We start from the raw sequence: 57,671 nt of genomic DNA, 5'->3' as shown, positions 1-57,671 counted from the left end.
ATATGAATCTGGATGAGCGAAGCAATCAACTATTTATGTCAATCCTTCACAATCCTAAAGAAACAAGCAAACAGTTAATGAAAAAATTCAATCTTAGTAGAGGACAATTAAATTATGATAGTCAAAAAATCAATGATTGGCTAAAAGAGCAACAGCTGGAAAAAATTGAGCGAACCAAAAGCGGTTATTTTATTGTTCCTAATGAAGTAAGAAAGAAATATCAAACCAAGAAAACGACTATCACCAAACAAGATTTTTATCTGTTTTCTACGTTGGAACGAATGTATCTACTTGAACTGATGCTATTAAGCAAAGAAGAGTTCATTTCGTTGAATCATTTAATAGATGCTTTGCAGTTCAGTAAAAATACGGTGCTGCGTTCCTTAAAAGAAGTAGAGCAAAATCTTACCCCGTATCATCTAAAACTAAACTATTCAAGGGCGCGTGGTTACTACATCGATGGAAAGGAATGGGATAAGCGACAGTTACTAAGAGATGCCTTAAATCTTTTAGCTGGAAGTACAAATAGTAGTGATCGAATCGGTGAATTTGCTCAATTAGATGGGGCAGATATTAAATGTTACAAGGAAAAATTTGAAACAATTGAAAAGGAATTAAATGTTCGTTTTACAGATGAACAAATGACGATTCTACCATATTACTTCCCTTTGATTCTAAGAAGGATCGCAAAAGGAAAAACAATCAAATATAATTTTGAAATTGATTTTGAAGTACTAGTTGATACACAAGAATACAAGGCAACGAAAGAAATTACTGGAAACATTTACATTAGCGAAGAGGAAAAAATCTATCTGACGCTCCAATTACTAGCAACAAATGTCTCAAGTTCAGATACCTTAACTAAAGGTGAACTGACGAGAATGGAACTTGCTCTGAATGAAGTACTTACATTATTTGAAAAAGGTTCAGCGATTAAAATTGAACACAGAGCCAAATTACTAAATCAGTTAATGCAACATATGAAACCTGCGTATTACAGAATAAAATACCAAATGAACTTAAAAAATCTTTTCTATGAAGCTAATAGAGAACAGATGACGTCACTTTTTTATTTAGTAAAAGAATCTCTTCATCCTTTAAACGTATTTTTCAATAAACCAATTCCTGATGTCGAAGTATTCTTTATTTCTTTATTTATTGGAAGCCATATTTTAGATACAAGTGATTCAACAAAAATAAATAAGCAGTTAAAGGCAGCGATTGTCTGTCCAAATGGGATTTCTGTTTCTATTCTTTTGGAAAAAACATTGCGAAAATTATTTCCTGAACTTAATTTTTTACCCGTGATGTCAATTCGAGAATTTTATCTTCAAAATCCAGAGGTAAATTATGTTTTTTCAGCTACGCCGATCCAAACAGATAAACAGTTATTTGTAGTTAAGAGCTTTTTAACTGAAATAGAAAAACGACAATTGCGTCAACGAGTGTTCCAAAAAATTGAAAATGCAGAGAAAACCGTTTTAACTCCAGAAAAAATCATTAAGATTATAAAGAAACATGGGGCCATAAAAGATGAACAAAGCCTCTACCATGAGTTGCTGGAGATGATCGATAATGAATGGTCAGGTGAAAAAGATCTTCCATTGACATTGACTGACTTATTAAAGAAAGAGTACGTTCAGGTATTTACAGAAGACCTCAGTTGGGCGCAAACAATTGAAGCATTGGGCAAACCATTAGTGGAGAAAAAAATCATTACCCCATACTATATTTCTAAAATTATCACAGACTATCCTACCATTCCAGCACATATTGTATTAAGAGAGACCATTGCATTGCCTCATACTGAAGCGGAATATGGAGCATTAGGCGTAGGAATGAGCTTAGGTATTATACAAAAAGGACTTCCGTTTAACGAAAAAAAAATCTATCTCGTTGTTCTTATAGCCTCAAATGATAAGAAAAAACACATTGATGCAGTGTTACAATTAATGGATTTAGCGGGGAAAGAACAGATCATTGCTAAGCTAGAAAGAGCATCGTCAAAAAAAGAGATTGTTCAAGTAATCAACGAATTTATGCTGATCTACGGGAGGGAAAAAAATGAAAGTAAGGCAATTAGAGCTCAATGACTTAGTACAAGAGTCATTATTATTTTTGCAAAAGGATTATCAATCAAAGGAAGAACTGTTCGAAGATGTTTATCAAAGTACATTTAAACAAGGACTAGTTCGAGAAGACTTTTTACAAAGAGTACAAGCACGTGAAGAAGAATACCCGACAGGAATTCAGCTAGAAACGATAGGTGCTGCTATTCCTCATACTGACTCGGAATGTGTGTTACAGGAATTTGTTGCAATAATAACGAATAAAAAACCTATCGAATTCCAACGAATGGATGATAAAAACCAAACTACCCAAGCGAAGATTATCTTTCTTTTAGGACTCAACCAACCGCATACGCAATTGAGTATGCTGCAAACATTGATGGGATTGATGCAGAATCAAACGCATTTAGATAGGCTACTAAATAGTACAGAAAAGAAAGAAGTCATTGACTATATTGCTGAATTAAACAACAAAGAAGAGGAGAAAAAATCATGAAAAAATTAAATGTATTAGTTGCCTGTGGGGCAGGAATCGCAACGTCAACTGTAGTTATGAAGAAAATTGAGGATCTATTTAAAGAAAACAATATTTTAGCGAATTTTTATCAAATAAAAATCTCAGAAGCATCTTCCAAGCAAGACAATGCTGATTTATTGATCTCAACGACGGTTTTACCGACAAATTATTCAATTCCAGCTGTGATGGCGATGCCGTTTCTAACAGGAATCGGTGAAGAAAAATTAAAAGAAAAAATTGTTTCACTGGTACGTGATATTCAAAATGGTTGATCAACTTACGTTATAAGAGCTCATAATGTAAGCAAATAAAAATAAAATGCGCGCATAAAAAGAAATAGCTTCACATCAAAAATAGGCTAGGAGGATTCTTTTATGAATGTATTAATGGATGTAGTTCAAAGTATTTTGGATATGGGACCTAGTGTAATGTTGCCGATTATTATTTTTATTATTGGTCTGATTTTTCAAGTGAAACCTGGAAAAGCAATGGTTTCAGGTTTGACTGTAGGTATTGGGATGATCGGGATCAATTTAGTGATCAATCTCTTAACGTCAAGCGTAGGACCGGCTGCTCAGGCAATGGTGGAACGATTTGGTTTAAATTTGACGATTATAGATGCTGGATGGCCGGCAGTTGCTGCTGGAACATGGGCACAACCACTGTCAGCAGTCATGATACCAATTATTTTACTGGTGAATGTCTTAATGTTGATCGCAAATAAAACGAAAACCTTAAATATCGATATTTGGAATTATTGGCATATGATTGCTGCAACGTCTACAGCGTATGTTGTCACAAAAAATTGGTGGTTCAGTATTTTATGTGGAATTGCTTATGAGATAATCGTTCTAATTATTGCAGATAAGACTGCACCAGCAGTTCAAAAATATTATGGCTTAGAAGGTGTCAGTTTTTCAACAGGATCGACTGCGGGCTATGCTGTAATTGGTATCCCAGTAGGCTGGTTAGTAGATAAAATACCAGGTATCAAGGATTTAGACGTTAATCCTGAAACGATTCAAAAACGATTTGGTGTGTTTGGAGAACCAATGATCATGGGAATTGTTATTGGAGCCACTTTAGCCGCACTAGGTGGATATGATATTCCTGGTATTTTACAAATGGGTATGACGATGGGTGGCGTGATGTTTTTAATGCCTCGAATGGTAAAAATATTGATGGAAGGGCTAATTCCAATACAAGAGAGTGCACAAAAAATGTTACAAAAACGATATGGTGATCGTGAAATTTATTTAGGTATGGATGCAGCATTATCAACAGGTTCACCTGCAACCTTAGCAACGGGATTATTAATGGTTCCGATCACACTCTTTTTAGCAATTATTTTACCAGGAAATAGAGTATTACCTTTTGGAGATTTAGCAACAATACCATTTTTTGTTGGAATGATCGTACCTAGTAGAAAAGGAAATATTGTCCATTCAGTGATTTCATGTACCGTTGTAATGGTTTTTGCGCTGTGGATGGCTACAAATTTTGCACCTGTTATTACTCAAATGGTTGAAGGAATCGTAGAATTTCCAGAAGGTGCTGCAAAAATCACAAACTTAGATACTGGTGGAAATATTTTAAACTGGGCAGTCTTAAAACTGTCAGAATTATACAATGCAGTATTTTAAACGATTGCTATAAAAGTGAATGGTAGAAGATTACTGGAGGGATTCATATGATAGAAACAAAAGTTAAAACGATGATGGCTGTTACAAAAGTAGCAGATGGTTATGATCGAATGGAGCTAAAGGAAATTTCAATTCCAGAAGCGATAGGCGATAAAGTGTTGATAAAAGTAGCTTATACAGGAATTTGTGGATCAGATATTCATACATTTAAGGGAGAGTATAAAAATCCAACGACCCCAGTTGTTTTAGGGCATGAATTTTCTGGCCAAGTCGTAGCAGTAGGAGAAAATGTAACATCTGTGTCAGTTGGTGATCGAGTAACGAGTGAAACAACATTTTCTGTTTGTGGTGAATGTGAGTATTGTGAAGAAAAACAATATAATTTATGTCCGAAACGTAAAGGACTAGGTACACAGCAAAATGGGAGCATGGCTGATTATGTACTCGCAAGAGAAGAAAGCGTTCATACTTTACCGGATCATTTAAGTTATGAAGGCGCATCATTGACCGAGCCACTAGCATGTTGTGTTCACGCTATGTATCAGAAAAGTCAGCTGGTTCTTCAAGATAAAATTATTATCATTGGACCTGGACCTATTGGATTATTGCTCTTGCAAATTGCTAAAGAGATTGGCTCGTTTGTGATCATGACAGGAATAACGAAAGACAAACATCGCCTGGATTTAGCCAAAAAAATGGGGGCTGACATCATTATTGATACTCAACAAAATGATTTGTCTACTATTGTAAATGAAGCGACTGAAGGATATGGTGTGGATAAAATTTATGATGCGTCGGGTTCTATTCAAGCAGTAAATGCTAGCTTACCTTTAATGAAAAAAGGTGGGATGTTTGTTCAAGTAGGGCTGTTCAAACAAAAGATGAATGCCTTAGATATTGAATCGACAATTCAGAGAGAGATCAAATACGTCGGGAGTCGTTCACAAAATCCGTTTGATTGGCCGATCGCTATCCATTTACTTGCCAAAGGTGCAATCAATATTGATGAAATGGTTACGAAAATTTATCCATTATCTGAGTGGAGAAAAGCGTTTATTGATGTTATGGATGGTAATGAAATCAAAGTGTTACTTGAGTCTAATAATGGCGAATTAAATGAAAGAAAAAAGGTGTAAGAATGAAAGTGGCTATTGCGAATGATCATGGTGGTTTCCATTTAAAAGATAGGATCATCAGCCATCTACATGAAAATAGCATAGATATTTATGACCTAGGAACCCATAATGCCTTTGAATCAGCAGATTATCCAGATTATGCTGAAAAAGTAGGTTTATCTGTCATAAAAAAAGAGGTAGACTTAGGTATTTTATGCTGTGGAACAGGAATTGGCATGAGTATTGCGGCCAATAAGATACCAGGAATTCGAGCAGCAGTCGTTGGGGATGTTTTTTCCGCTCAGAGAACAAGAGCGCACAATGATACAAATATTCTTTGCTTAGGAGAAAGAGTTATTGGGGAAGATTTGGCATTGATGATTCTTGATGTATGGTTGAATACATCTTTTGAAGAAGGACGGCATCAAAGAAGAGTGGACAAAATTTCAAAAATTGAACATGGGAATTAAGTGATAAATTGAAAGAATAAAAAGAAGAGAATGTGGGATAAGAGTCAGAGAAAAATCTGATTCTTGGCCCACTTTTTTTTGAGTGTAAAGTACATAAAAATTACTCAAAATTATTTAACTGTAAGAATATACTATTTGTCAGAAATTCAAATCCTTTCAAATTATTTAGAGAAATTTTGGTAGATATCTATTCTTATATCTAGTTTTAGTATAGTCACTATTAGTGTCTAAAAGTAAGTTATCAAGTAAAATTATATGCACATTTCATCAGGTAAGCGTTTGCATTCTCAATGGTATTATTGTACAATGTTATCGAAACGTTTCGATAAAAAATGAAAAGGAGCTTTTAAGTGAAAAATAGACTAAAATTTATAATTTTTCTTTCATTAATTGCACTATCGTTATCTTTTACTATCAATACATTCGCTCAAAATGATGAAAAAAATCAAAATACGGAAGTACAAGCTATGAAAGATGAACGATTAAGTATGTTATATAGAAACAGTTATGATGTTTTTAAAGATTTAAGAAATGATCTAGGTGTTTATAGAGATAGTATATTGCTGGAACCTGGTGAAAATTATCACCCTTCATCAGTTGCTGCAACAGGTGTGGGTTTGATGTCATTAACGATTGCCGATAAAAAGAATTGGGAAGAACGTGCATTGGAAAAAACTAGACAAACTGTAGCAACGATGACAGATCAAACAGCAGGTTTTCATGCTGATAGAACAGCAAATGGTTTTTACAGGCATTTCATCAATATGGAAACAGGTACACAAGAATGGAATTCTGAATATAGCACGATTGATACAGCAATATTTTTAGTGGGTGCGATGTTTGCTGAAAAATATTTTAATGATGAAGCGTTAAGTGAGGCGGTTGCTAAACTCTATCATTCTATTGATTTTGAAGCGGCAATTGCGGATGTTGAGACTGGTGGCATTTATCTTACAATGAATGAAGATGGAACTGGTGGTTTGAATTCAATAACATTACCCTATAATGAATACATCATTGTAGCATGGTTGGCTTATAATCAAAATAGAGCTGATCCAGAAAGTAAAGCAGTCAAATTCTGGCAAAATCATTACGCAACACCAGACAAACTTCTAAATAAAACATTTGCTGATATAAGCCTTTTAACGGATCATTCAGAACATTATTTGTCATCATTTACATTGCTGTTTCCTTATTATATGGTGAATATGTTTTCTAAATCAAACGAGTATAATGTCTACATTGAAAATGGCTATAAAGCAGATAAGCTTTGGAGTGAAGAGACAAAAAAAACGGCTTCTTATGAATGGGGAAATGGTCCTGGAGCTTCTCCAGAAGGATATGGGTATCATGCGGATGCAATAAACAACAACCAATCAATAACCATTTCGCCTCATATTATTGCAGGTTTTTTACCTGTGAATCGTAGTGGCACTCAAGACTTATTCGATCTATACACAAATAAAAAAGGAATTTATCGTTTACAATCTGATAATTCTAAAGAAATCCTTTGGAGGTATAGCGTTGAAGATCCCACATGGAGAGCGAATTCAATACAAGGTATTGACTATTCGACGTTCTTATTTGGGCTAGCAACATTAGATGACAGTATTGGTCTTTCTTTTTTTCAAGATAATAATAATTTTTTTACAACTATAGATTTTGATTTAAATGGTGGAACCAGTGAGACACCGATGCCCCAACATTTAGCTGTGGGTGATATCCTGCAAGAACCATCGCCTAAACCAACGCGGCCCGGCTATACTTTTTCTGGATGGAGTACAGATGCAGATGGATTAGAAGATGTGTGGGATTTTTCTACTGGTATAACACCTGATAATGATTTAACGCTATATGCACAATGGCGAATGGATATGCGTACTGTTACGTTTGATCTAAATGGCGGAACAAGCGTCCTACCCCCAGTGCAAAGTGTAGCAATTGGAGCGCACATAAACGCCCCAACGCTTGAACCGACTCGTTCTGGCTATACTTTTTCTGGATGGAGTACGAATGTAGATGGGTCAGCAAAAGTATGGGATTTTTCTACAGATGTAATGCCAGATAATGATTTAACGCTGTATGCACAATGGCGAATAAATACGCATACTGTTACCTTTGATTTAAATGGCGGAACAAGTGTGGAACCAACAGCACAAAATGTAGCAGTTGGATCGTATATAGAAAAACCAAAGTCAGAACCTACCCGCTCTGGTTATAGCTTTGCTGGATGGTACGATGCACATGATGATTTATGGGATTTTAAAAAAATGACTATGCCGGACGATGATCTATTATTATATGCACGTTGGAAAACGATTGATTCTGGCTCAATAGATTCAGAGCATAAAGATACTTCAAAAAAAGAAGATCCTCCTTCGACGAGATCAACTTCACTACCAAAGACTGGAGAAAAATTAAATTTTTTAAGTATATTGGGATTCTTGCTGTTCGGTTATCTAGCTATTGCATCTTATAAAAAATATCTAAAATTTAACTGGGATTAAAGAATACCTTTTTACTCGATGTCTCTTAAGTATGCCCAAACTCACATGATTTTAATGGATCAATACCGATCACCTTAAAAATATTTTAAAGCAATTGAACTGTCTCTCAAAGTTAGTTTTTCTCTAACTTTAAGAGGCAGTTCAATACATTTAACCCAAGAAGATTCTGGAAGATAGACGCAGCTTGCGATGTGTACTACTATGAGAGTGACAAATATATTTGTTTAGAGATAAGGAAGTCCTAGATTATCTCAGAATGAATTGACTAGTTAAAGGGTTTCTTAAATTTAGATAATGACTTGGAGGATTTGTTTTGAAAAAAGTGAAGAGAACTATTTTGTTCGGTTTTTGTACGGTACTTTTGGGGGAATTAGTGGGATGTAGTCATTTAGATAAATCAAGTGCAGATACTGTTGAATCATCTAGTGCTAAAGTCATGACAGAATCAACTGCTAGTAGTAAAGAAGCTAAAGCAACCACAGAAATAACGACTGAGCAATCGAGTAGTGTTCTGGAAACGAAAGAAGCTGATGAATTAAATGCATCGGAAAAAGAAGAGCAAGTAAAAGTCGTAACAGAAGTAATGAATCTTGCTCAAATTCAACAAGGAGATTATTCAAGCCTGAATGGGACGTGGGAAAACGGATTAGGTAAGACAATCTATGTAGAAAATAATACAATGACTTTTACAGACATCTCTAATCAAGAACAACCAGCAGGAATAACGGGACTAAACATAGATATTCCCAAACTAAATTCACCTGATGGTACACCTGAAATACTATCCTACATGGGGGATAGCAACAAAGTTAAATCGTATGAACAACAATTAGGGATTGAAGAGAATCAAGGGTTTATTTCCTTGAGAAGTAATCTCCCTGGTGCAGTAATCTATGTATCCTTTTTACCAAACGGTATAGTAGGGGACATAGTAGAAGGAGATATTGACAGAGATAAAATTGTAGCTGTGGGTACTCAAAATACAGCTACCTCTGTTCGAGCAGCGTATGTTTACTACAAAGTCGATTAAGTCATCCGAGCATGAAAGAATCTGTTCGACAATTTTAAGGTATATCCTTAGTTGTTGTGATCCCTTTTCTATCATACTTTTTTTGCACTTCCTGAATTTCGATAGTAAAAAGAAAAAACGCTCTATGTCTACAGAGCGCTTAAAACAAAACTTGGTACCAATATCATTCTGTGAAAGACTCACGTGTCTTCTGTTTATAAAACTCCTTCAAAATCTCCCGAACCTCATCCGTAGATTTCGTCCCCATCAATTTCACTCGTAAATCACTAGCTCCAGGAAATCCCTTAACATAAATCTTAAAGAAACGATGCAAGCCAACAATCGAGCGGGGAATCATCTCAGCATACTGATCTTGCAAATCAAGTTGCATCTCCAACAAACCAAGCAACTCTTGAGCAGAGTGTTCCCTTGGTTCTTTTTCAAATGCATAAGGATTTTTAAAAATACCGCGGCCGATCATAATCCCATCTACACCATATTGTTTCGCAAGTTGTAAACCAGTTTTACGATCAGGAATATCGCCATTGATCGTAATCAGTGTTTGAGGGGCTACACGATCACGGATTTCCATGATCTGAGGAATCAAATCCCAATGTGCATCCACTTTACTCATTTCATTTCGGGTTCGCAAGTGGATCGATAGGTTCGCGATATCTTGTCTCAGCAAGTGTGTAATCCAGTCTTCCATTTCAGCTATTTTGGCATAACCAATTCGAGTTTTAACGCTGACGGGTATTCCACCTGCTTTTGCTGCCTCAATCAATTCAGCCGCTACATCAGGTCGTAAAATAAGACCGCTTCCTTTTCCACGTCCTGCTACATTAGGAACGGGGCAGCCCATATTGATGTCGATCCCTTTAAAGCCCATTTCGGCTAAGCCAATACTCATCTCTTTGAAGAATTCAGGCTTATCACCCCAGATATGAGCGACCATCGGCTGTTCATCTTCGGTAAAAACTAAGCGTCCACGCACGCTTTCTTTCCCGTCTGGATGGCAATAACTATCAGAATTCGTAAATTCAGTAAAAAAGACATCAGGTGCCCCTGCTTCTTTTATGACGTGGCGAAAGACAACATCGGTCACATCTTCCATCGGTGCTAATACAAAAAAAGGCTTTGGTAATTCTGCCCAAAAATTATTTATCATTCTATATTCTCCACTCTATTACTTTCGGTTAGATTTTGAAAAACACACTCATTATACTAATAATACTAGAAAGAATCAAAGAGAAGATTTTATAAGCTGATAAGGGCAACGTTGTGCCAAAAGAGTTTGTATAAATTGCTTATTTTTAGTAAGTATATTATACTGATTTCATCAGTTTGGTTCTAAACTTAAAAAGGAGGATCAATACATGGAGGAATTATCACTTTCAGAAAAAGTAAAATTAAGTAGCTGGATGTCTATTTTACAGTTTGTTCAAAAGAGCAATGCTCAGTCTAATGAGTTCCTAAAGCAATATGATTTAAATGTTTCAAAGTTTGATATGCTTCATCATATTCAGGAAAATCAACCAATCACGCAAAAGGAACTTGGAGAGAAGTTATTGATCTCTAAAGGTGGTGTTTCACAAATGATTAAGCAATTTGAAGCAGATGGTTGGATTGACCGTCAGCAAGAATGGAAGGAAAAATATATTTCTTTGACAGATAAGGGACAAAAGCAATTAAATACTTGCTTTATTAAACAGAGTAAATTGCAGGCATCTGTTTTTGATAATTTAACGAAACGTGAAGTCCTTGAGCTAGCAAAAATCAGTAAAAAATTAATGCAATCATAACCCTATTTAGAGAATGAAAAAGGAGTGTTGAAAAATGAATGAAACATTCGGTATCGATCCATCAAAAGGAATGGAAATAGGCTTGTATTCTTTAGGCGATCACATCAAAAATCCAATGACAGGAAACAAAATTAGCGAACAACAACGAATCAATGAGATAATCGAAGCGGCGAAATTTGCAGATGAAGCTGGGATCGATGTGTTTGGTGTCGGTGAAAGTCACCAAAGTCATTTTATTGGACAAGCCAATCAAGTGATTTTAGCAGCAATTGCGGCACAAACTAAAAAGATTAAACTCTCTAGTTCAGTTACAGTTTTAAGTACAAATGATCCGGTACGTGTATATGAAGAGTATGCTACATTGGATTTACTTTCAAATGGTCGTGCAGAAATCGTAGCAGGCCGAGGCTCTCGTGTCGGCGTGTATGAACTTTTAGGATTTGATTTAAAAGATTACGAAGAATTATTTGAAGAAAAAATGCATCTGTTAAAATTATTGAACGAAGCTTCACCGAATGAACGACTAAATTGGGAAGGGAAATTTCGCGCGACACTTCAAAATGCAGAAATTTTGCCACAACCCGTTCGCGGATATTTACCTATTTGGCGAGCAGTAGGCGGACCAGCAGATAGTGCAATCAAAGCTGGATTAGATGGAATTCCAATGATGTTGACGACATTAGCAGGACCTGCACCCATTTTCAAACGGGCAGTAGATGCCTATCGTTTGTCTTTGGCAGAAGCAGGTTATGATGAAAAAGAATTTCCACTTGCTACAACGAGTTTATTTTATGTTGCAGAAACAGGCAGTCAAGCACGTAAAGAAATGTACCCATTTTTAAATGCTGGTTGGTCAGCGATTCGTGGCGGCATCTATCCGAAACAACATTTTGCTCAATCACAAGATTCAAGAGATACACTGATGGTTGGAAGTGTTAATGAAATTATTGAGAAAATTCTTTATCAATACGAATTATATGGACATCAACGTTTTATGGCACAAATCGATTTTGGTGGTGTTCCGCTGGATCTTGTTAAGAAAAATATTGAATTGATTGCAACAAAAGTGATGCCAGAAGTTAAAAAATATACTAAACATTAGGAGGCCGATTTATGAAAATAGTAGCGATCATTGGCTCGGCTTTCGGTATTAAGTCAAGAGTAGCAGTAAATTACACGGTAAACAAAATAAAAGAAGTACGAGAAGATATTGAACTTGAAGTGATTGATTTTTCTGAAATACAATTTCCCTTTGCAGATGGGCGTGACTATTTTCAACATGAAGGAGAAGTAGGAAAAGCGCTGAAAAAAATCATGGAAGCGGATGGTCTGATTGTTGGAACACCGATTTTTCAAGCGTCAATGCCAGGCACGTTGAAAAATTTATTTGATATGTTGCCAGTTAATGCTTTTCGAAATAAGGTAGCTGGAATGATTGTGACAGCAGGATCTGAGAAACACTTTTTGATTCCTGAACAGCAAATTCGTCCAGTTTTGAGTTATATGAAAGCCAACTTGGTGCCAAATTATGTGTTTATTACGGATCAGGATATTATCCGCCAAGAAATCAAAAACCCTGATATCGAATTTCGGTTGGATCGATTTGTAGATGATTTTTTCTTGTTGTTGGATACTTACCAAACAATGATTCAGCAAAAAGAGGCGGAATATGATTTTTAATAATCTTTGTGTTTATACAGATAACAGCGACTAGTAAAAAAAGTTGAAAATTAGATAGATCGTTTATTTTTTATGAAAAATCAAAAAGTAATCCGAATACACGATGGGAGCAGAAACTTATTTGGAAATAAGTTTCTGCTCCCGATCTCTTTTGATTTTTTTATTTAAACTAGCTAACAACAGTCCATTCATTAAGTGTTTTACCATTCGCGTCGATCAGCTCCAGCCAGCTATTTGTTCCGCCAAAGTATAAAAATAGACCGACTTCATTGACACTTTTCAAGATGATATCTTCAGTGGTAACAAAATTTTTCACTTTATCTTTATGATCATCTCTGATTCGTTGCCCCATTTTTGCTGCAAAGCCTAAAGACCCATCTTTATTTAGAGGCGGGTCGGCCATCATTGTTGCCCCAGCTTTTAAGAGCATTTCATTTCGTTTGTGCCAAAGAGCGGTCGCTTTGCTTTCTCTGGTATTGATAAAAAATTCTATCTGGCTGATTTCCTTAGTCCATCTATGCCGTGCTTTTGCAGGTTTTGCTTTGATTTTTTTTGGTTCTTCGTGGTGTTTTAAAGGATAACCAAATTTTTCAAGAACTAACAAGACGTTGTCCGTATAAGTGGCAACCGTTTTTTTATAGCTCGTCGGGATTTTTGTTTCCGCTTGAGATGCATGGCTCAATTGAATCCCATTATCGGTTGCTTCTACAATAAATTGTTGTTCCAAATACTCTAATTCGATATCCCAAGACGGTGAAACGGTGATTATATTGTCAAAATCTACTTCATTTTGGAAAACCCCTACTTCTGCTTTTCCGATTGCAATAATAGAATTGCTTTTAACCAAAATATAAACAGCTGGTTGATCGAGTATGAGTTCGCTGTCGTTTTGATCGAATATATTGATCGTTCCTTGTTGGTTCTTAAATGCAATGCTCGTTTTCGTTTCTGTAATCTCTACAGTTAGTTGGATTTGCATAGTAGTCTCCTTTAAAAGATAGATTTATTTATTGTGTTCACTTTTTTTAATTTTGGGGGTAAGTCACTTGATTCTATCATGAAAGTAAAAATAAGTCTTGTAAGCTGAAATTGAGTAGGCAATACGTTTCATATTTGATTGAGACTATTCAAGAAATAAATGAACATCTATCTATTGACATTTTTGGTTAATCGCAGTATCATCTTAATGTAACCTTAGAAGTTACTAATAATTGGAGTGATAGACATGGCCATGTCGACGAAATTAAGTGTGGCGATCCATATTCTCAGTTTGATCGAAATCGGGCCGCCCGAACAGGTCAATTCTGAATTGATTGCATCAAGTGTAAATACGAACCCGGTTGTAGTCAGAAGGCTGATGAGCAAGCTAAAAAAAGCTGGATTTATTCATACAAGCAGAGGGACAACCCAAACCTATTTATTGAAAAAACCAGAAGATATTTCGCTTTATGATATCTATGAAGCAGTCGAATTGGATCGCGAAGTATTCAATATCCATCAAAATCCTAATCCCGATTGTCTGGTAGGAGCAACGATACAAACGGCGTTAGAAGGACAATATAAAAAAGTTCAACAAAGTATGGAAACAGAATTAAAAGAGATTGCTTTATCTGATGTGATTCATCAAATCAAGCAGAAAGAGACGTAGGTCTCTTCTCTTTTTAAATTTAAATGTAACAAATTAAGTTTCATTAAGAGAAAGGAAGATAAATATGAAAGTAGCAATTTTAGGCGCAAATGGTAAAGCAGGTTCAGCAATTTTGAAAGAAGCAAAAAAAAGAGGATTAGACGTTACTGCTGTTGTTCGTGACGCAGCCAAAATTACAGATGGAACTCCTGTTATTGAAAAAGATGTTTATGCGTTAAAGACAGAAGATATATCAGGTTTTGACGTTTTGGTCAGCGCATTGGGTTTCTGGGGTGATGTAAGTGAATTTACAGGATCGACGCAACATTTGATCGACATTTTAACAAATCAAAAAACACGTTTATACGTTGTTGGTGGCGCTGGAAGTTTATTTGTAAATCCAGAACATACTGTACGTTTGAGTGAAACACCAGATTTCCCTGAAGCATTTAAACCATTAGCTACTGCAATGGGCAAAGGACTAGATTTATTAGAAGCTGCAAACAAAGTTAATTGGACGTATATTAGTCCAGCAGCAGAATTTGATGCACAAGGTCCAGCAACGGGTGAATATGTTATCGCTGGTGAAGAGTTAGAAACAGACAAAGAGGGAAAAAGCTACATTTCTTATGCTGATTATGCGGTCGCTATGGTAGATGACATTGAAAAAAATGCACATCCGAACCAACGATTTAGTGTGCACCAATAAAACGCAATTTAAGAGAAGACTGGCATAGAAGCGTTTAACTTTGAGAAATAAGAAAAGGTTGCTTCTGCTACTATCATTTATTTATATTTAGGGTGTGAAACAAAAGTAGAGTTTACTTTTGTCTCACACTCTTATTTTTATTTCTAACGGATATCGTTCATATAACAAAAATGATAGGCTCCTGAAAGATGATTCTAAGGTGAAAGCGTAACTATTCTTCTATAATTAGTTAGACAAATGAGTAAGGGGTGTATAATAATGAGTAAGTTTAAAGGTTTTACTACATTTGATTTAAAAGTAATTGGAATCATCTTGATGTTTATCGACCATATTCATCAAATGTTTGTTCCAATGGGAGTACCACTTTGGGTAGACTGGTTTGGTAGACCTGTTGCAACGCTTTTTTTCTTTGTTAGTGTGATCGGTTTTACACATACGAGAAGTAAAGAGAAATATATGTTACGTTTGTATTTAGGCATGGTCATCATGACACTAGGAAATAATGCTTTGGAGCAGATGGTTGGATATGATGAAGTGCAGCTGATGAACAATATTTTCCGTGACCTTTTGGTGGGTGCATTGATGATGTATGGAATTGACAAAATTTCTGAAGGGCATTCAAGTAAAAAATTCAGCAAAATAATTACAGGGATCGTCATTATTTTATTTCCTATATTGTCTTCAGGAGTATTTATGATTCTTATGTCAAATCCGAATACGATCACGGCAGCAGCTCTGGGTGTTACTTTTATTCCGGCTTTACTATTTGCGGAAAACAGCGTGCTGGTATTATTGATTCCACTTATGTATTTAGCTAGAAATAAGCGATGGTTGCAATGTTTGTTGATTACGATTATCGCAGTATTCTTCTTTTTCCAAGGTATGACACAATGGATGATGATTTTTGCAGTAATTCCTATTTTGTTGTTCAACGGTGAAAAAGGAAGAGGGATGAGAAACTTCTTTTATTTCTTTTATCCATTGCATATTTGGATTTTATATTTGATTTCTGCGTATTTATACATGCATTGATTGGAATTAGAAATTATTACTGTAAAAAACACCTATAGCAAAAACATTCTATTTATAAACGACAAGAGTTTACATGCAAAAAACCTCTACACTAAATGTAGAGGGAGTTGCTCTTGCTCCCGCCGCTTATTAAGGCTAGGATATGACTCGTAGCGTTATGTCCAACCTTCGTGGCATTTTTGTGTGTTTTACAAAAGTATTAAAATAGTTGTTACATTATTGATAGCATTTAGAACAAGGTGTAAGTCCTCGAGCTTTTGCTTGTTCTAATGTCGCAGGAGTATAGGTTCCACTGCCACATTTGTGATTATGATATTTTTCTCCTGTGCGAGTAACTAGAACCATTTCTCCTGTTTCTTGCGTGTCTGGTACAGGCGTTTCCGGCGTTTGAGCAGCAGCTTGTTCTTGTTCTAAGGCGACTTTTTGTGCTTCTGCAAGTTTTTTTGCTTCTTCTTTTTGAGCGGTGAGTGTTTGTTTAACCTTGTTTGCTCGCTTGGTTAATTCAGTATTACTGTTTGGCAATTCTTTGATCTTAGCAATTGCTTGATTGTAATGATCATCTGTTGGCTCTTGTTCGGCTTTTTCAACAGCTTCACGAGCAGAAGCAAGTTGTTTTTCTGCTAATTCTTTTTCTGTGATTTTTTGTTGGACCGTGGTCAAACGTTTTAGTAACGAATCTTTATTTAAGGTTGCATTAGCCACTAAGTCAGTTGCTGAATCGACTTGTTCTTTTGTTTGTTTCGACTCCGCCAATTCAACTGCTTCGTAGATGGGTATATTTTCTTTGACAATCGCTAAACGTTTTGTAAAGTCGTCTTTGTCTCTTGTTAAAGTGCTGATACGAGTTGCGGCTTCATCATAATTTTTTTGCGTCGGTTTGTTTTCTGCTGATACTAGAGCTGTTTCAGCTTTTTTTAGTGTTTCTTGTCCTTGTTTTTCTTCATTCAAAAAAGCAACGAAGGTTTTTGATGGCTTAACTTCGATTGTTTCAACTTTGTCAGTATTGCCAATGGAAGCAACAAAAGTAAATTTTTGCGAGTGATCATCTGTTAACGTTACTTTGTAAGAAAATTCACCGTTTTTTGTTTTGATTTTTTCGCCGTTAAGACTGATGCTGCTTTCATCATTTGTTTTTCCTTCGATTATTGCGATTCCTTGATCATTTGTTTCTATTATTTTTTTAGATAAATTAATTCGTGGAGATGCTGGTGTTAAGGCAATCGCTCCAACCATCATGATAAAACTAGCGCTAGTTAAAAGTAAAACTTTTTTCTTCGGTTGTTTCTTAAAGACTGCTCTCAATAAAAGAAAGCCACCAATTATTATTCCTAAAAAACCTATAAGTCCAATAAATACTGACATGTTCTCCTTTTCCCCCTTTTTCTCAATAAACAAATTGTAGCATATTATTATTTAAATGATAAATTATTTACCTTTTTGATTTATAAATGAATCAGAGTCGTTTCACCGCGACAAAAAAAATTCCTGTGATAAAATGAAATAAGAATTATTTACGTATCTTATTAGAGAAGAGGAGAAAAATGAAAGCAGAGATTATTGCAGTCGGTACAGAGCTGTTACTAGGTCAAGTCGTCAATACAAATGCGACTTTCCTATCAGAAGAGTTGGCAGATTTAGGAATCGAGGTGTATTATCATACCGTTGTAGGAGATAATCCTCAGCGTTTAGAACAATTGTTAGTGGACGCCGAAAAACGTAGTGATTTGATTGTTTTATGTGGGGGATTAGGACCGACAGAAGATGATTTAACGAAAGACACAGTTGCTGCACACATCCATCGCCCTTTAATCCAAGATGAGCAGGCACTTAAGAGCCTTCATGAATTTTTTACTTTTTCAAAAAATAAAATGACCGAAAACAATTTAAGACAGACCTTAATGATCGATGGCGGAATCGCTGTTCAAAATCCCACTGGCTTGGCAGTAGGCACCTTGATTACAGAACAGGATACGACCTATTTATTATTGCCGGGTCCACCGAATGAATTAAGACCCATGTTCCAACAAAATGCTCGTCCACTATTAGAAGAACGTTTCCCACAAAAAGAGCAGTTGATATCTAGAGTTTTGCGATTTTATGGGATTGGTGAATCGCAATTAGTGACAGAATTGAAGACATTGATCGATACACAGACAAATCCGACGATTGCGCCTTACGCTAAGCCTAATGAAGTAACATTACGCTTAACAGCTAAGATTGTTGATGAGGTAACAGGTCAGCAGTTATTGGATAATCTAGAATCAAAAGTCATGGATCAAGTCGGCGAGTATTTCTATGGGTATGGCGATGAGAACAGTTTAGCAAAAGTTACAGTCGATGCGCTAAAAAGAAATGAAAAAACTGTAACAGCAGCAGAAAGTCTAACAGCAGGTCTTTTTCAAAGTACTTTAGGGGATATTTCAGGTGTTTCAAAAGTATTTAAAGGAGGTTTTGTTACTTATTCTGCTAAAACAAAAGAACAGTTTCTAGACATTGATCCTAAGTTGCTTGAAAAAGAAGGAACAGTCAGTGAGGCTTGCGCAATCGCGATGGCAGAGCAAGCAAGAAAGTTAGCAGATGCAGATTTTGCCGTATCATTTACAGGTGTAGCGGGTCCAGATGAATTAGAAGAACAACCAGCAGGAACTGTCTGGATTGGTTTAGCAGAAAAAGGGCAACCGACTGTAGCAGTGCTTCAACATTTTAATCGTGATCGAAGTTACATTCGTCAAAGTGCTGTGATGAAAGGCTTAGACCTGATTCGAAGAGCAGTTGATAAGAAAAAATAAAAAGGCGAATGTTTGTTCGTTTTTCTCTTGCTTTTTTTAAATAAACCAGTTATGATATATTTATTGAAAAGGAATTTAAATCGTTTATATATAAGGAGGATTATCGATTGGCAGATGATCGTAAAGTGGCCTTAGATGCCGCATTAAAAAAAATCGAAAAGAACTTTGGTAAAGGTTCAGTAATGAAATTAGGGGAAAAAATCGATCAACAAATCTCGACTATTCCGAGTGGCTCACTAGCACTGGATGTGGCTTTAGGTGTTGGTGGGTATCCCCGGGGACGAATCGTTGAAGTCTATGGACCAGAAAGTTCTGGTAAAACGACTGTTGCATTACACGCGATCGCTTCTGTGCAACAAGAAGGCGGGACTGCTGCATTTATCGATGCAGAGCATGCTTTAGATCCTCAATATGCGCAAGCACTAGGTGTCAATATCGATGAACTGCTCCTTTCACAACCAGATACTGGTGAACAAGGATTAGAAATCGCAGATGCATTAGTTTCTAGTGGCGCCATCGACATCGTTGTTATTGACTCTGTAGCGGCGCTAGTACCTCGTGCAGAGATCGATGGGGAAATGGGCGCAAGTCACGTTGGACTGCAAGCACGTTTGATGTCACAAGCCTTACGTAAGCTTTCAGGTTCGATCAATAAGACGAAGACGATTGCGATCTTTATCAATCAAATTCGTGAAAAAGTCGGAGTTATGTTTGGTAACCCTGAAACAACACCTGGTGGTCGTGCCTTGAAATTCTACGCTACTGTTCGTTTAGAAGTAAGACGTGCAGAACAATTGAAGCAAGGAACAGATATCATCGGTAACCGTACAAAAATCAAAGTGGTTAAAAATAAAGTAGCACCGCCATTTAAAGTAGCTGAAGTAGACATCATGTATGGTCAAGGAATTTCTCAAGAAGGTGAGTTACTTGATATGGCTGTCGAAAAAGACATTGTTGATAAAAGTGGTGCATGGTACAGCTATAAAGAAGAACGAATTGGTCAAGGCCGTGAAAATGTCAAAGTCTACATGACAGAACATCCAGAGATGGTCGAAGAAGTTTCTAAGCGTGTACGCGATGCATTCGGTATTGGCGATGGAACAGCTGTTATCGAAGAAGAACAGGCGCAAGAAGAACTTCCTCTTGACGAAGAGTAATATTGAATACAAAGCAAGCCGATAAGCGCTGTCAAAAGCATCTTATTGGTTTGTTTTTTTTTGCAACAACTATTCTTTTCTACAAAGAAGCTCTTTAAACCAGAAAGGGCTTTTTTAAGTTGACACACTGGTGTACAAACATTAGAATAAAGTTGTATACAAATATTAGTATATAACTTTTACATGTATGCAAGTAGACATATTGATAATTGATTATAGTTTATCAGAAAACTACATGAATATTGAAAATTTGAAGATAGTACGGAGGTGGAAACAATGGGTTTAGAAATACTCCTCGCTATCATCGGTGTAATTGTCGGTCTTGGTTTAGGGTTAGTCGTTGCAAAATCACGTCATGAAAAGGCTATAGATGGTGCAAAGTCCTCTGCAGAAGGAATAATTGAAGGTGCCAATAAAGAAGCAGAGACTCTGAAAAAAGAAGCTTTATTAAAAGCTATGGAAGAAAACCAGAAGTATCGATCAGAAATTGAAAGTGAGTTGAAAGAAAGCAAACTAGAACTTAAATCTCAAGAAAATCGTTTATTACAAAGAGAACAAACGTTAGATCGTAAAGATGATTCTCTTGAAAAACGTGAAAACTCACTGGAAGAAAAAGAAGAGAAACTTGGTGCTAGACAGCAATTAATTGATGAGCGAGAAAAAGATGTAGAAGAACTAGTTGAAAAGCAACACCAAGAAATAGAGCGTATTGCTTCACTATCTAAAGATGAAGCAAAAGATATCATCATGAAATCAACAGAAGAAGAATTAAGTCATGAATTAACAGTGATGGTCAAAGAATCTGAACAACGTGCCAAAGAAGAATCGGATCGTAAAGCTAAAAATTTACTCTCTCTAGCAATTCAACGTTGTGCAGCTGATTCAGTTTCTGAAACAACTGTATCTGTTGTTAGTTTACCAAATGATGAGATGAAAGGAAGAATAATCGGACGTGAAGGACGTAACATTCGTACATTAGAGACCTTAACAGGAATCGACTTGATTATCGATGATACGCCTGAAGCTGTTGTACTTTCTGGATTTGATCCAATTCGTAGAGAAATCGCTCGTATGACTCTCGAAAAATTGATTCAAGATGGCCGAATCCATCCAGCTCGTATTGAAGAAATGGTAGAAAAGTCTCGTAAAGAAATGGATGAACGTATTCGTGAATACGGTGAGCAAGCAGCCTTTGAAGTTGGGGCGCACACATTACATCCAGATTTGATCAAGATTTTGGGTCGTTTACGTTTCCGTACAAGTTATGGCCAAAACGTCTTAAATCACTCGATCGAAGTGGCTAAATTAACAGGTGTTTTAGCGGCAGAAATAGGCGAAGATATCCAATTAGCTAAACGTGCCGGTTTATTACACGATATCGGTAAAGCATTAGATCATGAAATTGAAGGTTCTCACGTTGAAATAGGTGCAGAATTAGCAGCCAAATACAAAGAAAATTCAACAGTCATCAATGCTATTGCATCCCATCATGGTGATGTAGAAGCGACTTCTGTTATTTCGGTATTAGTAGCAGCAGCAGATGCATTGTCAGCTGCTAGACCAGGGGCTCGTAGCGAATCAATGGAAAATTACATTCGACGCTTAGAAAACTTAGAAAATATTTCTAATGGATTTGAAGGAGTTGAATCTAGTTTTGCTGTACAAGCTGGTCGCGAAGTCCGCGTGATGGTCAAACCAGATGAAATCACAGATTTAGAAGCTGTTCGTTTAGTTAGAGATATTCGTAAGAAAATCGAAGACGATCTAGATTACCCAGGCCATATCAAAGTGACCGTTATCCGGGAAACGCGCGCAGTAGATTATGCAAAATAATTAAACAAAAAAGAAGGAACAGCTTAAGGCTTGTTGCTTCTTTTTTTACGTTTAAATTAGAAAAAATTCAGAATATTTTTACTAAACTGCTCATAGTGTTTAATTACGAATGCCCATTAACTTTGTTATATTTTGTATAGATTTTACTAAAATTGGGGGGTTTTTATATGAAATTAAAGAAAAGTGCCTTACTAGGAATAATTGCAGTATCCAGCATTGCTCTGGCCGCATGTGGTGGAAACGCTAAAAATGCCAATAGTGGTTCAGGCAGCGATGAGAAAGTATTTAGATTCATTGAAAGACAAGAAATGCCAAGTGCGGATCCTTCACTTGCAACTGATGAAGTAAGTTTTGTTGCGTTGAACAACGTTTATGAGGGAATTTACCGCTTAGATAAAGAGAGCAAACCTCAACCTGCCGGAGCAGCTGAAATGGCTGAAGTCAGTGAAGATGGCTTAACGTACAAAATAAAATTAAGAGAAGATGCAAAATGGACAGACGATAAACCCGTAACAGCGGCAGATTTCGTTTATGGCTGGCAGAGAACAGTTGATCCTGCGACTGGATCAGAATACGCTTATATGTTTAATTCTGTGAAAAATGCTGAGAAGATTTCTAAAGGCGAAATGAAAAAAGAAGAACTTGGTATAAAAGCTGTTGGAGATTATGAATTAGAAATCAATTTAGAAAAAGCGACACCGTATTTCGATTATTTGTTAGCCTTCCCTTCATTTTTACCACAAAGACAAGATATTGTTGAAAAATATGGTAAAGATTATACAACGGCAAGTGATAAAGCTGTTTACAATGGTCCATTTACACTAACAGATTTTGACGGACCAGGAACAGATACTAGTTGGTCTTACACAAAAAATGATAAATACTGGGATAAAGATACCGTTAAACTAGATAAAGTAGCAATTGACGTTGTAAAAGAGGCGCCAACTTCATTGAACCTATTCCAAGATGGTCAAGCAGACGAAGTACCATTATCTGGTGAATTAGCGCAACAAATGAAAAATGAACCTGACTATATTGTCTTAAAAGGTGCAGCAACTTTCTATCTTGAGCCAAATCAAAGAGAAGAAGACTCGCCTTACCGCAATGCCAATCTACGTAAAGCATTATCGTATGCGATTGATCGCAAAGCATTAGTTGATCAAATTTTAGCAAATGGTTCAGCAGTGCCGATGGGATTAGTTCCAGAAGGCTTGGCAGTAAATCCAAAAACAGATGAAGACTTTGCTAAAGAAGCTGGCAATGAAGCGATTTATGATGTTGATAAAGCAAAGGAATCATGGGAAAAAGCAAAAGACGAATTAGGTATTTCTACATTATCAGTCGATTTATTGATCGATGATACGGATAATGCGAAGAAAATGGCTGAATATCTTCAAGGTTCATTATCAGACACACTAGATGGATTAAAAGTATCAGTTAGTCCAGTACCATTTTCTGTTCGTTTGGATCGCTCAAATAAAGGAGACTTCCAAATCGCAGTGAGTGCTTGGGGTGCCGACTATGCCGATCCAAGCAGCTTCTTAGATTTATTTACAACGGACAACTCTTATAACAGAGGACATTATTCAAACGCTGAATATGACAAATTAGTAGAAAGTGCCGCTACAACAAATGCAAACAATCCAGAAGCACGTTGGAACGATATGTTGGATGCAGAAAAAGTGATCATGGGTGACATGGGTGTTATCCCACTTTATCAAAAAGCGGAAGCACACCTCCGTTCTGAAAAAGTCAAAGATGTTGTATATCACTCGACTGGTGCAAAATATGACTTTAAATGGACTTACATCGAAGATTAAAAAAAGTGGGTATTTGTCAACCAATGTTGGTGGACAAAATCCAAAGAATCAAATCGATTGTGATAAAAAGATTGGGACACAAGTGTTTCAAATTGAGAAATAATAAGAAATTTATGTGACCAAGTAGGTAATGTAAAGCACCAGTTCATTACATCCACTTTGCTTTACAGTTTCAGCTTATTTCTGTAGTTCCATCGTTTATTCGCCTTTAGGGTGTGAAACAAAAGTGGATTTTACTTTTGTCTCACACCCTTTGGTCTGTTCTTTTTCTAGAGAATTTTCATTAACATACAGAAAATATCGAGCTAAAATACAAGCATGGGACAAGTTATATATACTTTTGTCTCATGCTTGTGTTTGATTAGATTTAAGATAGGGGATGATGGTTTTCTCAAAAAAATTTTCAGAGATGAATGATAACTATACCATAACGATTATTAAAGGATCTTGATCGTTTATTTTGTCTTTAACTTCAAAGGCCTAAGCAAAAATATCCGTGACTTCTTTATTTAGTGAATTGGCTATATTAAAAGCTAATGAATCGGAAGGTTTATATTTTCCTTTTTCTATACTTTTGATCGTTTGAATAGAGACACTGACTTTATCAGCAAGTTCTTCTTGAGTAAGGTTATTACTTGTGCGGGTTTCTTGTAAATTATTTGTTTTTTTAATTGTTTTTTTCATACCGATGATGTCCTCTCTCTTTTATTATTTATGTTAGTAAGAAAAATAAATGATGGAGCATTTTAATTATTACTAAACCTAAAATAGCAATATTTTTAAAAAGATATACTAATTCACCCTTTATGTGGTATATTCAAAACGTAACAGTATATACATATCCCTCCTACTAGAATCAATTTAAATGAAAGAAATTACTTGTTGTATGACAAATTGTATCAAATAATACTTGAATAATAAATAGATATTCGTTAAAATTGTTTAAAATGATGAAAATAGAGACGATTATACATAAATATAGTATGACATTCAAATAATGAAGAAATTTCATGGCAAAATAGCATGAAAAGGAGAAGGCAAATGGAAATACATGAGGTTTTAAGATTTTTTAGAAAAACGTCGCATTTTACTCAGAAAGAAATTTTACCAAATTTAGATCCTTCTGTTTATTCTAGAATTGAGGGTGGAAAACAAGAAATTAAAATAAACGACATAAAGAATATTATGAATACTTTATCACTCGTTCCAGAGGAAATTTTTTCGAATGCTCCATTAGATTTGGAGCAATACAAATATAAAAAGCTTTTTTCATATTGTTCTGAAAATTTGCAGAATCAAAAGCAAAAACGAAAATTAGTAGACTATTATCAAACGCTCTCTTGCAAAAATAAGAATTTAAGGGAATTGTCTAATTATTTGGCTATTAAAAATTATTTTGCTCAATTTTGGGAAGAAGTCGACAAGATTACTGGAGAAGAATTACAAGAAATATACCAAATTCTATTGAATAAGAACTATTTCCAACACTATGATTATGCAATAATTCTGAATACTATACGGTTATTTGATAAAAAACAAATTGATCTGATTATGACAAAAATTTTTTCTTCTAGAAATAAAAATTCTGATCTCATCTTTTTAAGTAATTTGGCGCATCATATTATTTTAAATGTCATCACCGTTAGAATTTATGAAAAAGATTATAACAGTGCGTTCAAATACATTTCTTTAGCTAAAAAACAAAATCAAAGCGAACAGAGTCTCTATTACCGAATAAATTTTAAATATTTAGAAAACTTACTAGAATACTTAGTCACAGGTGACTATCAATATATGCAGCGAATTCAAGAATATATTCAGTTACTTAAGGATATTGGGGATAATGCTTTAGCTGAACAACTTGAAGCAGAAATAAAAGTAGTTATACACGGTATTTTAGTAAGTTCTAGTCAGAATACTTTCCCAGTTACTCTAATTAAAGGAGATTAAAAAATAATTGACTCTTTTACTGAGTACAATCTTTTATAAACATTATTTTATACAAAACTAGATTTTTTAAAGATTAGCAAATTTCCATCCCTTCCCTTCCACTCCAAAAACCTCTATAATGAAAGCAGAAATCAAAAGAGAAGAGGAAGTTTTTTGCGTATATTATTTATAGGAGATGTAGTAGGATCATTAGGTCGAGATACAATAACGACCTATTTACCAAAATTAAAGAAAAAATATCGTCCTCAAGTAACAATCCTTAATGGTGAGAATGCTGCATCGGGTCGAGGAATTACGGGTAAGATCTATAAGAAGTTTTTACAAGATGGCGTAGATGTTGTCACCTTAGGGAATCACACGTGGGATAATAAAGAGATTTTCGAATTTATCGATGATGCCAAAAAAATGATCCGCCCAGCTAATTTTCCACAAGGGACACCTGGTCAAGGGATGGTATTTGTCAAGGTGAACCAACTAGAACTCGCTGTAATCAATATGCAAGCACGTGTTTTTATGGCGGACATCGATGATCCGTTTCGCAAAGCAGAAGAATTGATCACAGAAGCACGTAAGCGAACGTCATTGATTTTCGTCGACTTTCATGGAGAAACGACGAGTGAAAAACAAGCAATGGGTTGGTTTTTAGATGGGAAAGTCAGTGCCGTTGTTGGCACCCACACACATGTGCAGACTAATGATGCTCGAATTTTACCTGCAGGTACCGCATTTTTAAGTGACGTTGGTATGACTGGACCTTATGATGGAATATTAGGGATGAAGCGCGGACCGATCATTGAGAAGTTTAGAACCGCATTGCCAAAACGATTCGAAGTGGTTGAAGAAGGTCGGAGTTTATTATCGGCTTGTGTGATCGATATTGATGATCAGACAGGACAAGCGAAAAAAATCGAACCAATCCAAATCAGTGAAGATCGCCCATTTATGGAATAAGGCATCTAAAAATAAAAAAGTATCCTAATTCATATAAATTAGAAGAGGTTGGGACAGAAGCGTTTATTCGGATTCCTTAAGGTTAGGGTATAACTCGTAGAGTTATGACCTAACCTTTTTTTGCTAAAAAGCAATTAAGCAGGTCTATCAATGGTTAGATGCAAGAAGTGGAATTCCTAATTTCGTTTTTAACCAACTATTTCAAATTTCAATCTTATGAACTATACGAATGTAAGTTCTATTTTTCTCCACAAACTGTTGATTCTGTTTGAATTATGTTAAAATAAGTAGACTTGTTTTAGTACAAAATCTTATCCAGAATAAAGGTGTGAAATCATGGAGCCATCCATTACAGATATAAAAATAAATGAAGAATTAACGAAATTATTGACCTTGCTCGGCGAGGACGAATTGATTCAGCGATATAAAGAACTAGAAAAAAAAGTTCAAAATAACGAGAAACTTACAGTCTTAGTTGAACAAATCAAAGCAGCTCAAAAAGATGCAGTTCAATTTGCACATTACGACAAACCAGAAGCAGAAAAGGCAGCAATCAAGAAAGCGGATGAACTAACGAAAGAATTTGATGAACATCCCTTGGTTGTGGCATACAGAGAACAATTGATGGAAGCAAACGACCTCTTGCAGCACGTCACAGATATGATCCAATATAGAATCAACGAAGAACTAGAGAAGGAAGGGTAATAATGCCACAAAAAACAAAACACACACCAATGATGGAACAATATTTAGCAATCAAAGACCAATACCAAGACGCTTTTTTGTTTTACCGATTAGGCGACTTTTACGAAATGTTTTATGAAGATGCAATCAATGCGTCGCAAGTGCTAGAACTGACCTTAACGAGCCGTAATCGCAATGCGGATGATCCTATCCCAATGTGTGGTATTCCTCACCATGCAGCCCAAGGATATATCGATACATTGATTGAAAAAGGCTATAAAGTCGCTATTTGTGAACAGGTAGAAGATCCCAAAACAACAAAAGGGATGGTCAAGCGAGAAGTAGTTCAGCTAATTACACCCGGAACAGTTATGACCAGTAAAGGCTTAGATGCCAAGGACAATAACTATTTAACCGCTATCGTTGAAGAAAACGGAATTTTTGGATTAGCCTATGTTGATTTAAGTACAGGAGAACTAAAAACAGCCGTACTGAGTGATGAAGATGGTGTGATCAATGAGGCTTCAGCCTTACAAACCAAAGAAATCGTCTTAGGCAGTACATTATCAGAGACACTGCAACAAACGTTAAAGGATCGTTTAAATATTATTTTTTCAGAACAAAATCAAGCAGAAGAAAACGCGGAATTCAGCTTTTTAACGAGTGAATTGACTCATCCGCTAGAAGTAGATGTGACAGGAAAACTGTTGACTTATTTAAGTGTGACGCAAAAACGTGGTCTATCTCATATTCAAAAAGCCGTGGAATACCAGCCTGATCATTTCTTGAAAATGGATCACTATTCTAAATTCAACTTAGAATTAACACAGTCGATTCGGACGGGACTAAAAAAAGGTACCTTATTATGGTTGCTCGATGAAACAAAAACGGCAATGGGTGGCCGTTTATTAAAGCAATGGCTCGATCGTCCGTTGATTCAAGAAAAACAAATTCAAACCCGTCAAGAAATGGTTCAATCTTTATTGAATGCTTATTTTGAACGTGTTGACTTACAATCTACACTGACGAAAGTCTATGATTTAGAGCGTTTAGCAGGTCGTGTAGCTTTTGGCAATGTGAATGGCCGCGATTTGATCCAATTAAAGACATCATTAGAACAAGTACCATTGGTTCGTGAGCTGATCGTGGGCATCAACCAAGGAGAATGGAATGACCTATTATTAGATTTAAATCCAGCCGAAGATGTCGTGGAGCTGATCAATCGCGCAATCAACGAAGAAGCACCGCTTGCGATAACAGAAGGCAATATCATCAAAGACAATTACAACGAAAAACTAGATGAATACCGGGATGCGATGCGCCATGGCAAACAATGGTTAGCGGAATTAGAAGCCAAAGAACGCCAAGAAACTGGGATCAAAACCCTGAAAGTCGGCTTTAATCGCGTGTTTGGTTACTACATTGAAGTGACAAAATCAAACTTAGCCAACCTAGAAGAAGGCAAATATGAAAGAAAACAGACCCTAGCGAATGCGGAACGCTTTATTACACCTGAACTAAAAGAAATGGAAACCTTGATTTTAGAAGCAGAAGAAAAATCAGTTGATTTGGAATATCAATTATTCCTAGAAGTCCGTGAACAAGTCAAAGCCAATATTGAGTGTCTGCAAAAATTAGCGAAAACAATCAGTGCAGTTGATGTTCTCCAAGCTTTTGCGACCGTCAGTGAAAGATACCAATATGTTCGTCCAACACTTAAAAGTAACAGCAAAGAACTAAATATCATTGAAGGACGTCATCCGGTTGTTGAGAAAGTTTTAGGACATCAAGAATACATTCCAAACAGCGTTCGTATGAGCAAAGACAATATTATTTTACTTATCACAGGACCAAACATGTCCGGTAAAAGTACGTACATGCGTCAATTAGCACTGACGGTTGTGATGGCTCAAATCGGTTGTTTTGTGCCAGCGGAATCTGCTGAATTACCTATTTTTGACCAAATTTTCACAAGAATCGGAGCATCAGATGATTTGATTGCAGGACAAAGTACGTTTATGGTGGAAATGATGGAAGCCAATCAAGCATTGCGTCATGCAACACCGAACAGTTTGATTTTATTCGATGAACTTGGTCGAGGAACTGCAACGTATGATGGAATGGCACTAGCACAAGCAATCATTGAATATATTCACCGTGAAGTCAAAGCGAAAACACTATTTTCGACCCACTATCATGAACTAACTGTCTTAGATGAAAACTTAACTGGATTGAAAAATATTCACGTAGGAGCAGTAGAAAAAAATGGTGAGGTTGTCTTCTTGCATAAAATGATGGATGGTCCAGCCGATAAGAGTTACGGGATACATGTAGCCAAGATCGCTGGTCTGCCAAGTGATTTATTAGAACGTGCCGCAACTATTCTCTCAGCCTTGGAATCAGAAGAACAACCACTAGCTGTTGAATACAAAGACGAAATCAAAGAAGATACAGAACAGTTATCTTTATTTAAAGAAGTATCCACTGATGAATTAGGTGTAATCGATACATTGAAGAAGATGAACCTATTAGAAATGACGCCGATGGATGCGTTAAATAAATTACATGAACTACAAAAAAGAATCTAAACAAACTTCAAAAAACTGAGTAAGGAAAGGATCGTAAAGATGGGAAAAATACAAGAATTGTCAGAGCAGCTTGCCAATCAGATCGCTGCTGGTGAAGTAGTAGAACGTCCTGCATCAGTTGTCAAAGAACTTGTAGAAAATGCGATCGACGCTGGAAGTACTCAAATCGATATTTTTATTGAAGAAGCAGGACTTAAAACGATTCAAGTCATCGATAATGGTGAAGGGATCGCAAAAGAAGACATTTTAAATGCGTTCAAACGCCATGCTACCAGTAAAATCCATACACGAGATGATTTATTCCGCATCCGTAGTTTAGGATTCCGTGGAGAAGCCTTGCCCAGTATCGCTTCTGTTTCCGAAATCATCGTAGAAACAGCTGTTTCTGAAGAAGAGGAAGGCAGCTATGTCCAAATGAAAGGCGGTAAAGTCGAAGAACATCGTCCGGCAGCATTAAGAAAAGGAACGAAAATCACTGTTTCAAACCTATTTTTTAATACACCCGCTCGTCTAAAATACGTCAAAACGATCCAAACTGAGTTAGCCAATGTAGGCGATATCGTCAATCGTTTGGCGCTAAGCCATCCCAAAATTGCCTTTCGCTTGGTTCATGACGGCAATAAAATGATGAACACAGCTGGTAATGGTGATTTGAAACAAACAATTGCTGGCATTTACGGCATAGGTACGGCGAAAAAAATGCTGAAGATTGAAGCCGAAGATTTAGATTTTCATTTAATTGGTTATATTTCATTACCAGAAGTCACAAGAGCGAGTCGAAATTATTTGTCAACGATCATCAATGGTCGTTATATCAAAAACTTTGCACTGAATAAAGCAATTGTAGATGGGTATGGCTCAAAACTTATGGTTGGGCGTTTTCCTCTTGCGGTATTAGAAATCGAGATGGACCCATTGCTGGTGGATGTCAATGTCCACCCAACAAAACAAGAGGTCCGTTTAAGTAAAGAAAAAGAATTGATGACTTTGATCAGTGAAGCGATCCGAGAAGTACTAAGTCACGAGCAACTGATTCCAAATGCGGCAGATAATCTTCGATTTAAAAAGAAAGTCGAGCAACAGCCAAAAGTAGAACAAATGGAAATCCCATTGACAGATACAGGAGAGACAAGCAAACCTATTCGTAAACCAGGCAGCTTAAGTTATGATGCTAAAAGTGGAAATTTCTTTGTTAAAGAAACATCGCCAGATATTTCAGCATACTCGCCTGCTAAGAACTTTCCAAAAGAAGCTGAACCACAGACCAAAGAAGAACAAGATAAAGAAATGTTAATGGCGTATGCGTTTAGCTCACCAGTCGAAAGTGAAGAATCGCAAGTACCTACCAATGATCAAGTGATAGAATCAATAGAACCAGAAGAAATCACTCAACCAGAAGAGACGACAACCGATGAACAAGTGTACGAAGAAGAATTAAGCCATCATCCTGAGTTTGATTTTTCAGCCACAGGTTCTAAAAACGAGTTAAACAAAGTGTTGAATAAGTTGTCTAATGAACGGCCTAAAGAACGCTTTCCAGAATTAGAATATTTTGGACAAATGCATGGCACGTATCTGTTTGCCCAAAGTAAAGACGGTCTGTATATCATCGATCAACACGCTGCTCAAGAACGAATCAAATATGAATATTTTAGAGAAAAAATTGGTGAAGTGACAAATGATCTGCAAGAATTGTTAGTACCTATCGTAATCGATTATCCAAATAGCGATGCGTTAAAAATCAAAGAGAAAAAAGAAATTTTAGTAGAAGTTGGCATTCATTTAGAAGATTTTGGCCAAAATAGTTTTATTGTTCGTGCTCATCCAACTTGGTATCCAGCAGGTGAAGAAGAAACCATCATCCGTGAAATGATCGATATGTTTTTGACGACAGGTTCGGTCAGCGTGAAGAAATTTCGAGAAGCCACCGCAATCATGATGAGTTGTAAACGGTCAATCAAGGCTAATCATTATTTGAATGAACAACAAGCCCGTGTGTTATTAAAGGATCTAGAAACATGTGAGAATCCATTTAACTGTCCGCATGGCCGACCTGTTTTGATCCATTTTACCAATTCAGATATGGAAAAAATGTTTAAACGAATCCAAGATCCACATTAAAAATAAGGGAAGAAGGTTTTATCTTAATGGCAGTAATATTAGCCTCCCAATCGCCTCGCAGACACGAGCTGTTGAGTCGAATTATTTCTGATTTTACCGTTATGCCAGCTGACATCAATGAAGAAGTTAAACGTTATTTTACGCCAATGGATTATGTCCTGACAATGGCGGCACAAAAAGCAGCCCGCATCGCAAAACAATACCCCAATGATTTAGTGATCGGCTCTGATACGATTGTAACGATCGACAATGAAATATTGGGTAAACCAACTTCCAGAGACGATGCTTTTCGAATGTTGCGGCAGTTAAGCGGTCGAACACACAAAGTTTATACAAGTGTCGTATTAATGAAAGGTGATCAAGAATCTTCGGCTACAGTTCCTGCTACAGTCGAATTTTATGACTTGACTGATGAAGAGATCGATCGTTATTTAGATACAAAAGAGTACCAAGACAAAGCAGGAGCTTATGGAATTCAAGAACAAGGTGCGTTACTAGTAAAAAGTATTCAGGGCGATTATTATGCGATTATGGGTTTGCCGATTGCAACGTTATATCGAATGTTGCCAGCTTTTGATGCGTAATGGCCCAATGAAAGAAGGAAACAACAAATGAAATGTTCACAAACAAGAGCGATTCAAACACATATGATTACATATCCTCATTTAAATTTTCATAAGACCTTATTTGGAGGACAATTAATGGCTTGGCTAGATGAAACTGCTGGTATTTCAGCTGTTCGAGTATCTAGGGCAGCTATCGTTACAGCTTCTGTCGATCATTTAGATTTTCTAGCCCCTTTAAAAGCAGATCATTCTGTTTGTATTGATACATATGTATCTGGGGTTGGTACACGTTCAATGGAGCTATTCGCCAAAGTGATTGGGGAGGATTTATTTACAGGAGAACGTTATCTTGCTGGAACGTGCTTTATGACATTTGTAGTACCTAAAGGAGCTAGTTTGCCTCAAAAAATCGAACCTGAGACAAAAGAAGAACGTTTTATTTGTCAAGGCTATGAAGCGAGAAAACAATTCAGACAAGCCAAAAGACAAGAAAGTATTGATCTTGCCGAAAATATCGATTTAGCTATCCCTTGGAACTAATATATAGAAGTAAACACTGACTTTCTAAACAGGAAGTGAGTGTTTTTTTCTCAATGATGCTATGATAAGAGTAACTAAAAAGTAAGGGTGTGAGTTGTCATGGAAAAACCATCTAAACAAGACTTGAAAGAAAAGCTATCCGATATTGAATACGCTGTAACACAGGAAAATGCAACTGAGCGACCTTTTACTGGTAAATATGATGACTTTTACCAAGAAGGGATTTATGTGGATGTGGTAAGTGGTGAACCACTTTTTAGCTCAAAAGACAAATACGATGCAGGTTGTGGCTGGCCGGCATTTACCAAACCAATTGAAAAACAAGGTGTCAAAGAAAATTCTGATTTTTCATTAGGAATGCGTCGTGTAGAGGTTCGGAGTAAAGAAGCAGATTCCCATTTGGGGCATGTTTTTACAGATGGACCGCAAGAACAAGGCGGATTACGTTATTGCATCAATGCTGCAGCTTTACGATTTATTCCAGTGGAAGAGTTAGAAAAAGAAGGGTATGGAGAATATAAATTCATATTTGAATAAGTTAAAAGCCTATTTAAGTTAGTAAATTCTGCTTAGATAGGCTTTTTTAGTTTAGTAAAATAAAAAATAGTTTGTTCGGTTATTTTTATATTAAATAATTGCTATTTGTTCTAATTTCCGTTATTATAAGAATATTCAGAAAATTAAAATTCAGAAAGAAAAATATTATTTATTGAGGAGAAAAAATGAAAAAAACAACGATTACGAAATTAATCAGCGTTATGATGCTGTCTACATTAGTATTAGCAGCCTGTGGTGGAAATGAAAAGACAGGTTCCACAGAAAATAGCAAGGATGGCAAAAAAGCGAGTGGGGAACAGCTTTTTAAATTAGTCGTCCAACAAGAAATGCCGAGTGCAGATTTATCGGTAGCAACAAATACAATTAGTTTTTCAGCGTTAAATAATATATATGAAGGATTATATCGTTTAGATGACAAAAGTAAACCACAACCAGCTGGTGCCGCAGAGCTTGCTAAGAAAAGCGATGATGGCTTGACCTATACATTTAAACTTAGAGAAGATGCTAAATGGTCAAATGGTGATCCTGTGGTAGCTTCTGATTATGTCTATGGATGGCAACGCACAGCTGATCCTAAAACAGCAGCAGAATATGCTTATATGTTTGAATTAGTCAAAAATGGCGCAGATGTTTCTGCTGGGAAAAAAGGATTAGATGAATTAGGGATCAAAGCTATTGGCGATCATGAATTAGAAGTAACGTTAGAGCAAGAAACCCCGTATTTTGATTATTTGCTGGCATTTCCCTCGTTTTTCCCACAAAATAAAAAAATAGTTGAAGAAAAAGGAAAAGATTATGCAACAACGAGTGATGCATCTGTGTATAACGGACCATTTACATTGACTGATTTTGATGGACCAGGAACAGACACCGAATGGTCCTATACGAAAAATGATCAATATTGGGACAAAGATGCAGTTCAATTAGATAAAATCGAGGTAAACGTGGTTAAAGAAGCACCGACCTCATTGAATCTTTTCCAAGATGGACAAGCAGATGATGTAATATTGAGTGGAGAACTGGCGAAGCAAATGGCTGAAGATCCAGAACTCGTGATCGAAAAAGATGCACGAACATCGTATCTTGAATTTAATCAAAGAGATGAAAATTCACCTTACCGAAATGCGAATTTAAGAAAAGCCATCTCTTATTCAATTGATCGCGATGCATTGGTAGACCGAATTTTAGGAGACGGTTCGATTGCATCTACTGGTCTTGTTCCAGCAGGGATGTCCTTCTCGCCAACAGACAATAAAGATTTTGCTGAAGAGAATAAAAATGTATTGACACATGATACAAAAAAAGCCAAAGAATATTGGGAAAAAGCGAAAGAAGAACTAGGAATTGATTCATTCAAATTTGATATCGTAGGCGATGATACAGATTCTACCAAAAAAGTCTTAGAATATATCCAAGGAGCAGTCAAAGAAACATTGGATGGTGTGGATGTAACAGTTACAAATGTACCATTTACCGTTCGTTTAGATCGTGGCAAAAATGGTGACTTTGAAGTTATCATGGGTGGTTGGGGCGCTGATTATGCAGACCCAAGTAGTTTTACTGACTTGTTCTTAACTGGCGGATCTTACAATAGAGGCCGTTACTCAAATGAAAAATATGATGAATTAGTTCAAGCATCAGGTAGTAAGGATGCCTCTAACCCAGAAAAACGCTGGACAGATATGGTGGATGCCGAAAAATTATTGATGGACGACATGGGGGTTTCACCCGTTTATCAAAAAGCTGAAGCACATATGCGCAGCAACAAAGTCAAAGGTGTAGTGGCTCATGGTGCGGGTGCACGCTATGACTATAAATGGACGTATATTTCTGAATAAAAAATTGAGGTTGGAACAGAAGCTCTTAACTTAGAGAAAAAAGAAGGGATGCTTTTTCAGGCAATGTTTAACCGCATTTAGGGTGTGGGACAAAAGTAGATTTTACTTTTGTTCCACACCTTTCTTCTTTATTCAGCTACTGATTTTCTTGAATCTGTGCTAAAATAGAAACGTATGTGCGTGTAACACATAAGTAATGTTGGTGCAAGAGGAGTAATTCCTTTTCCAACATCAACGGTATCGAGAAAGGTGAAATTATGTACGAATATATCCTTGGTAAAGTGACATTTATCAGTCCTTATTATATTGTAGTAGAAACAAATGGCATCGGATTTCAGATATCTGTAGGCAATCCCTACCGCTATTCTGGAAAAACCGATCAGCAAATTAAAATTTATGTCCATCAAGTCATCCGTGAAGATGCTCATTCTTTATATGGTTTTAGTGATTTAGACGAAAAACAACTTTTTTTAAAACTGATCAGCGTTTCAGGGATCGGTCCTAAAAGTGGTTTAGCGATTATGGCTTCAGAAGATCATGGTGGCTTAATAAATGCAATCGAAAGCGAAGATGCTGCGTATCTAACCAAGTTTCCTGGCGTCGGTAAAAAAACAGCACAGCAAATGATACTTGATCTAAAAGGAAAACTGGGCGAACTTGAAACCTCAGAAGCAGCCGTTGAAGCAATGGCTAAAACACCAACGAACCAATCAGCGAACCAGTCACTAACAGAAGCGCTGGAAGCACTAAGTGTATTAGGTTATAGCGAAAAAGAAATCAAACGAATCACACCAAAATTAGAAGAACTAGGCAAGTTAAAAACAGATGAATATTTGCGCAATGCATTGAAATTAATGATGAAACGCTAAGGAGGAATCGCTATGACAGAAGATGAAAGACTACTTTCTGCTCAAACAAGCGCGGGGGAAGAGTCACTAGAAAAATCACTACGTCCGCAATTTCTCGAACAATATATCGGTCAAGATAAAGTTAAACAAGAACTAACAATCTACATTGAAGCTGCCCGTAATCGGGAAGAAGCATTAGACCATACACTTTTATATGGACCGCCAGGTTTAGGGAAAACAACAATGGCCATGGTGATTGCCAATGAAATGCATGTCAATATCCGTACTACCAGTGGACCTGCAATAGAACGTGCAGGAGATTTAGTTGCAATTTTAAATGAATTAGAACCAGGCGATGTGTTATTTATTGACGAAATCCATCGTTTACCTCGAATTGTGGAAGAAATGCTCTATTCGGCAATGGAAGATTTTTATGTGGATATTATGGTAGGCCAAGGAACGACCGCTCATCCAGTTCATTTTCCGCTGCCACCGTTTACACTGATTGGTGCAACGACTAGAGCGGGAATGTTATCTGCACCTCTTCGAGACCGTTTCGGTATTATTTCTCATATGGAGTATTATGAAACGCAAGACTTAAAAGAAATCGTATTGCGTTCGGCTGATATTTTCCAAACAGAAATCGTAGAAGAAGGTGCCTTTGAAATCGCCCGCCGTTCTCGTGGAACACCGCGGATCGCCAATCGTTTATTAAAGCGTGTTCGCGATTTCGCTCAAGTCCAGTCAAATGGTACCATCGATCGCAGCATTGCAGATCAAGCGTTGACTTTACTGCAGGTCGATCATCAAGGATTGGACTATGTCGATCAAAAATTATTGAAAACAATGATTGAACTATATGGCGGTGGTCCCGTCGGTTTAAGTACGTTAGCCGTGAACATCAGTGAAGAAACAGAAACGGTCGAAGATATGTATGAACCCTATTTGATCCAAAAAGGCTTTATTAAGCGGACGCCAAGAGGACGAATTGCGACAGCTTTGGCCTATAAACATTTTGGTTATGAGTCTTATTATCAAGAATAGAAATAGAGCATAAATGTATGACGCTGGCAATGATCTCAAAATGAACTCTTTAAAAAATAGACTAAGACTAGAGGAGAAAACATCTCAATTGATGAGTTTTCTCTCTATTTTTTTGTCATTTTTTTATTCTATCCCAAATTGAGAGGCTATTTAAAATAATAGATAGAAATAATCCACAGTAGATACAAATCAGTTTTATTTTGGGCTTTAAATCCGAATAAAGGCTTTTGTCTCTGCCTTCTTTTTTGGTTTAAGGCTATTTTAAGTCTATTCAATCATTAAAGGAAAATGAGCAAATGATTCAAATAAATCGTATCATTTGCACAAAATATTTTCTGCTTTTATAGTTAGCAGTGTACTTAAGTTAATACAATAAAATGAGCGAAAGGATGGGAATTATGGAAAAGAATACGAGAAATAAAGGGTTTGTATCGTACTTAACAACGCAAGATGAAGCAGGGGTAAATATCTCTTGGGGGGCAATCATTGCAGGACTGGTTTCCTTCTTTGCGATTTTCTTTACTTTGAGTTTGATTGGATCAGCGATTGGTTTTGGCATGATCGAACCAACGTCGGATAAGCCTTTAGATGGTGTGGGAACAGGACTTATTATTTGGACAGTTGTAACCTTTGTCCTTTCATTATTTTGTAGCGGATTTATTGCAGGGGTAGCAGCTCGTAGAGTTGGTTTAATTCACGGGTTCTTAACTTGGGCAACAAGTGTCTTAGTTTTATTAGCTATTCTATCTTATACAGCAATTGGTGCGTTTTCAGCAGTCGGATCATTATTTGGTAACCTTGCTCAAGCAGCAGGAAGTGGTGTGCAAACTGTAGCTTCTGGTACGTCAGATACAATCAGCAAAAGCTTTGAAAAATTAACTGATGGTGTTGGGACAGTGAATACTACTGAACTTCAAGGTCAAGTACAAAAAGTTTTATCTGATACAAATGTTCCAGAATTACAACCAGACTACTTGAAAGATCAAATGAAAGAAGCAACTGATGAATTAAAAAATGCAGGAAAAGAAATTGTAAAAAATCCTGATAATGCAGATCAAATTTTCAAAGATACAGGTGATTCTTTAAAAGAGAAAGCTGAAAAAATAGGTGATTCAGTAGATCGTCAAGCAATTGCGAACGCTGTTGCATCAAATACAGATTTGTCACAAGAAGAAGCCCAACAAGCAACAGACAATATTTACAATGAATTACAAACAGCATCTAAACAAGCGCAAAAACAAATCGACAATGCACAAACAAGTCTAGAAGAAACGAAAGATGACTTAGATGAAACCATTAAAGAAGCAAGACAAACTGCGGAAGATACATCAAATACGGTATCAAAAGCGTCTATTTGGGGATTTGTGGCTATGATTCTTGGGATGGTAATTACTTCTCTAGCAGGTTTATGGGGATCAAATTTAGTGAAAGATCCTGTCACTGAAAGTAAATTATAAGTGAATATTCACTTATAAAGTTGCACTGAATAGAAAAAATATAAAGTAATGTATAATATTTTTTTGAATTAAATGCTACTTAAATAGCAATAAAAATGATTTAGAGAAATTTTCTCTGAATCATTTTTTTTATTAATGCAAAAAAGAAGAGACGAACTCGTGAAGAAAAATGAATACCTTTGTTTTATCAACCATTAACAATCCCTAAAAATCCCTCAAAACCTTATATTTTCCCAAATTTTTTTGGTATGATGTACCTAACTAAAAAAAGTGAGGAAAAAAACATGAGCGAATCACAGATAACCAAAAAAGCCATCTCATCCGCATTGATCGAATTATGCGATCGAAAACTGTTCAATAAAATCAGCGTCCAAGATATCACGAAAGAAGTTGGTCTCAACCGACAAACTTTCTACTATCATTTTACGGATAAACAAGACCTCTTACGTTGGATATACACCCACGACGCATTGATCTACCTAGATTCATCTGATGTCAGAATGAACAACTGGGAAGAGCAAGCGCTAAAAATGTTAAAAGCGATCCAATCCAAAAGTGATTTCTACTATAATACAGTCATGTCAGATTCAGACATCTTAAGAAACTGTTTTTCAACGATCACCAATAATTTATTTATCAATCTATTCGACCAAATGGACAAAGAAAAACAATTATTTCCTGAAGACAAGATATTTTACGCACGATTTTTTTCATACGGCTGTAGCGGTGTCTTGATCGACTGGATTTTAGGAAATTATAAAGAATCTCCTTTAGAGATAGCGACACAGCTATTTCGTTTAGCTAAAGACACTGAATTTTTCTCATATCGATTGTATGCGCAAGAAAATGAATTATTGTGACAAATCGTCCTTGGTGTCTAAAAAGAAGACGGAATGATAGTGCTATCACAAGACATTTATCTGGAATCATTGTACGCTAGATTCATAAATTGAATCGGGGGGATTTTCATGAAAAAAAGTCATATGGGATTAGCTGCAGTAGGCGCATTAGGTGCAGCTTTACTAGCTAAGAAAGTATCTGCTGACAAGAAAGTGGGAAAAGTTGCTGAAGTAGAAGAAGAGATCAACAGCCGTTATTATGGGGACAAACAGGTTTACTTAATTGGCGGTGGGATTGCTACAATGGCAGCAGCAGCTTACTTGATTCGCGATGCAAATTTCAGTGGGAAAAATATCCATGTAATCGAAGGCATGAAAATTCTAGGTGGAAGTAACGATGGAATCGGTACGAATGAAAAAGGATTTGTCGCACGCGGCGGTCGTATGTTGAACGAAGAAACCTATGAAAATTTCTGGGAATTATTTGATAGCATTCCCTCACTTGAATGGCCTAATCATAGCGTGACAGAAGAAATCTTGAACTTTGATCATCTGCACCCTACGCATGCACAAGCTCGCTTGGTAACGAAAGACCGAGAAATCCTTGATGCACATACAATGGGCTTTGATAATGAAGATCGTCTAGCGATGACGAAATTGTTAGCTACTTCTGAAGAAAGTTTAGATGGTGTAACAATCGAAGAATGGTTTGGTTCACATTTCTTTGAAACGAATTTCTGGTACATGTGGCAAACAACATTTGCTTTCCAAAAATGGAGCAGTGTATTTGAATTGCGTCGTTATATGAATCGAATGATTTTAGAATTTTCTCGTATCGATACCCTAGAAGGAGTAACACGAACATCATTGAATCAGTATGATAGTGTGATTTTACCATTGAAATCATTCTTAGAAAAACATGGAGTAGATTTCACTTTAAATGAAGATGTCGTCGATCTTGATTTCAAACCAGGCTCTGATATTACCGTAACAGCTTTAAAACTAGGAAATGGTGAGATCATCGAGCTGGATGAAGATGATGTTGTGATCATGACCAATGGAACGATGACAGATAGTTCTACAGAAGGAGATTGGAAAACACCTGCACCAGCGGTCACAGAAGAATCAAGATCTGCTAGACTTTGGCGTAATATTGCGAAGAAAAAAACAGGGTTAGGTAATCCTGAGCCGTTTTTTGGCAATGAAGCGCAAACAAACTGGGAAAGTTTTACTGTCACTTGCCGTGGCGATAAGCTATTAAAACGAATGGAAGAATTTTCAGGCAATATCCCAGGTTCTGGAGCCTTGATGACATTAAAAGATTCAAGCTGGCTGATGAGTACAGTCGTTGCGGCTCAACCCCATTTTAAAAATCAAGATCCGGGGACAACGATTTTCTGGGGCTATGGTATTTATACAGACAAAGTCGGAGATTACGTAAAGAAACCAATGCGTGAATGCTCGGGAGAAGAAATTTTGTATGAATGGATATGTCAAATGGGCTGGCAAGCGGATTGGGATGAAATCATTAAAGACGTGGTAAATGTGATTCCTGCTTATATGCCATACATTGATGCACAGTTTCAACCACGCAAAATGACAGATCGACCTCAAGTTGTTCCAGAAAATAGTACGAACTTTGCTATGGTCAGTCAATTTGTAGAAATACCGAAAGACATGGTGTTTACAGAAGAATATTCAGTACGTGCAGCAAGAATTGCAGTGTATACACTATTCAATATCAATAAGGAAATTATTCCTGTGACGCCATATAACCGCGATCCTAAAGTATTAGCAAAAGCTACACAAACCATGTTTAGGTGAACCTAAATGTTATTAAAAAAATTTAAATGGAGTTTTAATAGAAGATAAGCAACATTTCTTTATAAAATACCAAATGAAAAACCTAACCTGATTTTGACAATAATCATCAAAATCAGGTTAGGTTTATATTTTAACGGATTATTATCCACACTCTTTTTAGCGATTGGTTAAAGTAGAAAACAAAAAATAATCAAAGGTACTGTACTCGTTTGTAAACTAAGAAACTAGTTTAGAATAAAGTATACAATCAATAACCCAGATGAGTATAAATTATTCTCAGTTCCATGATCTTCAAAGTGTTTGTAGCGTTACTTTTATAATTGGAGTAAGAGTAATTTATCAGATTTAGGCTTCCTTCTTCATAGATTAGCATAAAAAAACCAACGAAATTCTGCTAAATAACAGTAATTTAATTGGTTTCAATAAGAGTATGGTGGAAAATTAGAAGCGCACCACTATTTTTACAACGTCAACTGTTCCATTTGGAATGCATCTGTCATAGCTTGTGTTGCTTCTTTTATCGGTGTCACAGATTCCAATTCGCCTTGAACCGCAATTCGTGTTGTTGCATACATATCCCCACAAGTGATCAATGTAATCATCTTCTTACCAGGCACATCGTCGATCAACTCCACACGAGAAGGATCGATTTTTTCAACATAAGTGATTTTATATGTATAAACATTATTTAAATCAGTCGTATAGATCAATTCTCCAGGTTTAGAATATTCTAATGGTGAAAATAAAGAAACCATATCTTGTACACGGTGGCTGGCTAGTGCGTAATTCCCTTTACCCATTTCTTGGTCAGGCTTCATTGTTCCAGCTCCCGTTAGTAAAACAACATTATCGAGTCCTCTAAAAATCGGCAAGTTGATCTTTACATCAGGAAGTGCGACAGCACCAATAACAGGCAAATTTTTATTTGCAAGCTGGGCTTTGAGAACCGCTTCTGTGCTAAGAGATTCAACTGCGTCAAAATCGAACGAAGTGTCCGTTTGATTGTTTTTTTCAACAATTTCAGGGGTTAATTTCTCTACTGCATAGGCTTTACCATTTTGCTGGATCAGCATATTTCTGATTTGTGTATTAAAGACAAGTGCTAAACCAACAACCAATAATAAGAATAGGAAGATATTGATCAGCCAATTTCTTTTCTTATTTTTTTTCTTTTTAGAGCGTTCTTTTTTCGAGGCCATAAGCTTCCTCCTTTTTTACTTAAGTGTATCATATTTCAAATTGAAACCCTAGTTTAAAATCTTTATTTTTTTATTAATATTATTCTTTAAAAGGAACCTTAAAAATATTAGGATTTCTTATTTTTTAGCGTATATCCTTTATTTGATAGGAAAATGACCCTATTTTAACGCTTTGTAACTGAATCTTAAAATAAAAGACACAAGCTTTTCTCACAGAAATATTGTAGAATGGAATAGAAGATAAATAATGGGGGTGATGGAACAAATGTTGGACTTGATTTATGTACATATTGATATGACAAGTAATGCAGTATTATCAAAAGGAATCACACATACAGACTTTACGAATTCCATTGTTCATCACCCTAAGAACTTGCTATTACTGAATCCTTCTGCTGAAGAAGGGGAGTACGATATGCATAGTGGAATGAAGATTATTCGCGGACAAGAAGCTGTAGAACACTATTTTTCGACTGCTCATCGTCGGAAAATGGATGAAGAAATTAAATGGATCGATTTTTCTGATGTTGCGATGCTGAAAGAATTGACACCTATGGAGATTTCAGAGCTGCTGTATTTTGGGCATATGAAAACGAGTCTGCACTCACCTTTCTTTTATAAATTACAAAATGATTTCGTCTTTTTTGAATTTGTCGATCATATGACAAGGGTTTATTATCGATATATAGATGAGTTTTATCGAATTTTAGCGGATAAAATCACTCGGGTGATCTTGGAGAAAGTAAATGATCGGAAAACATTTTTTAAACGAGCCGTTCCAGTTGAGAAGTTGGACGTAGAATTACTGAAAGAAATGAAGCCGATTTTACAAGAAGGGGTTGTTTTTTGTTTCGACCAAATGGATATCAAAGGGAAAGAGTATCATATCCCGATCCATGTTGTGGAAGATTCATTGTGGAAGACAAAAAACTTTGCTTATCGAAATGAGCCGGTCATTGCAATATTGATTTACAATACGGGCAAGCGGACATGGCGTTTGATGCAAGAAGATGAGTTTGGATTTACTGAATTGCCGAGACGGGCATAAAAATAATCAGCGCAAAAGGCCAATAACAACATTTTTAGTTATTCTAAAAATGGTTGTTATTGACCTTTTTGAATTGTTTTAAAGTACAGAAAGTTTTATTGTGTAATAAGTCTTACGGATTCCCTGATATTTAAGGTGGGCAGAATTTGTTTATGAATTAAGGGATCATCGTTAGTCTTGATGCGTTTGATCAATGTTTGAACAGCTACTTCCCCCATATAAAAAAGATTCGTTGAAACATTAGTGATGGGAGGGCTTGCCATTCGCGTAAATTCAGTATCATCATAACAAATAATATTAATGTCATCTGGGATCATATAGCCGATTGACTGTAAGTAAGAATTGAGCATAAAAGCTAGTCCCGAATTAGCGCAAAACCAAGCATCTGGCATTGTTTCGATTTCTTTCAATTTTGTATAAAGGGCACCTTGGCTTTCTTCAATAGAGGTGATTTCAATACTTTTATCTTCAACAAGATCCATATCAGCTAAGGCTTGTTTATACCCTTGATAACGTTCGAGATAACTAGGAGAAAAGGCAGTGTCTCCTATAAAGCCGATTCTTTTATTATTATTTTGAAAAAGAAGAGAGATGGCATGATAGGTTCCGTCGGTATTTTTAGATAAAATAGCATCAGCATGCAAAGATGGATCATGATGGTCCACTAAGACGCAAGGCAAACCGTAGTCGATAATTTTTTTTATATATAAGTTGTCACTATGAGATAGGATAATGATGCCTGTAAATTCAGCAATGTTATTTGGTAAACTGAATGTACGTAATGCTTCTCTTGAGAGGGATTCAGTAACAAGTTGATAACCGTTTTTTTCACAATTTTTTCGAATACTGTCTACTATTTCACCGAAAAAACTTTTTTGAGAAAAAACAAAGGTTGTTGCGATTAATAATATCTTACCCAATTGCTTGTTTGTTTGTTTTTCACGGTATTCATAACCTAAAGAGTGAGCAGTTTCTATGACTGCTTTTTTTGTTGCTTCACTGACCCCATCTGTATTTCGTAAAGCCTGGGATACAGAGTTTCTTGAAATACCTAATTGATCGGCAATATCTTGCATGGAAACTTTTTTCATGGCGATTCTCCTTTTTTATAAACTAACGTAATTATATCATATTGCTTTTTTATTTTGTAATGTTTTGTAATCATCGTTATGTAATGTTGACATTTGTTGAGTGCGGATGATATTATGGGTTTGTAAAAAAGAAAGCGTTTGCTTATAGGGGGAGAAATTATGAAGTTGAAAAAAATTTTACTTGGCATGTCAATTGGTTTAATGGGAATGTTGCTTTTAGTCGGTTGTGGTTCATCAAATAAAGAGGGGACTTCTTCTGATGGAAAAACAAAGATTACATTTTGGGCAGCGCCTAATCCAACCCAATTAAAATATTGGGAAGATATGGCGAAAGAGTTTGAGAAAAGCCAAACAGATATTACTGTCGAAGTTTCTCAAATGAAAGAAAGTCCATCTTCAGAAGCAACGATTCAATCAGCGATTGCCTCTAAAACGGCACCAACATTATCTGAAAATATTAATCGAAGCTTTGCAGCTCAACTAGCTGCGAGTGAGGCAATTTTGCCCTTGAATGAACAAGAAGGTTTTTCAAAAGCAGTCGAAGAAAGAAAAATGAGTAAAAGTATTGAGAGTTGGGAATTTTCAGATGGCAAACAATATGTTTTCCCTGTCTATTCTAATCCTATTTTATATGCTTGGCGCATAGATACATTAAAAGAAATTGGAGTCGATGAAATTCCAGAAACCTATTCTGAATTATTAGAGGTAGGAGATAAATTATCGAAACAAAAAAAAGACGTAGCGATTTGGGCCAAAAAAGATTTGACGGATCCTACTGCTTGGATGCGTTGGTTTGATTTTTTCCCATTGTATAATGCTGCCAGCAAAGGTGCTCCTTTTGTTCAAGAGAATAAGTTTGTTGCTGACCGCACAGCTACAGAAGATGTCTTTGGTTTAATGAGTGAGCTTGCCAAAAAGAAATTACTACGTACAGGTGAAGCGACTGATCCATTTGAAAATGGCGATAGCTTGATGGCTGAATTAGGACCGTGGACATTCCCTAACTGGGAAGAAAAATATCCTGAATTGACATTCGATGAAAATTATACGATAACTTCTCCCGTTGTACCCGATTCAATGAAAGGAGAAAAAAATATCTCCACATATGCCGATTCTAAAGGAATCGTTATGTACACACAGGCAACTGAAGAGGAACAAAAAGCGGCGATGAAGTTTTTATCTTTTGTTTATGGGGATGAAAAAAATGATGTGACTTGGCTTGAATTAACGAGTTTGATTCCTGCTAGAGATGATGCAACAGAAAATCCTGTATTCAAAGAATATTTTAAAGAAAACCCTGCGATGAAAGTATTTGCAGAAAATGTTCCTTACGCTGTTCCGGCAATGGATAATGAGAAATACAATGATATTCAACAAGTTTTTGGTGAACAAGCGTGGGTTCCTGTTGTAAGAGGAGAGAAAAGTCCTCAAAAAGCTTTTAAAGATGGAGAAAAAGCAGTTGAAGGAGCGCTTCGGTAATGAGAAGGAATAATAAATTAGGCTGGTTATTTACGAGTCCTTATCTGATATTTACACTAATTTTTTTCTTGTTACCTTTGTTATGGTCTTTTTGGTTGGCGCTAACTGACTGGGATATGATTTCCCCGACAATTAATTTTGTTGGGGTTCAAAATTTTATGACTGCCGTAAAAAGTCCAGCCGTTCAATCCGCTTTTTTAGTTACTTATAAATTTTTACTGGTATTTGTTCCGCTGGCATTGGTCTTATCTATGGCGATTGCTTTATTAGTGAATAGTTTACCGAAATTTAAAGGCCTTTTTATGGTTGCTTTTTTCTTACCCTATCTTTCAAGTGGTGTAGTAACTTCTCTGATTGTGAAAGGGTTGTTATCGTATAATGGCCCATTTAATATTTTTTTACGGAATACATTCGGTTTGGATATTGATTGGTTGGGCGATCCGAAAGTAGCCATTTTCATCGTATCTTTGATGATTGCTTGGAAAATGTCAGGTTATTATGGATTGATTTTGATTTCAGGTTTATCAAATATTAATCATGAAATCTATGAAGCAGCAGCGATAGACGGGGCTTCGAGATGGACGATATTTTGGAAAATTACGTTTCCCATGATGTATCCAGCATTTTTCACAGTTACAGTACTAGCTGTAGGTGTGAGTTTCGGGATCTTTACCGAAGTTTATCAGTTGACAGGTGGTGGACCTAACTTTTCTACGAATACATGGCAGATGGAAATTTATAATCAAGCATTTGTTGGATTGAAATCAGGTTATGCATCCTCTATTGCTTTGCTTTCGTCAGTTGTTACGTTTGCTTCTATTGGTGTTATTCGTAAGTTATTAGAAAAATGGGGTGAAAAAAATGGTTGGTCGTAAGAATACTAAGTTATCAATGAGCATCAAATATCTTGTGACAACACTTTTGATGTTGATCATGACATTTCCTTTTATTTATTTAGTTATGCACTCTTTTGCTTCATGGGATGAAGTCGATCGTAGATTGATTCCTAGTCATTTTGATTTAAGGTCGTGGGAATGGTTATTCGGAGATGCCTCTACTTCGGCTAATGCACCGTGGATCGGCGCTTTTATAAATACGATTATCGTTGCGACTATTGCGACATTTTTGATGTTATTATTTGCGCTGACAGTTGGTTATGCCTTAGCAAAAATTGAATTTAAAGGAAAGAAATTTGTAAATAACTTTATTTTATTTCAAATGTTTTTTCCAGCAATCATCTTATTGATTCCCCAGTTTTTATTGATCACGAAAGTTGGTTTGCTTGATACCTATGCTGGAATGATCGTTCCGACAGTGATGAGTCTGTGGGCTATCTTTATGTATACAAATTTTTTCAAAGCGATCCCAGATACGTTGATTGAGGCAGCTAAATTAGATGGTGCGAGTGATATAGCGATTCTTTTTAGAATAGTATTGCCGATGTCTAAATCGATTACTACGGTTATTTTTCTATTTTTGTACACGGATCGTTGGACAAATTTATTATGGGACATGATCGTTTCCAAGAGTGATAGTACAACTACATTAAACGTTTTGATATCTCAGATGTTTGGTCCTTATGGTACGTATCCAGGTCCAATGTATGCGGCGTCAGTTTTACTAACGTTACCGTTAATTATCTTGTTCTTAGTTTTTTCTAAACGATTCCAAGATGGTATGCAATTTACATTGAAGTAAGGAGATCACTATGAGTTGGTGGGAAAAATCAATTTTTTATGAAATTTATGTTCCATCTTTTAATGATAGCGATGGTGACGGTATCGGAGATTTAAAAGGAATTAGCGAAAAAGCAACTTATTTAAAAGAACTTGGGATTGATGGGATTTGGCTAACACCGTTTTTTCCTTCTCCCAAAGTGGATAATGGCTATGATATTTCAGATTACTACAGCGTAGATCCTATTTATGGAGACATGTCAGCGATGGAAACTTTAGTAAAATGTATGCATGATGTCGGGATAAAAGTCATCATTGATCTAGTCATTAATCACACATCTGATCAACATCCTTGGTTTCAAGAAGCGAGGATGTCGAAAAATAATTCCAAAAGAGAATGGTATATCTGGCGTGATAAGCCAAATAACTGGGCATCTTTTTTTGGTGGAAGTGCTTGGCAATTTGATGAACAAACGCAGCAATATTATTATCATAGCTTTTCTAAAGCACAAGTGGATCTTAATTGGACGAATCCAGAAGTGAAAGCAGCAATTTTTGATGTTATTGATTTTTGGATTGAAAAAGGAATCGATGGCTTTCGTTTAGATGTCGTCAATAATTTAACCGTTGACATTGAATGTAAAGACAATCCTTATGATGAAAATGGGACACAAATTCATCAATATGATGTGAACCAGCCAGGTATCATAGAAACGATAAAAGATATAAAAGCCTTTCTTACCTCCAAAAATAGTCAGCTGTTTACTGTAGGTGAGATTAGTTCTGATAAATTAGAAATAATCCAGCAGTATGCAGGAAGAGAACTATTCGATGTGACGTTCAACTTTAATTTTGGAAGTGTCGAATCCTTTGATGAGAAAAAAATTGTGCAAGAATTAACAGAAATGCAAAAAATATACGGAACGCAACGTTTGCCAACGTTATTTTTCAATAGTCATGATATGTCTCGTTCTTGGAATCGTCTGAGTCAGGAAAGCACCTCACGCTATTTACAATTAGCTGCGCTGTTACTTTTAAATAGAGGGGTTGCATTTTTATTTCAGGGGGAAGAATTAGGCGTGGGCGATTATTTACCAGCTGATTTTTCTGATATAAGAGATATTCAAGCAATTAATAAGTTTGATGAACAACGGCTACAAGGGGATTCTCATGAAGAATCGATGGAACAAGCAAATTTAGTCAATCGAGATCGTTCGAGAGGGATGATTCCATGGGATACAGCTAAAGATAATAGCTGGATAGGTTATGGCAAAAAAAATGCAGAGTCAGACACTATTTTTACTTGGTATCAAAAACTAATTACGCTTCGTAAAACGTATTTGCAAGAGACTGACTGCATGAAGATACTAGAAAATAAAGCCGGTTTATTGATGTATCAACTCTCAGGATTAGTAATCATCGTAAATTTTTTGCCAAACTGGAGTCCTCCTTTTAAGCTTTCAGCACAACATATAACGTGTTTAAAAAATGGAGAATTAATCAAAAAACAAAACAACTATTATTTATCTGGGTATGGTATTTGGATAGGAAGGAACTAATAATGATTGATATAGAACTATTATTGACGCATCACCGTGAAGGGAAATTGAAAAATAAGGCAGTAAAGCTTCAATTTTCAGGAGTTGCAGATCAAGATGTATACAATATAACTGCCCCATTTAGCATAGGAGATCGAGAAGTTATCGCGGGTCGTATCGAAGCTAGAACAAATGAAGTAGCACAAATTGGCTTGTTCGAAGAGGTAGAAGAAAACAAATGGAACTTGATTGAGGGAGCTATCAAACTAGCGTTACAAGATCCATTTGTTACAACAATCGATGGGACAATTATTTTAGGTGGTGTAGAAGTCTTTTTTGATAAAGAAGGAGCGCGTTGGCGAACTATTTTATATCGACTAAAAAGTATTAATGAAGCTGAAAAAATTTTTGAAGGCCCATTTGGAATGAAAGACATCAGATTGAAACAATTACCCGATGGGAAAATTTTAGTTTTGACTAGACCACAAGGAGAAAAAGGGGGTAGAGGCAAAATTGGTATTGCATGGGTAGATACGTTAGCACAACTATCGCTAGAAATAATCGAAGAAGCAACGCTGCTTAAACAGCAGTTTTCTGATGTTGATTGGGGTGGCGCAAATGAAATTCATTTAATTGATGAACGAATTTGTGTATTAGGCCATATTGCTTCCTTTGATCAAGTTGGAAATCGTCATTATTATGCTATGACATTTGAAATAGATAAAAAGAAAGAGACAATGGAAAATCCGAAAATCATTGCTGAAAGATCGGATTTTTTACCAGGTCCATCTAAAAGAAATGATTTAATCGATGTAGTTTTTAGTGGGGGCTTAGTTTTACATGGCAAAGAAGCGACATTTTACGCTGGAATTAGCGATGCTGAGGCTCAAAAAATAACTATCCAAAATCCATTTTAGAAAAGGAAGAAAAAATATGACTATTTATCGTTATGAAGAAAATCCGATTATTACTCCGTTAGATGTTCCTCCATTGCATAAAGATCATGAAGTGATTGGTGCATTTAACGCCGGAGTAGCCAAATATAAAAACGAAATATTATTATTATTGCGCGTTGCAGAAAGACCGATTTCAACGTCTGAAGAGACGATTAAAGCGCCGATCATTCATCCTGAAACAAAAAAATTGGAAATCATAACGTTTGATCGAACAGATCCTCAGTATGATTTTGAAGATCCACGAATGATTCGATTAGCAGATAACTTAGATGGGTTTGTCTATTTGACGTCACTTTCCTATATTCGAATTGCACGGAGTAAAGATGGTCGCCAGTTTACAGTTGATGACAAAGCGTTTTTGTATCCATTCAATGAATATCAAACATTTGGGATTGAAGATGCTCGATGTACGCAAATTGGTGATACGTATTATGTGAATTTTAGTTCTGTGTCACCAATGGGCGTTTGTGATTCAATGATCTGCACAACTGATTTTGAGCATTTTGAAGATATGGGAAATATTTTTGCACCAGAAAACAAAGATGTCTTATTATTTCCTGAAAAAATCAATGGAAAATATTATGCTTTGCATCGTCCATCATTAAAGAGTATTGGGAACTACGATATTTGGATTGCCTCCTCTCCTGATTTACAAGCTTGGGGGAACCATAAACATCTGATTGGTATACAACAAGATAGTTGGAACAGTGGGCGTATTGGTGGTGGGCTAGTTCCTATAAAAACAGAAAAAGGCTGGCTTGAGATTTATCATGGGGCAACCAAAGAACAACGTTATTGCATGGGGGCAGTCCTATTGGATCTTGATGATCCGACAAAAGTAATTGCCCGAACAAAGAATCCAATCATGGAGCCTGATGCTGAGTATGAGAAAAAGGGATTCTTCGGAGATGTGGTTTTTGGTTGTGGTGGTCTTGTCGATGGAGATAAGCTAATAATGTATTATGGCGTTGCAGATACCTCGATGGCGGGCTGTGAATTAAGCATTAGTGCAATTCTTGAACAATTAGACAAAGAAGGTTGATCTCATGAGTTGGAAAAAGAAATATGCTGAGTGGTCAAATGCAGAATGTCTATCAGATGAATTAAAAAAAGAATTGGCTAACATTGAGAATCAACAGGAATTAGAAGACCGTTTTTACCAGTATCTTTCATTTGGAACTGGAGGAATGCGTGGGGAAATTGGCGTTGGAACGAATCGTATCAATGAGTATACGATTAAGCGTGCTGCCTTGGGTTTAGCACAATACATTGAGAAGAAAGGGATAGAAGCTCAAAAGGCAGGCGTGGTTATTTCTTATGACAATCGTTTTTTTTCAAAAGAATTTGCGCAATGGACAGCGACCGTTTTAGCTTCAAAAGAGATAACCGTTTATTTATCGAGTATGATGCGTCCAACACCTGAATTATCTTTTTTTGTAAGGGAATTAAATGCTTTTGCAGGAGTAATGATTACTGCGAGTCATAATCCTAAAGAATATAATGGATTTAAAGTGTATGGCTCTGATGGCGGTCAAATAACGCTAGAAACAGCGACCGAACTGATGCACATTTTGAGCAGTTTAACGAATGAATTAGAGATCAATCCTTTTTCGCTGTCTGATTGCCTTATAAAGGGACATATTCATTACCTCGATGAAGAGATGGATAGTCTGTATTTAGAGAAGCTGACTTCCGTTTTACAAAATAAGAAGAACGTTAAGCAAAATGGCGATGAAGTATCTATTTTATATACACCTCTCCATGGTTCGGGAGAAAAATTAATTCGAAAAGGTTTTGAAAATGTAGGATTTAGTGATCTGTCCATTCTAGCGTCACAATCCGATGGGGATCCTGCTTTTTCAACGGTCAAATCACCGAATCCAGAAGATCCTGAGGCATTTGAGTTAGCTTTAAAAGAGTCAAAAAAGAAAAAAATAGATTTGTTTCTTGGAACAGATCCAGATGCAGATCGATTAGGCGTAGTTATTCTAGATGAGAAAGAACAGCCAGTATTACTTAACGGGAATCAAATTGGCGTTTTATTATTAGATTTTTTAATTCGACATAAAAAAAGTGAAAAAGAAAACATGTCAAACTATTTTATTGCTAAAACAATTGTAACTTCTGATTTAGGTGAGAAGGTCGCAGCACAGGCTGGGATAGAAACGAGAACCACATTGACCGGGTTCAAATTTATCGGAGAACAGATCGCGTTATCTGAAGAAAAAAAAGACAAAGAATTTCTTTTTGGCTATGAAGAGAGTTTTGGTTATTTGATCAAAGCGTTTGTGAGAGACAAAGATGCGATTCAAGCAGCTATTTTAATGGCTGAGCTGGCATTGGAGTGTAAACAAAGAGGAACGACCGTGTTAGCGCAGCTACAAGCTATTTATCAAGAGCATGGTTTTTATCTTGAAACGTTAGAAAGTCTTACTTTCAAAGGGAAACGCGGACAAAAAGAAATGGAGACGCTTATAGAAACGTTGAAGCAGGAAAATTTGCAAAGGATAGGTTCTAAAAAAATAAAATTGCAAGAAGATTACAGTATTGGATGTAAAAAAAATCTCGTGACAGGTGAGATAGAAGCGTTGAAGTTACCCCAATCAAATGTATTAAAATACATTTTTGAAGATGGGTCGTGGGTATGTATCAGACCTTCTGGAACAGAGCCAAAGTGTAAAATATACTATTCAGTACACTCTGAAACTGAAGCACAATCAAAGAAAGAATTAGATGTTTTACAAAGGGAAGTGAAACAACTTCTTTTGCAAAAATAAAATTAAAATACAAATAAATGACTTAAAAAGAGGTTGCTTTTGCTCCCAGCGTTTATTCGGATTCTTTAGGGCTAGGCTATAACTCGTAGAGTTATAGCCTAGCCCTTTTTTAAGTTGCATTTTTAGAGATGACTGCATTTTTAAATAGGAACACTAAGAGTTTTTGCTTTGAATTGTTTTTTCTTCAGTCTCATTTTCTTTATCTTTCAATGCATCTTCAATTTCTTTATGCAGGAAATAAGAAATGACTGTTCGGATCACTACTAAAATAGCCAGTTTTAAAATGTCTTGAAATGTTGGTTTGATAATCGATTCAATAATGTCTGCGGCAATTAGTATTTCTAAACTAAGTAGAATATAACTACCTAAAAAACTTTTAATAAAATTATTTTGTCTGGCCATCACAATACGGTTTCTATTGTCTTTTTCACTTTTCACAAAATCAATCCCCGCCATAATGACCCCCCAAATCAAGACGAAGATAGAGAAAATGTTTAAGGCTAAAATAAAGAGATCAAAAAACGGAATCAAGTGGTTCATGATATTTTGGGCTAAATCGTGCATTCGAGAGTCCTCCTTTGGTTTGTAGTAGACGATCGAAATAGTTTAGTCATATTGCGCTACCTTTTTGGCTGAAACCAAAAGCATCATTGGTCTACGCAGTTCATTGCGCATTTCGGCACTTTCTTTTAGCAATTCAGGAGCAGGCATAGGTTCGACGATTCTTGTAAGCTGAAAACCATTTGTTAATAAGCCGTCTAGGTAAGTTGTTAATGTCTTGTGGTATTTCATTACTGTCTCACCTAAAAAGGTTGTTTCACGGATGCTTTCGTCAAAATAGCGGTCAACAGGCCAATAAATCGGTTGTCCCTGATCGTAAATCCAATCTTCCGTTCCTTGTGCTGTAAAAATAGGATGCTCAGCAGAAAAAATGAAATGGCCACCAGAATTTAAAGAGTGATTGACCTTCTTGGCGATCTCATCGAATGAAGGAACGTAATGAAGCGCTAAAGAGCTGATCACAATATCGAATGTTTCGCCCAATCCATCGATTTCTTCCATCCCCATTAAATGATAACTGATTTTTGGAGAATCTGTCATTTCCATGGCTTTTTCGATCATCCGTTCAGACAAATCGATGCCGATAACTTTTTCAGCACCATTTTCAACTGCGTAACGGCAATGCCAACCGTAGCCACATCCAAGATCAAGAACTGTTTTTCCAGTAAAGTCAGGAAGCAATTTTTTTAATTCATGCCATTCACCAGCTCCTTCTAAACCTTTTCTAGAACGATCCATTTGGCTATAAGCTTCGAAAAAATTAGGATTATCATATTCATTGTTCATGTTTTATCTCCTTTTTAACGTGTGTAAGTGCGGTCTCTTTTATTGTATCAGATTGTCAGAATAATACCCATAAAAGAGAATAGAACAAATTATTGAAATGTATGGCCGCAATCCTGTAAAACATGAATAGCTTTTTCTTTATCTTTGTTTTTAATTAAAAGGTAATCAGTGTTATAGGTGGATAAAGAAAAAATTGAAATTTTATTTTCAGCTAATGGATTGGCTAATTGAGTCAAAATACCAACTAAAGAAAAATCTAGTTCACCGACAACTTGAATAATAAACCAGTCATCATCGACAGAAAGCGCTAAGTCCGTCTCTAATGTGTTAGAAGGCACGATAATGGAACATTCATCATCTGTATAAGTAATACTTTTGAAAGCATTTATCTCATGAAATGAAGCAGGAATCTCGGTATGAGTAGGAAATTTCATGATTGTATAGTTTGTTTTGTCTAATAGTTTTAGCTGCATAGGAAGTTCTCCTTAATAGTTTAAAATAGGAAGCTGTAAAAATACTTGAGAATCGTAAACAAAAGGATTACTTAACATAGCCAAGCCTTAAGTCTTAAAGAACTTTTTTTTAGTTTATCATAAAAAATATAGGGATTGCATAAAGTTAGTGTTTTTTCTCTATACTACTATGTTATTTAGACAAAAAAACAGCCAACGAGAAATAATATCGTTGACTGTTTAGTTTATTTAATAAGTCTTTTGTCATTTTTAGACAAGGTACTCACTTTTTTTATATGTTCAACAGTGATCATCCGGATTTGTTGGCTGTCTTCTTGTAAACGCAGCATGATCGAATCACCTATATTTTTGGAAACGATCCAACCTGAAACGGTCTCAAACTTTTGAGAAGTCGGCACTTCTTTTAATTGTAAAACAACTAAACTTTTTTGAGCAGAAGCGACTTGTAATTTCTTAAGAATTTCTTCACGCTCTTTATTTTTGCTCTGCTTATCTTTAGAGTCATCTAAAAATGCCGAAAAGAAACTTTGGGAAGATTGGCTTATCAATTTTGAAATGCTTTTCATTGTTGATTTGTGGTTATTATCCATTCTTCTACCTCCTTCACGAATTTACTGCTAGTATCAGACTCTGAATAATCAGTTACTATCATTTTACCTAAAAATTGGAAATAATTCAAGAAAATATGTTCGTAATCATTTCAAAGATAATTATTCTTACTTGCTTTTTTTGTTAGATTCAGTAATATTAGAAGTATTGATTACTATTTATCTAATTCGTTTGAAAGTGAATGGCTCTAGTAAATCTTTCAACTTAAAAGAAGGAGATATACATGAAACAAACAAAGAAATCAAAAACTTATATCATAGCATTATTAGTAATGGCTACATTTTCAGGAGCAATTTTAGCGAAAGTGGCGCCATTGGAAGAAGGACATGGTTTTTCATCTGTGTTTTCTGAAGAAAAGATTGCTGAAGTAAAAACATCTGAAACAAGTGAAGTCAAAAAAGAACCGGAAAAAGTCAAAGAATTGACGTATACTGAAAAAATCAATCAAAATATCAGCGAAAGTAAATTTGCTGACCGGATGCCAATCAACTTGCTATTACAAACAGATGATAAATGGAAGACAACACCATATGGCATGGAAAATCCTGATGGTAATACATTAGAAATCAACGGTTGTGCGATCCTTTCTTTAGCGATGGTATCTTCGTACTTAGATAATAAAACATACATACCTCAAGATATTCTAAATTGGTCAAAAAATGATTATTTTGTAGATGGAGAAGGTACGGCTTGGTCCATTTTCTCTGATTTTGCGATGATGAAAGGGTATCAATTTGAAGATCTTGGCACAGACATTGCAACTGTTGAAGAGCAATTAAAACAAAAACACCCTGTGATCATTTCGGTAAAACCAGGTTTATTTACAGAAACAGGACATATTATGGTACTTAGCGGCACGAATGATGGGAAGTTCTGGGTGAACGATCCAAACGATTCTGAGGCAAAAGGACATTCCCAAAAAGAATTTACAGCGGATGAATTAATGAACGAAGCATTGAATTTTTGGACTATTTACAAATAGAAAGTCAATACAAATCGAGCATGAAACGGACGATATTTTTTCTTGTCGACCATTCAGTTTTAGAATGTAGAGCGCGACTGATTTTTTGGTTTTGCTATACATTCTTTTCTGTTTTCAATAGTGAAAGGAAGAAACTTCTCTCTTTTTTATATACCATTGACATGGGATGGTTCCCATACGATACAATGAAGGTATAAAAAGGAAATGGAGTGAATCAAATGAAAATTATTATTGAAAAAGACTTTGAGGCAATGAGCGAAACCACAAAAAATATTTTATTTGGCCATATGAGCCAAGATAAGCGTGTCAACCTATCTATTACAGCGGGAAACACTCCGGTTGGTGTCTATAAAAAAATGGTGGAGACAGTAAAAGATTCGCCAGATTACGCGAACGTTCACTATTATAATTTTGACGAAATTCCTGTATCAGGCCAAACAGAAGGGCTGACTATTACGGATTTACGAAAATTATATTTAACACCCGCTAATATTGATGAAGCTAATATTCATCCGTTGACTGTGGAAAATTATGCAGAACAAGATAAACGTATAGCGATGGATGGCGGTTTAGATGCCATGTTGATCGGCTTAGGCGGAGATGGACACTTCTGTGGGAATATGCCTACAACGACAAGCTTTGAAAATTTGACTTATAAGATAAAAGTAACAGGGGACGAACCTTGGTTTGTGCCAGATATGATGGAAAAAGGGATGGAATTCGTTACTATGGGACCTGTTAGTGTAATGCGAGTTAAACAGTTGATTTTGATTGTGAACGGCGAGAAAAAAGCTGAAATGGTAAAAAACGTATTGCAAGGACCAGTAACAGAGGAGTTTCCGGCATCTGTTTTGCAACTTCATCCGAATCTTACGGTTATTTTAGATGAAGCAGCAGCAAGTAAATTAA

General features: G+C 36.1%; 52 protein-coding genes (1 of these 52 only partly in view). 42 read left to right on the top strand and 10 right to left on the bottom strand.

Going from position 1 to position 57,671, the window contains the following annotated elements; translation table 11 throughout:
- Positions 1 to 2 precede the first annotated feature (2 nt).
- From AC4BC4_RS15050 to AC4BC4_RS15015, 8 genes are all read left to right on the top strand, one after another.
- Positions 3 to 2,093, top strand: coding sequence for a BglG family transcription antiterminator (locus tag AC4BC4_RS15050; RefSeq protein ID WP_490476250.1), 2,091 nt, complete (start codon positions 3 to 5; stop codon positions 2,091 to 2,093).
- Complete coding sequence (locus AC4BC4_RS15045; protein ID WP_490476249.1) at positions 2,065 to 2,565, top strand: PTS sugar transporter subunit IIA; 501 nt, start codon at positions 2,065 to 2,067, stop codon at positions 2,563 to 2,565. Before AC4BC4_RS15050 ends, AC4BC4_RS15045 begins: the two co-directional genes overlap by 29 nt.
- Complete coding sequence (locus tag AC4BC4_RS15040) at positions 2,562 to 2,858, top strand: PTS sugar transporter subunit IIB (protein WP_438757908.1); 297 nt, start codon at positions 2,562 to 2,564, stop codon at positions 2,856 to 2,858. Before AC4BC4_RS15045 ends, AC4BC4_RS15040 begins: the two co-directional genes overlap by 4 nt.
- Before the next feature lie 102 nt (positions 2,859 to 2,960).
- Entirely contained in the window at positions 2,961 to 4,229 is a 1,269-nt protein-coding gene (locus AC4BC4_RS15035; RefSeq protein WP_490476248.1) for a PTS galactitol transporter subunit IIC, read from the top strand.
- A gap of 47 nt (positions 4,230 to 4,276) precedes the next feature.
- Complete coding sequence (locus AC4BC4_RS15030) at positions 4,277 to 5,365, top strand: zinc-binding dehydrogenase (RefSeq protein WP_490476247.1); 1,089 nt, start codon at positions 4,277 to 4,279, stop codon at positions 5,363 to 5,365.
- A 2-nt stretch (positions 5,366 to 5,367) separates the two neighbouring features.
- Positions 5,368 to 5,814, top strand: a complete 447-nt coding sequence (gene rpiB / locus AC4BC4_RS15025) for a ribose 5-phosphate isomerase B (protein ID WP_490476246.1) — start codon at positions 5,368 to 5,370, stop codon at positions 5,812 to 5,814.
- Between the two features lie 350 nt (positions 5,815 to 6,164).
- Positions 6,165 to 8,321: an InlB B-repeat-containing protein gene (locus tag AC4BC4_RS15020; protein WP_490476245.1), complete on the top strand. Its 2,157-nt coding sequence runs from the start codon at positions 6,165 to 6,167 to the stop codon at positions 8,319 to 8,321.
- 322 nt (positions 8,322 to 8,643) lie between these two features.
- Positions 8,644 to 9,351, top strand: a complete 708-nt coding sequence (locus AC4BC4_RS15015) for a DUF6287 domain-containing protein (protein WP_490477386.1) — start codon at positions 8,644 to 8,646, stop codon at positions 9,349 to 9,351.
- Positions 9,352 to 9,514: 163 nt separating this feature from the next.
- Here AC4BC4_RS15015 and AC4BC4_RS15010 read toward each other — a convergent pair whose 3' ends face one another.
- On the bottom strand, positions 9,515 to 10,498 hold the full coding sequence (locus AC4BC4_RS15010; protein WP_490476244.1) for a tRNA dihydrouridine synthase: 984 nt from the start codon (positions 10,496 to 10,498) through the stop codon (positions 9,515 to 9,517).
- A 208-nt stretch (positions 10,499 to 10,706) separates the two neighbouring features.
- Here AC4BC4_RS15010 and AC4BC4_RS15005 point away from each other — a divergent pair, with 208 nt between their 5' ends.
- Genes AC4BC4_RS15005 through AC4BC4_RS14995 form a run of 3 tightly spaced genes read left to right on the top strand, consistent with a single transcriptional unit; the run spans position 10,707 to position 12,812 of the window.
- The gene (locus AC4BC4_RS15005) at positions 10,707 to 11,132 is read left to right on the top strand and encodes a MarR family winged helix-turn-helix transcriptional regulator (RefSeq protein WP_438757914.1); all 426 of its coding nucleotides are present in this window, start codon (positions 10,707 to 10,709) and stop codon (positions 11,130 to 11,132) included.
- 34 nt (positions 11,133 to 11,166) lie between these two features.
- Complete coding sequence (locus tag AC4BC4_RS15000; RefSeq protein ID WP_490476243.1) at positions 11,167 to 12,234, top strand: LLM class flavin-dependent oxidoreductase; 1,068 nt, start codon at positions 11,167 to 11,169, stop codon at positions 12,232 to 12,234.
- Between the two features lie 11 nt (positions 12,235 to 12,245).
- Positions 12,246 to 12,812, top strand: a complete 567-nt coding sequence (locus AC4BC4_RS14995; protein WP_490476242.1) for an NADPH-dependent FMN reductase — start codon at positions 12,246 to 12,248, stop codon at positions 12,810 to 12,812.
- Positions 12,813 to 12,981: 169 nt separating this feature from the next.
- Here AC4BC4_RS14995 and AC4BC4_RS14990 read toward each other — a convergent pair whose 3' ends face one another.
- Entirely contained in the window at positions 12,982 to 13,791 is an 810-nt protein-coding gene (locus AC4BC4_RS14990; RefSeq protein WP_490476241.1) for a hypothetical protein, read from the bottom strand.
- 246 nt (positions 13,792 to 14,037) lie between these two features.
- On the opposite strand from AC4BC4_RS14990, the gene AC4BC4_RS14985 reads away from it, so the two are divergent.
- From AC4BC4_RS14985 to AC4BC4_RS14975, 3 genes are all read left to right on the top strand, one after another.
- A complete protein-coding gene (locus tag AC4BC4_RS14985) occupies positions 14,038 to 14,460 on the top strand; it encodes an Rrf2 family transcriptional regulator (RefSeq protein WP_438757918.1) in 423 nt (140 codons plus the stop codon).
- A gap of 64 nt (positions 14,461 to 14,524) precedes the next feature.
- Positions 14,525 to 15,148 carry an NAD(P)-dependent oxidoreductase gene (locus AC4BC4_RS14980; RefSeq protein WP_490476240.1) on the top strand — a complete coding sequence of 208 codons (624 nt, stop codon included), beginning with the start codon at positions 14,525 to 14,527 and terminating at the stop codon, positions 15,146 to 15,148.
- A gap of 258 nt (positions 15,149 to 15,406) precedes the next feature.
- Positions 15,407 to 16,180 carry a TraX family protein gene (locus AC4BC4_RS14975; protein WP_490476239.1) on the top strand — a complete coding sequence of 258 codons (774 nt, stop codon included), beginning with the start codon at positions 15,407 to 15,409 and terminating at the stop codon, positions 16,178 to 16,180.
- Positions 16,181 to 16,396: 216 nt separating this feature from the next.
- Here the strand turns inward: AC4BC4_RS14975 and AC4BC4_RS14970 are convergent, their stop codons facing one another.
- Complete coding sequence (locus tag AC4BC4_RS14970; protein WP_490476238.1) at positions 16,397 to 17,542, bottom strand: hypothetical protein; 1,146 nt, start codon at positions 17,540 to 17,542, stop codon at positions 16,397 to 16,399.
- A gap of 179 nt (positions 17,543 to 17,721) precedes the next feature.
- Here AC4BC4_RS14970 and AC4BC4_RS14965 point away from each other — a divergent pair, with 179 nt between their 5' ends.
- The 4 genes from AC4BC4_RS14965 to AC4BC4_RS14950 all read left to right on the top strand — a co-directional run bounded on the left by AC4BC4_RS14965 (position 17,722) and on the right by AC4BC4_RS14950 (position 23,779).
- Positions 17,722 to 18,969: a competence/damage-inducible protein A gene (locus tag AC4BC4_RS14965; protein ID WP_490476237.1), complete on the top strand. Its 1,248-nt coding sequence runs from the start codon at positions 17,722 to 17,724 to the stop codon at positions 18,967 to 18,969.
- A gap of 107 nt (positions 18,970 to 19,076) precedes the next feature.
- Positions 19,077 to 20,126, top strand: a complete 1,050-nt coding sequence (recA, locus tag AC4BC4_RS14960) for a recombinase RecA (protein WP_438757923.1) — start codon at positions 19,077 to 19,079, stop codon at positions 20,124 to 20,126.
- Positions 20,127 to 20,402: 276 nt separating this feature from the next.
- Positions 20,403 to 21,959, top strand: coding sequence for a ribonuclease Y (gene rny, locus AC4BC4_RS14955; protein WP_438757924.1), 1,557 nt, complete (start codon positions 20,403 to 20,405; stop codon positions 21,957 to 21,959).
- Positions 21,960 to 22,126: 167 nt separating this feature from the next.
- Positions 22,127 to 23,779: a peptide ABC transporter substrate-binding protein gene (locus tag AC4BC4_RS14950; protein WP_438757925.1), complete on the top strand. Its 1,653-nt coding sequence runs from the start codon at positions 22,127 to 22,129 to the stop codon at positions 23,777 to 23,779.
- A 480-nt stretch (positions 23,780 to 24,259) separates the two neighbouring features.
- Here the strand turns inward: AC4BC4_RS14950 and AC4BC4_RS14945 are convergent, their stop codons facing one another.
- Positions 24,260 to 24,463 (bottom strand): helix-turn-helix transcriptional regulator, encoded by a 204-nt coding sequence (locus AC4BC4_RS14945; protein WP_438757926.1) that lies wholly within the window; start codon positions 24,461 to 24,463, stop codon positions 24,260 to 24,262.
- A 357-nt stretch (positions 24,464 to 24,820) separates the two neighbouring features.
- On the opposite strand from AC4BC4_RS14945, the gene AC4BC4_RS14940 reads away from it, so the two are divergent.
- The 14 genes from AC4BC4_RS14940 to AC4BC4_RS14875 all read left to right on the top strand — a co-directional run bounded on the left by AC4BC4_RS14940 (position 24,821) and on the right by AC4BC4_RS14875 (position 41,587).
- On the top strand, positions 24,821 to 25,729 hold the full coding sequence (locus tag AC4BC4_RS14940) for an Rgg family transcriptional regulator (RefSeq protein WP_490476236.1): 909 nt from the start codon (positions 24,821 to 24,823) through the stop codon (positions 25,727 to 25,729).
- 153 nt (positions 25,730 to 25,882) lie between these two features.
- Positions 25,883 to 26,680, top strand: a complete 798-nt coding sequence (locus AC4BC4_RS14935; RefSeq protein ID WP_438757928.1) for a TIGR00282 family metallophosphoesterase — start codon at positions 25,883 to 25,885, stop codon at positions 26,678 to 26,680.
- Between the two features lie 336 nt (positions 26,681 to 27,016).
- Positions 27,017 to 27,385 (top strand): YlbF family regulator, encoded by a 369-nt coding sequence (locus AC4BC4_RS14930; RefSeq protein ID WP_490476235.1) that lies wholly within the window; start codon positions 27,017 to 27,019, stop codon positions 27,383 to 27,385.
- A gap of 2 nt (positions 27,386 to 27,387) precedes the next feature.
- Complete coding sequence (mutS, locus tag AC4BC4_RS14925) at positions 27,388 to 29,952, top strand: DNA mismatch repair protein MutS (RefSeq protein ID WP_490476234.1); 2,565 nt, start codon at positions 27,388 to 27,390, stop codon at positions 29,950 to 29,952.
- 39 nt (positions 29,953 to 29,991) lie between these two features.
- The gene (gene mutL, locus AC4BC4_RS14920; protein WP_490476233.1) at positions 29,992 to 32,073 is read left to right on the top strand and encodes a DNA mismatch repair endonuclease MutL; all 2,082 of its coding nucleotides are present in this window, start codon (positions 29,992 to 29,994) and stop codon (positions 32,071 to 32,073) included.
- A 26-nt stretch (positions 32,074 to 32,099) separates the two neighbouring features.
- Positions 32,100 to 32,657: a Maf family protein gene (locus AC4BC4_RS14915; protein ID WP_490476232.1), complete on the top strand. Its 558-nt coding sequence runs from the start codon at positions 32,100 to 32,102 to the stop codon at positions 32,655 to 32,657.
- Positions 32,658 to 32,684: 27 nt separating this feature from the next.
- Positions 32,685 to 33,179 (top strand): acyl-CoA thioesterase, encoded by a 495-nt coding sequence (locus AC4BC4_RS14910; protein ID WP_438757933.1) that lies wholly within the window; start codon positions 32,685 to 32,687, stop codon positions 33,177 to 33,179.
- 99 nt (positions 33,180 to 33,278) lie between these two features.
- Complete coding sequence (gene msrB / locus AC4BC4_RS14905; RefSeq protein WP_438757934.1) at positions 33,279 to 33,716, top strand: peptide-methionine (R)-S-oxide reductase MsrB; 438 nt, start codon at positions 33,279 to 33,281, stop codon at positions 33,714 to 33,716.
- A gap of 185 nt (positions 33,717 to 33,901) precedes the next feature.
- A complete protein-coding gene (locus AC4BC4_RS14900) occupies positions 33,902 to 35,575 on the top strand; it encodes a peptide ABC transporter substrate-binding protein (RefSeq protein WP_490476231.1) in 1,674 nt (557 codons plus the stop codon).
- Between the two features lie 257 nt (positions 35,576 to 35,832).
- Positions 35,833 to 36,444 (top strand): Holliday junction branch migration protein RuvA, encoded by a 612-nt coding sequence (ruvA, locus tag AC4BC4_RS14895; protein ID WP_490476230.1) that lies wholly within the window; start codon positions 35,833 to 35,835, stop codon positions 36,442 to 36,444.
- Between the two features lie 12 nt (positions 36,445 to 36,456).
- Positions 36,457 to 37,467 (top strand): Holliday junction branch migration DNA helicase RuvB, encoded by a 1,011-nt coding sequence (gene ruvB, locus AC4BC4_RS14890; protein ID WP_490476229.1) that lies wholly within the window; start codon positions 36,457 to 36,459, stop codon positions 37,465 to 37,467.
- Between the two features lie 398 nt (positions 37,468 to 37,865).
- Entirely contained in the window at positions 37,866 to 38,924 is a 1,059-nt protein-coding gene (locus tag AC4BC4_RS14885) for a hypothetical protein (protein ID WP_490476228.1), read from the top strand.
- A gap of 284 nt (positions 38,925 to 39,208) precedes the next feature.
- Positions 39,209 to 39,784: a TetR/AcrR family transcriptional regulator gene (locus AC4BC4_RS14880; protein WP_490476227.1), complete on the top strand. Its 576-nt coding sequence runs from the start codon at positions 39,209 to 39,211 to the stop codon at positions 39,782 to 39,784.
- A 108-nt stretch (positions 39,785 to 39,892) separates the two neighbouring features.
- Complete coding sequence (locus tag AC4BC4_RS14875; protein ID WP_490476226.1) at positions 39,893 to 41,587, top strand: oleate hydratase; 1,695 nt, start codon at positions 39,893 to 39,895, stop codon at positions 41,585 to 41,587.
- A gap of 461 nt (positions 41,588 to 42,048) precedes the next feature.
- Here the strand turns inward: AC4BC4_RS14875 and AC4BC4_RS14870 are convergent, their stop codons facing one another.
- Positions 42,049 to 42,786 (bottom strand): class A sortase, encoded by a 738-nt coding sequence (locus AC4BC4_RS14870; protein ID WP_490476225.1) that lies wholly within the window; start codon positions 42,784 to 42,786, stop codon positions 42,049 to 42,051.
- Positions 42,787 to 43,051: 265 nt separating this feature from the next.
- Here AC4BC4_RS14870 and AC4BC4_RS14865 point away from each other — a divergent pair, with 265 nt between their 5' ends.
- Positions 43,052 to 43,834 carry a hypothetical protein gene (locus AC4BC4_RS14865; protein ID WP_438758851.1) on the top strand — a complete coding sequence of 261 codons (783 nt, stop codon included), beginning with the start codon at positions 43,052 to 43,054 and terminating at the stop codon, positions 43,832 to 43,834.
- Between the two features lie 95 nt (positions 43,835 to 43,929).
- On the opposite strand, the gene AC4BC4_RS14860 is transcribed toward AC4BC4_RS14865, so the two are convergent.
- A complete protein-coding gene (locus AC4BC4_RS14860) occupies positions 43,930 to 44,925 on the bottom strand; it encodes a LacI family DNA-binding transcriptional regulator (RefSeq protein WP_438757949.1) in 996 nt (331 codons plus the stop codon).
- Between the two features lie 159 nt (positions 44,926 to 45,084).
- On the opposite strand from AC4BC4_RS14860, the gene AC4BC4_RS14855 reads away from it, so the two are divergent.
- The 7 genes from AC4BC4_RS14855 to AC4BC4_RS14825 are packed head-to-tail and all read left to right on the top strand — an operon-like array spanning position 45,085 to position 53,351.
- On the top strand, positions 45,085 to 46,404 hold the full coding sequence (locus tag AC4BC4_RS14855; RefSeq protein ID WP_490476224.1) for an ABC transporter substrate-binding protein: 1,320 nt from the start codon (positions 45,085 to 45,087) through the stop codon (positions 46,402 to 46,404).
- Entirely contained in the window at positions 46,404 to 47,279 is an 876-nt protein-coding gene (locus tag AC4BC4_RS14850) for a carbohydrate ABC transporter permease (RefSeq protein WP_490476223.1), read from the top strand. The genes AC4BC4_RS14855 and AC4BC4_RS14850 overlap by 1 nt, the downstream gene beginning before the upstream one ends.
- Entirely contained in the window at positions 47,266 to 48,102 is an 837-nt protein-coding gene (locus tag AC4BC4_RS14845; protein ID WP_438757952.1) for a carbohydrate ABC transporter permease, read from the top strand. The genes AC4BC4_RS14850 and AC4BC4_RS14845 overlap by 14 nt, the downstream gene beginning before the upstream one ends.
- Before the next feature lie 10 nt (positions 48,103 to 48,112).
- A complete protein-coding gene (locus AC4BC4_RS14840) occupies positions 48,113 to 49,639 on the top strand; it encodes an alpha-amylase family glycosyl hydrolase (protein WP_490476222.1) in 1,527 nt (508 codons plus the stop codon).
- A gap of 2 nt (positions 49,640 to 49,641) precedes the next feature.
- A complete protein-coding gene (locus AC4BC4_RS14835; RefSeq protein ID WP_490476221.1) occupies positions 49,642 to 50,535 on the top strand; it encodes a DUF1861 family protein in 894 nt (297 codons plus the stop codon).
- Between the two features lie 16 nt (positions 50,536 to 50,551).
- Complete coding sequence (locus AC4BC4_RS14830) at positions 50,552 to 51,616, top strand: BtaManbiosPhlase (protein WP_490476220.1); 1,065 nt, start codon at positions 50,552 to 50,554, stop codon at positions 51,614 to 51,616.
- A 4-nt stretch (positions 51,617 to 51,620) separates the two neighbouring features.
- Positions 51,621 to 53,351, top strand: coding sequence for a phospho-sugar mutase (locus AC4BC4_RS14825; protein ID WP_490476219.1), 1,731 nt, complete (start codon positions 51,621 to 51,623; stop codon positions 53,349 to 53,351).
- A 153-nt stretch (positions 53,352 to 53,504) separates the two neighbouring features.
- Here the strand turns inward: AC4BC4_RS14825 and AC4BC4_RS14820 are convergent, their stop codons facing one another.
- The 4 genes from AC4BC4_RS14820 to AC4BC4_RS14805 all read right to left on the bottom strand — a co-directional run bounded on the left by AC4BC4_RS14820 (position 53,505) and on the right by AC4BC4_RS14805 (position 55,761).
- On the bottom strand, positions 53,505 to 53,915 hold the full coding sequence (locus AC4BC4_RS14820; RefSeq protein ID WP_490476218.1) for a DUF1622 domain-containing protein: 411 nt from the start codon (positions 53,913 to 53,915) through the stop codon (positions 53,505 to 53,507).
- Positions 53,916 to 53,957: 42 nt separating this feature from the next.
- Positions 53,958 to 54,698 carry a class I SAM-dependent methyltransferase gene (locus AC4BC4_RS14815; protein WP_490476217.1) on the bottom strand — a complete coding sequence of 247 codons (741 nt, stop codon included), beginning with the start codon at positions 54,696 to 54,698 and terminating at the stop codon, positions 53,958 to 53,960.
- An 89-nt stretch (positions 54,699 to 54,787) separates the two neighbouring features.
- Positions 54,788 to 55,171 (bottom strand): ACT domain-containing protein, encoded by a 384-nt coding sequence (locus tag AC4BC4_RS14810; protein WP_438757959.1) that lies wholly within the window; start codon positions 55,169 to 55,171, stop codon positions 54,788 to 54,790.
- A gap of 224 nt (positions 55,172 to 55,395) precedes the next feature.
- Positions 55,396 to 55,761: a hypothetical protein gene (locus AC4BC4_RS14805; protein ID WP_206847146.1), complete on the bottom strand. Its 366-nt coding sequence runs from the start codon at positions 55,759 to 55,761 to the stop codon at positions 55,396 to 55,398.
- Between the two features lie 242 nt (positions 55,762 to 56,003).
- Here AC4BC4_RS14805 and AC4BC4_RS14800 point away from each other — a divergent pair, with 242 nt between their 5' ends.
- Entirely contained in the window at positions 56,004 to 56,762 is a 759-nt protein-coding gene (locus AC4BC4_RS14800; RefSeq protein WP_490476216.1) for a C39 family peptidase, read from the top strand.
- Positions 56,763 to 56,980: 218 nt separating this feature from the next.
- Positions 56,981 to 57,671, top strand: partial view of a glucosamine-6-phosphate deaminase gene (locus AC4BC4_RS14795; protein WP_490476215.1) — the 5' portion only. It continues 8 nt past the right edge of the window; only the first 691 of its 699 coding nucleotides appear in the window; it begins with the start codon at positions 56,981 to 56,983; its stop codon lies off the right edge, out of view.

The organism is Enterococcus sp. AMC1086 (assembly GCF_058216575.1).
This window is presented reverse-complemented; position numbering and strand designations above follow the sequence as displayed.

Bases quoted from the DNA above. Each gene is read 5' to 3' on its own strand.
- AC4BC4_RS15050 (WP_490476250.1), top strand. From the start codon at position 3: ATGAATCTGGATGAGCGAAGCAATCAACTATTTATGTCAATCCTTCAC.
- AC4BC4_RS15045 (WP_490476249.1), top strand. From the start codon at position 2,065: ATGAAAGTAAGGCAATTAGAGCTCAATGACTTAGTACAAGAGTCATTA.
- AC4BC4_RS15040 (WP_438757908.1), top strand. From the start codon at position 2,562: ATGAAAAAATTAAATGTATTAGTTGCCTGTGGGGCAGGAATCGCAACG.
- AC4BC4_RS15035 (WP_490476248.1), top strand. From the start codon at position 2,961: ATGAATGTATTAATGGATGTAGTTCAAAGTATTTTGGATATGGGACCT.
- AC4BC4_RS15030 (WP_490476247.1), top strand. From the start codon at position 4,277: ATGATAGAAACAAAAGTTAAAACGATGATGGCTGTTACAAAAGTAGCA.
- rpiB (WP_490476246.1), top strand. From the start codon at position 5,368: ATGAAAGTGGCTATTGCGAATGATCATGGTGGTTTCCATTTAAAAGAT.
- AC4BC4_RS15010 (WP_490476244.1), bottom strand. From the start codon at position 10,498: ATGATAAATAATTTTTGGGCAGAATTACCAAAGCCTTTTTTTGTATTA.
- AC4BC4_RS15005 (WP_438757914.1), top strand. From the start codon at position 10,707: ATGGAGGAATTATCACTTTCAGAAAAAGTAAAATTAAGTAGCTGGATG.
- AC4BC4_RS15000 (WP_490476243.1), top strand. From the start codon at position 11,167: ATGAATGAAACATTCGGTATCGATCCATCAAAAGGAATGGAAATAGGC.
- AC4BC4_RS14995 (WP_490476242.1), top strand. From the start codon at position 12,246: ATGAAAATAGTAGCGATCATTGGCTCGGCTTTCGGTATTAAGTCAAGA.
- AC4BC4_RS14990 (WP_490476241.1), bottom strand. From the start codon at position 13,791: ATGCAAATCCAACTAACTGTAGAGATTACAGAAACGAAAACGAGCATT.
- AC4BC4_RS14985 (WP_438757918.1), top strand. From the start codon at position 14,038: ATGGCCATGTCGACGAAATTAAGTGTGGCGATCCATATTCTCAGTTTG.
- AC4BC4_RS14980 (WP_490476240.1), top strand. From the start codon at position 14,525: ATGAAAGTAGCAATTTTAGGCGCAAATGGTAAAGCAGGTTCAGCAATT.
- AC4BC4_RS14975 (WP_490476239.1), top strand. From the start codon at position 15,407: ATGAGTAAGTTTAAAGGTTTTACTACATTTGATTTAAAAGTAATTGGA.
- AC4BC4_RS14970 (WP_490476238.1), bottom strand. From the start codon at position 17,542: ATGTCAGTATTTATTGGACTTATAGGTTTTTTAGGAATAATAATTGGT.
- AC4BC4_RS14965 (WP_490476237.1), top strand. From the start codon at position 17,722: ATGAAAGCAGAGATTATTGCAGTCGGTACAGAGCTGTTACTAGGTCAA.
- rny (WP_438757924.1), top strand. From the start codon at position 20,403: ATGGGTTTAGAAATACTCCTCGCTATCATCGGTGTAATTGTCGGTCTT.
- AC4BC4_RS14950 (WP_438757925.1), top strand. From the start codon at position 22,127: ATGAAATTAAAGAAAAGTGCCTTACTAGGAATAATTGCAGTATCCAGC.
- AC4BC4_RS14945 (WP_438757926.1), bottom strand. From the start codon at position 24,463: ATGAAAAAAACAATTAAAAAAACAAATAATTTACAAGAAACCCGCACA.
- AC4BC4_RS14940 (WP_490476236.1), top strand. From the start codon at position 24,821: ATGGAAATACATGAGGTTTTAAGATTTTTTAGAAAAACGTCGCATTTT.
- AC4BC4_RS14930 (WP_490476235.1), top strand. From the start codon at position 27,017: ATGGAGCCATCCATTACAGATATAAAAATAAATGAAGAATTAACGAAA.
- mutS (WP_490476234.1), top strand. From the start codon at position 27,388: ATGCCACAAAAAACAAAACACACACCAATGATGGAACAATATTTAGCA.
- mutL (WP_490476233.1), top strand. From the start codon at position 29,992: ATGGGAAAAATACAAGAATTGTCAGAGCAGCTTGCCAATCAGATCGCT.
- AC4BC4_RS14915 (WP_490476232.1), top strand. From the start codon at position 32,100: ATGGCAGTAATATTAGCCTCCCAATCGCCTCGCAGACACGAGCTGTTG.
- AC4BC4_RS14910 (WP_438757933.1), top strand. From the start codon at position 32,685: ATGAAATGTTCACAAACAAGAGCGATTCAAACACATATGATTACATAT.
- msrB (WP_438757934.1), top strand. From the start codon at position 33,279: ATGGAAAAACCATCTAAACAAGACTTGAAAGAAAAGCTATCCGATATT.
- AC4BC4_RS14900 (WP_490476231.1), top strand. From the start codon at position 33,902: ATGAAAAAAACAACGATTACGAAATTAATCAGCGTTATGATGCTGTCT.
- ruvA (WP_490476230.1), top strand. From the start codon at position 35,833: ATGTACGAATATATCCTTGGTAAAGTGACATTTATCAGTCCTTATTAT.
- ruvB (WP_490476229.1), top strand. From the start codon at position 36,457: ATGACAGAAGATGAAAGACTACTTTCTGCTCAAACAAGCGCGGGGGAA.
- AC4BC4_RS14885 (WP_490476228.1), top strand. From the start codon at position 37,866: ATGGAAAAGAATACGAGAAATAAAGGGTTTGTATCGTACTTAACAACG.
- AC4BC4_RS14880 (WP_490476227.1), top strand. From the start codon at position 39,209: ATGAGCGAATCACAGATAACCAAAAAAGCCATCTCATCCGCATTGATC.
- AC4BC4_RS14875 (WP_490476226.1), top strand. From the start codon at position 39,893: ATGAAAAAAAGTCATATGGGATTAGCTGCAGTAGGCGCATTAGGTGCA.
- AC4BC4_RS14870 (WP_490476225.1), bottom strand. From the start codon at position 42,786: ATGGCCTCGAAAAAAGAACGCTCTAAAAAGAAAAAAAATAAGAAAAGA.
- AC4BC4_RS14865 (WP_438758851.1), top strand. From the start codon at position 43,052: ATGTTGGACTTGATTTATGTACATATTGATATGACAAGTAATGCAGTA.
- AC4BC4_RS14860 (WP_438757949.1), bottom strand. From the start codon at position 44,925: ATGAAAAAAGTTTCCATGCAAGATATTGCCGATCAATTAGGTATTTCA.
- AC4BC4_RS14855 (WP_490476224.1), top strand. From the start codon at position 45,085: ATGAAGTTGAAAAAAATTTTACTTGGCATGTCAATTGGTTTAATGGGA.
- AC4BC4_RS14850 (WP_490476223.1), top strand. From the start codon at position 46,404: ATGAGAAGGAATAATAAATTAGGCTGGTTATTTACGAGTCCTTATCTG.
- AC4BC4_RS14845 (WP_438757952.1), top strand. From the start codon at position 47,266: ATGGTTGGTCGTAAGAATACTAAGTTATCAATGAGCATCAAATATCTT.
- AC4BC4_RS14840 (WP_490476222.1), top strand. From the start codon at position 48,113: ATGAGTTGGTGGGAAAAATCAATTTTTTATGAAATTTATGTTCCATCT.
- AC4BC4_RS14835 (WP_490476221.1), top strand. From the start codon at position 49,642: ATGATTGATATAGAACTATTATTGACGCATCACCGTGAAGGGAAATTG.
- AC4BC4_RS14830 (WP_490476220.1), top strand. From the start codon at position 50,552: ATGACTATTTATCGTTATGAAGAAAATCCGATTATTACTCCGTTAGAT.
- AC4BC4_RS14825 (WP_490476219.1), top strand. From the start codon at position 51,621: ATGAGTTGGAAAAAGAAATATGCTGAGTGGTCAAATGCAGAATGTCTA.
- AC4BC4_RS14820 (WP_490476218.1), bottom strand. From the start codon at position 53,915: ATGCACGATTTAGCCCAAAATATCATGAACCACTTGATTCCGTTTTTT.
- AC4BC4_RS14815 (WP_490476217.1), bottom strand. From the start codon at position 54,698: ATGAACAATGAATATGATAATCCTAATTTTTTCGAAGCTTATAGCCAA.
- AC4BC4_RS14810 (WP_438757959.1), bottom strand. From the start codon at position 55,171: ATGCAGCTAAAACTATTAGACAAAACAAACTATACAATCATGAAATTT.
- AC4BC4_RS14805 (WP_206847146.1), bottom strand. From the start codon at position 55,761: ATGGATAATAACCACAAATCAACAATGAAAAGCATTTCAAAATTGATA.
- AC4BC4_RS14800 (WP_490476216.1), top strand. From the start codon at position 56,004: ATGAAACAAACAAAGAAATCAAAAACTTATATCATAGCATTATTAGTA.